Below are 57,671 nucleotides of genomic sequence, written 5' to 3'. Positions count from 1 at the left end.
TGACCCGTCAGCACGAGCCGCTGATGAAAGAATTTAACGCCATGCAGGACGAGATCGAAGTCCAGTATGCGGCCCCGGCCAAAAACTATGGCGACACCCACCTGAAGCTGTTCCGCGGCTCTGCCACAAACACCCTGCCGGACTGCGCGTTTCAGGCTTATAACCAGCTGCCCTCTTTGGCGCGCGCGCTGGCTGAACGTGGCCAGATCGTTGACATGGGCCCGTTGATGGAAGCCGAAGGTGAAGGTTGGATCGAAGAAAACTATTCTGGCGCGATGCTGGATCTGGGCAACATTGATGGCGTCCAATACGGCATGCCGTTCAACGCCTCTGTGATCCAGTGGTATTACAACGCGGATCTGTTCCGCCAAGCCGGTCTGGACCCCGACAAATTCCCGTCCGACTGGGATGGTCTGATTGACGCAGCCCAGAAAATCGATGGTCTGGGGGATAATATCCTGCCGATGTTCATGTGGCTGATCAACGGCGACGACTGGGGCTTTCAGACACTGATCTTGCAACAGGGCGGTCGTATGATGTCCGAGGACGGCCAAGAGGTTGCATTCCACGAGGACGGCCATGCGGTTGAAGCCATGAAGATGGCCAAGCGTCTGCACGACGAAGGCGGCCTGCGCACCGATCTGGATCGTGAGACTCAGTTTGCTGCCTTCACCGAAGGTCGCATGGGTCTGTGGGGTCTGTCCCCTGCGGGTGCCCGCAATATGGCGGAACGTGTGGGTGAGCAGTTCGACCTGCGCTCGCATCCGTTCACCGTTTGGGACGACGCCAAGGGCAAGCTGCCAACCGGTGGCAACGCGGCCATCATCACCACACAGGATCCTGAAAAGATCGCCGCAGCCTGGGAATACATCAAATTCGTGACCGGCCCACGGGGTCAACAGGTTACGGCTGAGATCACCGGTTACCTGCCAACCAACCGTCAAGTTCTGAAGACCGAGTATATGGGCGCGTTTTATGAGGCAGAGCCTTATTATGCGACGCCGGTCAAGCAATACGACCGCGCGGGCCCTTGGTCTGGTTACCCTGGCACCCAGTCTGAAAAGATCTGGCGCGAGCAGGCTTCGACCATCCGCGCCGTGATGGAAGGCAAAACCACACCAGAAGAAGGTGCGGAAGAGCTTAAGGCCATCGCCGAAAAACTGATGACGCGCTAAGGCGCTGACCTTTTGCCCCGGGCCGCTTTGGTCCGGGGCTTTTCAATGATCCGAGGCATATTATGGCGCGGCTAGACCTGAGTAATATCAAGAAATCCTTTGGCGAGACGCCTGTATTGCACGACATCTCATTGAATGTCGCGGACGGCGAGTTTGTCTCTCTGGTGGGCCAGTCCGGCTGTGGGAAATCGACCCTGTTGCGGATCATCGCTGGGTTGGAAAGCCCGGACAGCGGCGACATTTTGATTGACGGCGTATCGGTGCGCGACAGTGCCCCCAAGGATCGCAATATCGCGATGGTGTTTCAGGACTACGCGCTTTACCCGCATATGAGTGTCGGGGAAAACATGGCAATGCCGCTGGTGATGGCGCGCCTGCCGCTTTATGCGCGTTTGCCGGGGATGCGCTCTGTCATCCCCGTGGGGCGCAGAACCCAGCCCGAGATCCGGGGCGAGGTGGAAAAGGTCGCGCGCCAGCTGCGCATCGATCACCTGCTGGATCGCAAACCCGCACAGCTATCCGGTGGTCAGCGTCAACGGGTTGCTTTGGGCCGCGCTTTGGTGCGCAATCCGCAGGTTTTCCTGATGGATGAACCGCTGTCGAACCTGGACGCCAAATTGCGGGTGCAGGTTCGGACTGAGATTACCGAGCTCCACGCAAGTTCGGGTCTGACATTTGTCTATGTGACCCATGATCAGGTCGAAGCGATGACCATGTCCAATCGCGTCGCGCTGTTGCAAGCCGGGCATCTGCTGCAGGTGGGCGCGCCCAATGCGCTGTATTCTGATCCCGCCAGCCTGGATGTTGCACGGTTCATCGGAAGCCCGGAAATCAACATCGCGGCCGGTGAACGTGAAGACAACGGCGTGCGGCTTGGACAGGCCTTGCTGCCTGTGTCGGTCACGGGCCAAGGGCCTGTGCAAATTGGCATCCGGCCCGAAACCTTGTCCGTTGCCGATGCGCCGGGGCTGATCAACCCAGGCCCGTCCGCCCATTTGCCAAAGCTGACGCTGCGCAAGCGCATGATCGAGGATCTGGGCCCCGAAGTGTTGATCCATGGCGCCTTTGACCATGCGCCCGATGCGTTGATCCGTGTGAGGGCGCAGAAAAGCGATGCCTATGGCGCATCAGACGACCTAACGCGGGCGCAATCGCTTCAGGTGATGTTGAACCCACAGCAGCTGTTGTTCTTTGACGCGCAAGGGCAGCGTTTGGAGGCGCGCGCCCAGATCGCGGCTGAGGTGGCGTAATGACCTCGTCAACCCTGCAATGCGCGCAAACCCGACTGGCCTATTGGCTGGTGCTGCCGGCAACGGTTCTGATCCTGGCGATCTACATCATCCCGATCCTCTTTGTCTTTGCGGCGAGCCTGACGGATTACACGCTGGTCAGTGACTATTATGAATTTGTGGGGATCGAGAATTACCGCAAGATGTTTGAGGACGAAGCCTTTGCCAATGCGCTTGGCAATACGTTCTTTTACGCGCTGCTGTTCCTGCCGGGGGCCTTTATTATCAGCTTGGTACTGGCCATCGCCATTCAGGAGCAGAAACAGTTCCGCTCCCTTCTTGAGGTACTGTATTTCTTGCCTGTTACCTCCACCCTGGCGGCGATGGCGCTGGTTTGGGCTGCGTTGATGGACAGTGGTCAGGGCGTAATCAACGGTACGTTAGAGACCTTTGGCATCCCCGGCGTCAATTGGTTCGGCAATGAAAATGTGGTGCTGTATTCGCTGGCGATTATCTCTCTCTGGAGCATCATTGGCTTTAATATGGTGCTGTTTCTGGCGGGGCTGACGGCCATTCCACAGAACCTTTATGAGGCGGCGGCGATGGATGGGGCCGATCATCCCATCGACAAGTTCTTTCGTGTGACCTGGCCGATGCTGGGCCCCACCGCGATGTTTGTTGCGGTGACCAGTTCAATCACCGCGTTCAAGCTGTTTGACACAGTGGCCATCCTGACCCAGGGCGGACCAGATCGGGCGTCCGAAGTCTTCCTGTACCTCGCGTTTCTGGAAGGGTTTGAATATTTCAACATGGGCTATTCTGCCGCGCTGTCGCTGTTCTTCCTTGTCATCATCTTCATCTTTGCGCTGATCCAGGCGCTGTTCACCGACCGGAATGTGCATTACTGATGGCTGATCTCGCTGCTCCCACCCCGCATTGGTCTGACCGTATCCGCCCCAAAAGCCTGCGCGGGCTGTTGGGAACCCTCCTGCTGTTTCTGGGCGCTTGGGTTATGGTGTTTCCCTTCATCTGGATGATTTCGTCCAGCCTAAAGCCCACGGACGAAGTCTATGACAGCGATTTCACCATTATTCCCAAGACCTTCAAAGGCTGGGAGAATTACTATGCGGTCATCTTTGAACAGCCCTATCTGATCTTCTTGATGAACTCGCTGATTGTCTGCATCGGCATCCTGGTGATCCAACTGCTGACAGCAATCCCGGCGGCCTATGCATTGGCGAAACTGAAATTCAAAGGCTCCACCATCCTGTTTGGCACCGTGATTGCGGCGATCACCATCCCGATCAACGTAACCTCGATCCCGCTTTATATCGGGCTGGTCAAGGTTGGCTTGCTGGACACGTATTTTGCGATGATGTTCCCGTTCATCGTCTCGGTCTTTGCGATCTTTTTGTTCCGACAGTTCTTCCGCGGCTTTCCAGACAGCATTATCCAGGCCGCCCGCGTGGATGGGTTCTCCGAGATCGAGATTATCCTGCGCCTGATCCTGCCCTCGGCCGTGCCTGCCATGGCGGCCTTCAGCGTCTTTAGCTTTGTGGCTCATTGGAACGACCTCTACTGGCCGCTGATTGTGGTGCAAAGCCAGGACAAGATGACGGCCACCCTGTCGATGATGCAGTATCAATCCGCATTCGACACGGACTATGGGCGCACTTACGCCTCGGCAACTGTTGTGACCGCGCCTATGGTCATCGCATTCCTATTTGCCCGCCGCCTGTTTATTCGCGGCATCACTATGACCGGAGTTAAAGGCTAATGCTTAAATTTGTTGTCCTTGCCGACATTCACCTTGTGCCCGAAGGCCAGCTGAGCCACGGGTTGGATACCTATGACCGGCTGGAGCAGGCGGTGGCCTATGTGAACAAGACACATGGCGATGCCGAATTTGTGGTGTTTGCAGGTGACCTTGCGGATCACGGCGAGGCCGCAGCCTATACGCGGTTCAAAACCGCAATTGCCGCACTTGAGCCCAAGTCCTTTTTGACGCTGGGCAACCACGACAACCGCGCGACGTTCCTGGAACACTTCGAGGGTATGGCGAACTCCGAAACGGGCTGTATCGACCATGTGATTGATGCCGGTGGCTATCGGACCATTGTACTGGACAGCTACGACCCCGAGCTGTTTGGCGGCGGTCGCTTCAGCCAGGCACAGCTGGACTGGTTGTCCGCGCGTCTGGGCGAAGTGCCGGACACGCCGGTTGTGATCGTCCTGCACCACAATATCGCGCCGTTTTCCGTACAGACTGATTTTATCATTCTGGAAAACAACGCCGCGTTTGCCGAGGTTGTTCTGACCCATGGCAATGTCCGTCAGGTGATTTCAGGCCATGTGCATATGTCTACATCGGGCTTTTACAAAGGCGTGCCGTTTTGCACCTTTGGCGGCGGTCACTACGCGATCGAGCCGATGCTGACCTCCCAATCCGGGCCCGTCCCCGAAACACGCGGGCATTATGTCAGCCCGGTGCCACGGCGCGAAGGCCCCGGCCAGATGGCAGTTGTCCTATGTGACGCGGATTCCGTGGTTGTCCATATGGAGAACTTCCTGGATCGCCACCTGGTTCTGGCACCAGATTTGTTTGCCTGGTCCTAAGACACTGGCAAGCGCGATGTTCCCGTGGGACCGTTGACCGAGCTGCGGGGTTCTCGCTCTGCACTCGATGGCAGTACAATACGTCGGGAACGACCATTGCAACCTAAACGGGCGCTGCTTGATAGCGCCCGTTCCGACTCAGAATGGCACACCGTTATTCAGCTGATGTCTTTGGGAGCGATTGCCACGGATTTGATAATCGCAAAACAATCCACCCCTTGCGACAGGCCCAGCCGTTGGATGCTGCGTTTGGTGACCCGCGCTAGGAACGAACCAGCCGCGCTGTGAAGGGCTACCATCGCACCGGGGCCATCGCCTGCGCGAATCTTTGTGATGGTGCATGGCACAACGTTCAGGGCCGAAATGTCCAACGGCCGGCTGCGCGCCAAAATCACATCATGAGCCGAGATGCGCAGACTGACCTGCCCCCCAACGGGATGTGGGATCTGTGGCACAAACAACGGCTGCCCCCCTGCCACAAGCTCTGTCAGTCCGTCGGGATGTTGTTCCTTTACAAGTGCGTCCAACACGGAGCCGGCCCCGCGTGGCCCCAGTGGCAGAACCGAAGGATCGCCAAAAATCACACTTGGCTCCCCTTGTCGCAGGACTTTGCCATCAGACAGGGCCACAACCGTTGTCGCCAAACGCGCCACCTCAGCGCTGGAATGGCTGACATAAAGCATCGGAACTTTGACCTCATCCCGCAGTCGCTCAAAATAGGGCAAGATCTCTGCTTTGCGGGCCTGATCCAATGCGGCCAGCGGTTCGTCTGCAATAATCAGCCTTGGATTGCTCAACAAAGCCCGGCCAATCGCGACCCGCTGTTTTTCTCCCCCCGAAAGATGCGCCGGTCGACGGTCCAAGACGGGGCCCAGACCCAGCATCTCTGTAATCCGGGAAAACTCATCCGCCGACGGGCGATGGCGCGCGAACCAGGCCCCAAACCGCAAATTGGCGCGCACCGTCAAATGAGGAAACAGCCGCGCGTCCTGAAAGATGTAACCGATCCGGCGCCTGTGCGGCGGGACCCAGATCCGTGTGTCGCCATCAAACAGAACGTGATCCCCCAGCGCCACATGTCCGGCCATCGGTCGCAAAAGACCGGATACCACATGGGCAATTGTAGATTTCCCGGATCCCGACGCGCCAAAGAGCACCGTTATTCCATGATCAGAAGAGAATTTCGCATCGAGCTCAAAGCCAGAAAATTCATGGCGGGCGGCCACCGTCAGCATCACTTGCCCTCCAGCTTTTTTCGGGCGCGATGGGCCAAGGCTTCGGACAGGAACAGGGCCGTCAACGCAATGACTACCGAGATCAGAACCAAGCGGGCCACCGCATTCTCCTGTCCGGGCACCTGCAACAGCGCATAAATCGCGGATGGGATGGTCTGTGTCTGGCCGGGAATATTGGCGGCAAATGTGATCGTCGCGCCAAACTCGCCCAATGCTTTGGCAAAGGCGAGGATGGTTCCCGTCAAAATGCCCGGCAGCATCAACGGCAGGGTCACGGTCACAAAGATCCACGCTGGCGATGCCCCTAATGTGGCCGCAGCCTGTTCCAGACGGGCATCAACCGATTCCAATGACAACCGCAATGCCCGCACCATCAGCGGAAACGCCATCACCCCCGCAGCCAAGGCCGCACCGGTCCAGCGAAACGCCAGAACAATGCCATAGTCCTGAAGCACTGCGCCAATCGGCCCCTGGGTGCCAAACAGCAAAAGCAGAACATAGCCCGTAACCACGGGTGGCAGAATCAACGGCAAATGGGCCAACCCATTCAGCACCGCTTTGCCGGGGAACTCTCTCCGTACCAGCAAAAATGCCGTCACCATCGCAATGGGCGCCATGACAAGTGTTGCCCACATGGCGATCTTGGCGGACAAGAACACCGCCTGCCACTCGGTAGGGCTAAGCCAGAAATCCATACCTGTCCCTATGGTTTGATCGGCAAAAAGCCAAAACGGTCCAGCCGTGCGCGGGCCATATCAGATTGCATGAACGCCAAAAATCCCAGTGTCGCATCTGACGGCGCAGGGCCAACCGCCGCCATGGGATAGACAATCTGCGGATGGCTTTCAGCTGGAAAGGTTCCGACCAGATGCACGTGGGGCGTGCTGATCGCATCGCTGGCATAGACAATCCCCAACCGCACCTCATTCAACGCCACCAAGTTCAGGGCCGCGCGAACATTGTCCATCTGAACGACAAATGGCGCAACCTCATCCCACAGGCCCAAATGTTCCAAAGCCGCCTTGCCATATTGCCCGGCAGGTACGGCGGACACCAACCCCATCGCAATCTTGTCGCCCGCCGTCATGGTATTGAGGATGTCCAAGATGTTCTGATTGGCATCCTCAGACCGGGCAGAGATCAAAGCCAGGCGATTGCCCGCCAGAGTAACCCGATGCGTATCGTGCACCCGCCCCTTGTCCACCAAATAGGTCATCCACTGCGGGTTGGCCGAGACAAAGACATCCGCGGGCGCGCCCTGTTCAATCTGGCGCGCGATCAGCGCAGAACTTGCAAAACTCATCTGGGTTTGGTGGCCCGTCTGCGCTTCAAAGTCTGGCGCAAGACTGTCCAACACCGGTTTCAGGCTAGAGGCTGCAAAGACCGTCACCGTTTCCGCCAACACCACCGCCGGAGCACCGAACAAAAGGCTGAGCATCATCAGCGCCATAGCAATGCGGCGATGGATCCAACCTGCGACACAAGTGGAATGGGGTTTTGCGGGTTTGCTCATGTTGTGTCGAACCAATTGGCCTGGGTCACGGGATCATAAATGGGTGCGGTATCCCTTGCTGCAAGTCAATAACGAGAAAAGCCGCACTCCAAAGAGTGCGACCTGGAATTTTTGGGATCCGATCTGCATGACAGACCCGGACCATACGGTGGCAGCTATGCTTAGAACAACATAACGTCGCCAGTCGCTGCCGCTGGTTTTGGTGCTGGCGCCGGTGTTGGCCGTGCCACTGCGCGTTCCATATTCTCCAGTGTCTGGTCGTTTTGAACCCGCGTTTGCTGCGCCGCGCCGCTCACCGGATGGAATCGCACGCGTCGCGCTGAGGTGCCACCAACGCTAGACGACACACATTGGATCCCTTCATCGCGCAAAAAGCTCTGGATAAAGGCAGTGTTTTTCGCGCCGATATCAGACAGGTTCACGGACATTTTTGCCCCGCCAAAGACTTTGGCCTGAAGGTTACGCCGCTCGGCTCCTTTTTTCATAAGACCGTTGATCAGCAGCTCCATCGCGTGAACACCGTAACGGGCACTGGCCGCACCACCATTGGATTGCGCCAACAGGAAGTGGTTCATCCCCCCCACACCCGTTTTTTCATCATAGATACATGCAGCGATGCACGAGCCCAGAACAGTCGACAAAATTATATTGGAGTCCGACGTCAGCTGGAACTCGCCTTGAAGAACCGTAACGGTCTTCTTATTCATAAAAACAGAGCTCACGATAGGTTCCTTCCCGAATTCATTCTATGTCTTGCAGGCTTGAAGAAGCGTGGTCGCCATGCGCGACAACGAGATTTGTTTCTCAGCTCCACCGTTTTCCCACGCCACCCGGGGCATGCCGTAAACGACAGAGCTTTGTTCATCTTGGGCAAAGGTCCTGGCACCTGCTTTGCGCAGCTCCAACAGACCTTTGGCTCCGTCTTGTCCCATGCCTGTCAGGATGGTTGCGACCACATCCCGTGCAAAAGGCACCGCAGAGGTAAACAGCGCGTCAACAGAGGGCATATGCCCGGAAATCGGCGGCCCGTCCTTCTGACGTGTGCGCAGCGGTTTGCGCTGGGACATGCCAAAATGGCGGGTTTGGCCCGCGGCGACATAGACGCAGCCTGCTTCGATCGGCAGATTGTCCTGCGCCGACACAACTTTGGCCGGGCAAATTCTATCCAGCAATGAGACAAGGCCTTGTCCAAAGTTCTTGCCGGTGTGCTGAACAATCAACGTCGGCGGACAGTCGATGGGAAAACCGCCCAACACTTTGCGCAGCGCTTCGACACCGCCAGTGGAAGAGCCGATCAAGATCATCTTGTTAGATTTCGGCGCCACACGTTGCGCCGGGGCTGCACTGCGCGACGCAGGTTGGTTGCGACGCGGTGCATTGACCATCATGTCATAGTATTGAATGAACTGGCGTGGACTGTCCGATTTTGTCAGCTCAAAGATACCTGCGCCAACATTCAACAGGGGCGACGACCGCCGCGCCGGATCCGAGTTCATATCATCCATAACCGAGACCCAGCGCACATCCAGCGCGTTGAACAAGGCCAGCATCATCTCAAATTCTGGAAGTTTGGTGAACCCGTCTTCGACAAAAGCAAACGTGGGCTGCCCTGCTTCGGCCTGATTATAGGCCATCATCAGATTATTCGCCAAAAGGACCTGCATACCAGCGTAGGCCGCTTGCAGATTGCTCTGCAGAGTGCGCGCAAAATTTCTATCGGTCGTAATAATCAAAATGCAAGAAGACGGCAATTTAGCACCTTTACTTTTTTCGGCACGCATGCCGCTGGTCGTCCATTATCGAATTGGCCAGTTATAAGCCTCGTCCATTTCCCAGGACCAAAGAGCTATCGCCCTTGGCCGGAGATTCGATTAAAAAGCTTTCGGAAGAGTTTCCTGATTGTTCTTCTTAAGCAGGATATAAGTCGAAGTTTACTCTTATTGCGAACATGCAGTATAGCTCGCGATTGACTTACCCCACGGTCTTTAACACCCTCCAGTGCGCTTTAATACTGCACTGAGAATAGAAGTCAGTGGTAAAGCAAACCCTTACGCAAGATGGAAATTACGCAATTTCTCGTCATCACTGCGCAGCGCGACACTACATATGACGGGCTTACAGGCTTTGTTGCGTCGCCCAAGAGAGTTGCGTCGTAAAATAAGCCTCTGATATGCATATTAAGTATGTCAGGAGCGGCGATACCAGAATCCCTTGGCCCATGCCCGCAGGATTCGTGTCATCAACAGGCACATTGGCCGATGTAGATATTTTACTGCGGGTTTTCTTATCCAGTTCCTCGCGCAACAAACAACAAACTAGAAGAATCAGAATTTGGTTTCGTTTCGCAGGCAGACCGATCCCATTGCCACCCGTCTATTTTCAAACTGGCACATATATTCATATTGTGGGCGTTCTTGCAGAAGCATGGGTGCATTTAGCTGAGATTTTTGAAAAATTGAAAATGAACCGCTAGCGCCTCTTGTGAAAAAATACGCCACGCTGTCTCGGGGCGGCAATCAAATATTAAGGCCCGCGCTCTAGGAATATCTCATCGAAAGTCAATCTGTCGCCAACAACGGGGGTGCGAATCGCTGGACATGTCGATGGAAATACAAAAATTCTCACTGGATTTGCCGAATCCATTTTCGGAGCTTGAACCGCTCACCAATTTCTTGCGCGGGGCCCAGGCCCAAGCGGTGGAAATTGATTGCGGCAACGTAAAGGTAATGCCTTCTCGCGGTCTGCAGCTTCTGCTTAGCGCAGAACAGCAGTGGCGTTCAGAAGGGCTTGGTTTTGCTGTCGTCAACATTGGCGAAACTTGCCGCAAATCCCTGACACTCCTGGGTTTGGAGCCCACCCGATTTGAAGACGAGGAAACAGCATGAAGACCAAAGTTCTGGCAATCGACGATTCCCGCACCATCCGGAATCTGCTTGCGGCCGCCCTGGAAGAGGCTGGCTTTGAATATCACAGCGCCGTTGACGGCCGCGAAGGGGTCGACATGTATCCAAGCGTCGCTCCGGACGTCGTGATCACCGATATCAACATGCCGAACTTGGATGGTTTTGGCGTGATTGAAGAACTGCGCGGCACTGGCATCAACTCCAAGGTCCCGATCCTGGTTCTAACCACCGAAAGCGCGCCTGAACTGAAAGCCCGCGCCAGGAGTGCAGGCGCAACTGGCTGGATTACCAAACCTTTTGACGACCAATCCCTGATCTTTGCTCTGAAGCGTGTGACAGGAGCAGCGGCATAAGATGTCTGGGTCGATTCAAGATACATTCTTTGAGGAGTGTGAAGACCTCCTCGAAGCAATGGACGAGGGTCTGACCGCCATCGAAGGTGGCGAACACGACCAAGAGGTTGTAAACGCGGTCTTCCGAGCTGTGCACTCGATTAAGGGTGGCGCCGGTGCCTTTGGTTTGGACGAATTGGTGGGCTTTGCGCATAAATTCGAAACCGTGTTTGATGAGTTGCGCAGTGGTAAACTGCAGTTTGACTCGGCGTTAATCCAACTGTTGCTACGATCCAGCGATCACCTTGCGGATCTGGTGGCAACGGCACGCGATGGGGGCTCCACGGATGAGGCCCATCATAATGTGCTGATCGAAGCGCTGCAGAAATACATTCCCGAGGAGGAGGAAGACCTCACCTTTGAACCCATGGGTCTAGGTGGCGGTATGGGCGGCGGCTTTGCCCCCGCGCCAATCATCGAGGATAAGGAACGGACTTATGAGATCCGCTTCCACCCGCTGAAAGAAATGTATGGCACCGGAAACGAGCCGTTCTTTTTATTCCAGGCGCTCTCCGAACTCGGCGAGCTTGAGGTCAAACTGAACGATGCCGAATTGCCAGGCTTTGACGCCATCGATGTCGCCGAAAGCTACATCTCTTGGGATCTGACACTGAAATCCACCGAAGGACGTTCGTCCATCGAGGCGATCTTTGAATTTGTCGAAGGTCTGTGTGAGCTGTCGATCTCCTCAGACAGTGACGCCGCGGATGAAGTCAATGCTTTGGCGGCCCTGGACGCGGCATTTGGAACAGGTGATGACGCGGGTCCCGCACTGGAGCCCTCAGCCCCTTTTGAAGCGCCGGTTCCCGCACCAGAAGCAGAACCTTCGGCCGTCGTCGAAGAGAAAGCTTCCTCCCCAAAGGCAGAGACCGCCAAGTCGGAGCAACGCGGCCCCAAGCCCACGCTTCGTGTCGATCTTGAGCGGGTAGACCGGTTGATTAATGCCGTTGGGGAACTGATCATCAACCACTCGATGCTGGCACAGCAAATTGCCAATTTGGATGCTGGCGATGTGCGCGACGTCGAGACCGAGTTGGAAGGGTTTAAAAACCTGGCGCGTGACATTCAGGAAGGTGTCATGTCTATTCGCGCACAACCCGTGAAACCGTTGTTCCAGCGGATGGCACGGATTGTACGCGAAGCCTCATCGGCCACTGGCAAAACAGCCAAACTGGTGACCGAAGGGGAGGCAACAGAAGTCGACAAGACCGTCATCGAACGTTTGTCGGATCCGTTGACACACATCCTGCGCAACGCTGTGGATCACGGGATTGAAAAACCCGAAGATCGGGAAGCGGCAGGCAAGGAAACGGCCGGCGAAATTCGCCTGACGGCATCACACCGCTCCGGCAGCGTCTGTATCGAGATCAAGGACGATGGTGCGGGTGTGAACCGCCCACGTGTCAAACAGATCGCGATCGAAAAAGGCCTGATCCCGGAAAACGCCGAGCTGACGGACGCTGAAATCGATAACCTCCTGTTCATGCCAGGGTTTTCCACGGCCAAAGAAGTGTCCAACCTGTCTGGCCGCGGCGTCGGAATGGATGTGGTGAAAAACGCCGTGACCGGCCTTGGTGGGCGGATCAACATCTCTTCGACACCAGGTCAGGGATCGACCTTTACCATTATCCTGCCGCTGACATTGGCGGTGATGGATGGGATGGTTGTCTCGGTTGCGGACCAAACCATGGTTGTGCCGATCACATCAATTGTCGAAACCATGCGTGGCAGCGACGATATGATCAACAGCCTGGGCGCTGATGGCACCTTGTTGTCCATTCGCGGTAATTTTGTACCCATCTGCGATGTCGCCGGAGCATTGGGTCTGCGCCACTGCAATGACCAACCGCCGGGTGTTTACCTTCTGGTGGAAACAGAGACTGGTCAACGCAGTGCACTGGCCGTCGACGATATCTTTGATCAACGCCAGGTTGTGATCAAAAGCCTGGATGGCGTTTGTGGAAATATTCCCGGCGTCGCTGCAGCAACCATTCTGGGCGACGGCAAAATCGCCATGATCCTGGATCCTGAAAGCATCATTGCGGCCTCGCCCACAGCAGCCGCCTTTGACACCGAGCGGAGAATGAGTAATGCCATCGCAAGCTGAAGTTAAACAGTCTGATCACGAGGTCAAACACACCCAGTACAGCGAGTTCGTGAGCTTTGCTGTCGCGGGCCAGGCCTTCTGTCTGAAAATCACTCAGATCCGAGAGATCCGTCGCTGGTCGCCGGTCACCATTCTGCCACATGCACCATCCGATGTGCTGGGTGTAATGAACCTGCGCGGTGCGGTGATCCCAATTTATGATTTGTCGGCACGTTTCGGACTGCATCAGACCGAAGCCACCGAGCGCAACGTTGTCATCGTTGTAGCGGTTCACGGCAAACAAGTGGGTCTGCTGGCGGAATCTGTGTCCGAGATCATTTCGATCAACCCGGAAGAAATTCAGGATACGCCACAGGTCGATAGCCGCAACACCATGGAATACATCCAAGGGATTATTTCCCACAATGACACCATGGTGCGTATCATCAACCTTGATGCGGTCATCACCGCCCCGGAACAGGTGATACTGTGACAATAGCAAGCCCTATCGATCCCAAAGGTCAGGATTTGTCCATGACCGACGCCGATTTCGAGATCGTCTCCCAATATGCCCACAAGCATTTTGGGCTGGCGATGTCGAGCAGCAAAAAACCACTGGTCTCATCCCGGCTGGCGCGGCGCTTGCGGCATTTGAAGATCGATAAATTTAAAGATTACATCAAACAGCTTGATGGTCCGAATGCGGAAAACGAAAAGAATGAGTTGCTGTCGCTTCTGACGACAAATGTAACCCATTTCTTCCGGGAACCGCATCACTTTGAAACCCTCAAGAATGATGTGCTGCCTCCTGTTCTAGCCAAAGCCCGCAGTGGTGGACGGTTGCGGATCTGGTCGGCTGGCTGTTCTTCGGGACAAGAGCCGTATTCCATTGCCATGCTGCTGCGATCCATGTGTCCCGATGTGGATCGCCTGGACGCCAAGATCCTGGGAACCGATATCGATCCGGTGATTGTGCGCAAGGCGCAGACGGCGAAATACCCAATGGATGAATTGGCGCAGCTGCCACACGAATACCGACCCAAGGATCTGACTGGTGATACGATGCCGTCCAGCATCACATCGATGGTCACTTTTGGCACCCTGAACTTGATCCAGCCGTTCCCCTTCAAGGGAAAGTTCGACGCCATTTTCTGCCGGAATGTCGCGATCTATTTCGACAATCCAACCCAGCAAAAAGTCTGGAGCGCATTCCAGCGTGCGTTGAACCCTGGCGGGTACTTGTTCATTGGCCATTCTGAACGCATGTCGGGTCCCGCATCGGCCCATTTCAAGACTGCAGGAATTACAACTTACATCAACACGCCAGCCGGTGGAGACACCTGAGCGTTACGGCAAAAAGCGAGCAAATGAGGAAAAAACATGAGCCTGAAAGATCAGTTGAGAGTAATGGTCGTTGATGACATGTCCACTAGCCGTGGCATCCTGACTCAATGTTTGGACGAGTTGGGCATCAGCAATTACATGGTGGAAAACAACGGGCAGTCGGCTTTTGAAAAGCTGACCAAAACACCCGTGCACCTGGTGCTTTCAGATTACAACATGCCCGGCATGGATGGTTTGGGCCTGCTGAAAGCGTTGCGCGAACACCGCGTGACTCAACGGGTCGGTTTCATCCTTGTTACAGGGAAACCCACCCCCGAGGTGATCGAAGTCGGCAAACGCCTGGGCCTCAACAACATTATCCGCAAGCCCTTTACGGTTGCGACGATGAAACAGTCGATTGAGCAAGTTGTGGGTCGTTTGTAACGATGAAACAATCAGAAAACGCCATCAATGATCTTTGTGCTGTTTCAGCACGAGAGATGCGCCAGCTCCAAGAAAAAGTGCAGGTGCTCGAAGACGTTGTTCTGACGGTTTTTGAGCGTGGCACCAAGCCAAACAGCCAGGAAATCCGCGCGTTGCAAGATTTTGACCTTGTGTCCCAAACTCTGGCGGGCATGTCGGATTTCTTTGAAAAATTGCGGGCTCATAACGAAGAGGTCGGCATCGCTGACCTGGAACATGCCAGCGAAAGTGTAACTTTGGAAAAGCTGCGCAAACGTTTGCGCACCCAAAGCGACCCTGCTGAAGTCTAAAAGCGACAGCCGCTTGCCCCGCAGGCGGCTGTTTCATTTGTGGTGATATCCCAGCCCAAAACACCCTCTGTCGGCAACACACACCGATCAGAGGATCCCTTTTACGTTATACATCGTATTGGTAATGGCTGCGTTCCAAGATAAGATGGCAGCAGGTCATTGTTTTGGGTTGGGCACATGGTTTCTCGCTTATTCTCTCTCTGCCGTGCGGCGGTTTTCTTTTTTGTGGTCCTGGTGCAGGCAGGCTCAGCCGCCCCGGACCGTGTCGCACTGGTTCTGGGCATGGCCAGTTACGAAGCACTGCCAAGCCTTGAAAACACCGCCAATGATGCCAAAGACATGGCCGCCACGCTGCAATCGATTGGGTTTGATGTCACCCTTGCCGTGGATGCCAGCAGTGCCGAGATCAACCAGCTTTTGGATGATTTCGCCTTTCGGTCTGAGGTCGCCGATCTGGCGCTGGTCTATTTTGCCGGCCACGGGATCGAAGTTCAGGGCGAAAACTTCCTGATCCCCGTCGATGCGCAGGTGCAAAGCAACAAGGACGTTCAACGCCAATCCGTATCGCTGAAACAACTGCTGGCGGCCGTCGATCGGGCCCGCAAAATGCGGATCGTGATCCTGGACAGTTGCCGCGACAACCCGCTGGGTGATGCCATCGATCCGGTACAGGCTTTGACCACCGAAGTGGCCAGCACGCAAACCACCCGTGGTGGTGGCGGGCTTGCCCCGGCGGACCCGGACCGCGGCACCCTGGTGGCCTTTGCCGCCAAGGATGGGCAGGTTGCCCTGGATGGCAGCGGTAAAAACAGCCCCTTTGCATTGGCCCTGATGGACAAGATGGTTGAGCCCGGGCTGGAGATCAGCCTGATGTTCCGACAGGTTCGCGACAGCGTTTTGCGCCAGACCGGGAATTTGCAGGAACCGCATACCTATGGCTCGCTCACCGGGATCCCGTTTTACCTAGCCGGTGCCGCCGAAGGACAGCCGGAATTGTCCAGCAAAGCCAGCGAAGCTTGGGCCGCCATTCGCCCCGACCAAGAAGAGCAGCTGTTGGCTTTGGCGGATCTGGGCGACACCCGCTCGATGTTGGGTCTGGCCTATATGCGGCTGAACCCCAACGAAGGGCGGTTTGATCCCGCAGCGGCGGTTTCATTCCTGCAGCGTGCGGCAGATGCCGGCTCACCCGAGGCACAGTTCGAACTGGCCAAGCTTTATGAACGCGGCACCGGTGTCGAGCCCGACCACGAAAAAGCGCTGGCCCTCTATCGGGCGGCGGCAGACCAGAATTTTGCCGATGCAATCAATGATCTGGGCTTCCTGCACTATCAGGGGGGACTGGGCCTGCCCGCGGATCCGCAAAAGGCCCTGCGTCTGTTTGAACGCGCCGCCGACCTGCGCCATCCACAGGCGCAGTTTAACTTTGCGGCCCTGATTGACGATGGGCTGATCCCGTCCAAGGGACCGGAGGATGCGGCTCTGTATCTTTATGCTGCGCTGCGCTCTGGCAGTTCGGATGTGTTGAACCTGCTGAGCGAACGGCCCAATATGTTCACACCTGCCACACGCCGGGCGCTGCAGGTCAAACTGCGGGAAAAAGCCTTCTATTCAGGTGCGATTGACGGTGATTTTGGCCCCGGCACCCAACGTGGCATCCGCCGCGCGTATGGGATTGAGGAGTAAGATCACAGTTTGCCTTCGGCAATCCAGGCGTCCAGCTGGCGGCGGCTGATTTCAAAATGCATGCTGTCTTCGCGCCGGAACCCTGCGCCCCAGACCCAGCCCTCGTCATAGAAGAAATCCGCCATAATGGTCAGGCCCAGCTGGGTCTTGCCATCGGTGAAGTTGTCCAGCTTGCCGTCAATGTTCAGATCGACCGCCAGACCATAGCTGTGGGTCGACAGCGCATTTTGCGTGCCGCGAATACGCCGAACACACAGGGCGCCGGCCGTATTGATACGGTTGTACAGATCCGGATCCGCCCGGCGGATGTTGTCAAACACCACCTTCAAGCTCTCGATTGCCGGGCGCAGCATGCTGACGCGGATGGGCCCAACCCGTTCGGTGACCAGCTTCTCTTTGAGATCGGGGTTTGTCATCGGCTGACAGGTGTCACTCAGATCCTCACGCGGGCGGCCCAGACGTTCGGTCAAATAACGCCCGCCGGTCACTTTGAGTCCGCGATTGACGTTCAACCGATCCGCAATCAAAACCACTTGGGCATAGTCCAGATCCGCCCCTTCGGTCTGATCCAGGATCTGCTGCTCGGCGTCTTCGTCAGGGACGAAAGGGCCCGGGGCCGCCCCCCCTCCTTGGGGCAGGCGGGCCAGTTCGCTTTCCAATTCTTCGGTACGGATTTGCAGGTCTTCGATCTGCTGGCGCAGCAATTCGATATCAATCCGGGCCCCAGAATCAATCGAGGCCCCCTGAAAACCATCCTCGGGTGTCATCACCCAAGACAGGGCAAACCAGATCACCGGCGCCAGAACCAGCCCAATTGCCAGAATGATGGCAGGAAGAAGCTTCATCGATACCCTCAGTCACGTGTAACGGCCCCACTTTGCGCGAGAAGCATAAGCGAGGTAAAGAGAGAGAACTGAAAATGTGAATTGCATTATCGGCACTTCCCATTGGCAGCCCCCAAGGGGTGGTATACACTTGGCTCAACTGTGTTGTTAACGAGGAGGGTCGGCACGTGCTCCGTCTCAGCCAATTTTCAAAAGCCACTGTTTTTATTTTGTCTTTAGGGATCGTGCCCGCGCACGCCCAGGAGGCCGCAACAGAAGAGCTGAGCGTTGAAGAGATCACCGAAGCCTTCCGCAAGCAAAAGACCCGCGGCCTGGTGATTGTGCCCAATACCAATGTTGGCACCGCGACAACCGAAGCGGTTCAGGGCACCACCATCGCCGCCGCAACCGAGGAATATACCCCGGTTGAACGGGAAACTCAGATCAACGTTCAGATCTCCTTTGATTTCGACAGCGCCGCGCTGCGCGCCGATCAGGAACCAAAGCTGGCCAACATGTGCACCTCGATGAAACTGATGGATGGCACCGTGTTCCAGATCATCGGCCATACGGATTCCTCCGGCTCTGCCGCATATAACGAGCGTCTGTCGCTGTTGCGCGCCCAAGAGGTGCGGCGGCATCTGATCAGCTCATGCGGGATTGCGGAAACCATGCTCAAGGCGATCGGCCTGGGAGAAACCGCGCCCTTTAACGCTGCGGATCCGCGCGCCGATGAAAATCGTCGCGTTGAATTCCAGGCGCTCGGCTAATCCCCGGCTTAGACCCACACAAAGGACGAGGCCGCGATGTTGGAATCCCTGCCCGGTGACCTGTTTCAACCGGGTGACCTTCTGAACAATACCTATCGGATCGAAGGTCTTTTGGGGCGCGGCGGCACCTCTGATGTCTACAAGGCCCGGTCCGAGATTTCTGGCAATCTGGTCGCGCTTAAGGTTTTGAAACGCGAACATGCCGCCAATGAGGATTTCCATGTCCTGTTGGCGCGCGAGGAAAACATCCGCGAGATCCGCCATGACGCGGTGGTGCGCTATTCCGAAAACCACCGCACGCCAGATGGGCATATCTATCTGCTGATGGACTTTGTGGATGGTCCGGCGCTGGATAAAAAGCTGAAACAGGGGCCGATGGCGAAGGAGGATCTGTTGATCGTCTGCCGCCGCGTCGCCCAGGGGCTTGAGGCGGCGCATGGTCGCAATATCGTTCACCGTGACCTTAGCCCCGACAATATCATCCTGCGCGGCGGCAACCCGGCCCAGGCGGTGATTATCGATTTTGGCATTGCCAAAGACACCAACCCCGGTGCGGAAACCATCGTTGGCAATGAATTTGCGGGCAAATATTCCTATGCCGCGCCCGAACAGCTCAGCGGTCAGACAGATGCGCGCTCAGATATCTATTCGCTGGGGGCGCTGATCCTTGCCAACTTCCGCGGCGCTGCCCCCAAGCTAGGCAACAACCCGATGGAGGTGGTCGAGAACAAGAAAAACCCGCTCGACACCGACGGTTTGCCGGAACCGCTGAAAACGCTGATCAACCGCATGTGCGACCCGGATCCGGCCAAACGGTTCCAATCCGCCGCTGAGGTTGTGCGGTTCATCGACAATCCGGTTGCCGATGCCGCGCCAGAACCGGAGGCTGAAGAAGCCACCATCATCGTACCGCCCAGCAAACCAACGCCCAAGCCGGAAGCGACACAAGAACCCAAACCCAAGTCCCGCCTGCCGCTGGTGCTGGCGGCTGTTGTTCTGGTGGGCGGCGGTGTTGGCGCCTATGTGTCCGGTACGCTTGACGGCGTGATTGGGGAAAAACTGCCCGTCGCAGACCCCTTTGCGCTGGTGGTGGAAAAGGCCGACGGCACCATCTCTGCCAGCGGTTTTGTCCCGGATGAGACCAGCCGCACCACGCTTGCAGACATCGCAACGCAAACCGATCTGGCAATTGCCCGCGGAGATATTGCCGACAGCTGGGCCCTGGATATCGAAACCGTTCTGGCCGCCGTCGCGCCGCTGCCTACCTGGAAACTCAGCCTTTCGGGCAACAGCGGTACGCTGACCGCCTCGGCCACAGATGCAAATCAGGCCGCGATGCTGGAACAGGCCTTTGGCGGGCAGCTTCCCGGCGCGCTAGAGGGCCCGATTGAGGTTGCGTTCAAACTGCCGGTCCTGACCCAAGAGACAGTGACCGAAATCCTGGACCAACACGCCAATTGCGGCCCGCTGTTTGCCAATGCGCCCGCCTCTGGCATCGGCTATGCCGAGGCTGAGCCGCTGCAAATCAAAGGTCCCGTCGCCGATACCGCCACCCGCGTCACCCTGTTTGACGCGCTCCGGGCTGAGGCCGGGGCCCGCCGTGTGATCCTGGATGTGGATGTGCTGAACCCGGCGCTGTGTGTGATCGAACAACATCTGCCCAAAGCGCCGCCCAGCACGGTGGATTTTGCCTTTTCCGTGGGTGGTGAAGGCAATCCAAACCCATCGGGGCGGTTTTACGTAGGTGAAAACCCGGTGATTGACGTGGTGATGCCCGCGGATATGACTGACGGTTTCCTGACGGTTTCAATCCTGGATGTCTCTGGCAACGTCTTCCACCTGCTGCCCAATATCGGTCGGCCCGACAATGCGGTGGCGGATCTGCGCGCAGGGCAGACCGGTGCCGTGCCGGTGCGCGTCGCCTTTGATCTGGAGGAGGCACAGACCAACGGCGGCATCGCCTTTCAGGTCGACGACACATCGCTGGGCAAAAGCAAGGTTCTGGTGCTCCATTCCAATGCGCCCCTGTTCGAAGGCATGCGCCCCACCACCGAAAGCGCCACAGGGTTTGCCGAAGCCCTGCAAACCAGCGCCGCCGCGGACACGGACCGGATCACCTCGCTGGATACGCGGATGTTGATCACCGCGCAGCCTTAAACCACATCCACCAGAATGATCGAGATATTGTCGGCCCCGCCGCCGGTCAGCGCGACCTGCATCAGCGCGTCGCCCGCATTCTCCAACGCGGTTGCGGATAACATCTGCTGCAACATCGCTTCGGTTGTGTATTTTGTCAGCCCATCCGAACAGATCAGGAACCGGTCACCGGCTGCGACCTCGCCCCGGATTTTGTCGATCTCAACCTCTTCGCCAACGCCAACCGCACGGGTGATGGCGTTGGATTGCGGGTGTTGATCGGCTTCATCCCAGGTCATCTTGCCCGCCAGAACATATTCCGCCACGGCGGAATGATCCGTGGTCAACATCTCCAACTGACCGCCACGCAGCCGGTAAATACGGCTGTCCCCGGCCCACAGCACCACAAAATGACCGTTTGCTACCAACAGGGCCGCAACCGTGGCGCCAATGGTGCCCCCACCCCGCCGCTCCGCTTCGGCCACAATGGCGCGATGGGCGGATTGGATCGCCTCACGCAGGGCATGCATCCGCGCCGCCGGGTCCAGCCCGACCGGGATCATCGCCACACTGTCTGCAATCAACCGGCTGGCAAAATCCCCCGCGGCATGGCCGCCCATCCCATCTGACACCAGCCAGATTTGATGATCCGGCAGTGCCAGCACCGCATCCTCGTTCACCTTGCGCACCAGACCTGTATGGGTCTGAACCGTATAGCGAAAATCACTTGGGTTGGTCATAATGGTGCGGCCTCCCTCCACAGGGGCGCATGCATATCAAACAAGGCTGCTGCCACCGCCCCGCGTGGCAAACCGGGGCTGGCCAGAAACCGTGGCACCCCATCTAACACCGCACTCCACACGGCGGCATCTGGCATTTTCTGCGCCATCAACTGCCCGCCCAGCACCCGCGCCAGACTGTCCCCAGCGGCGATGCCTGTGGCAACAATTGCCCCACCTGCCCCGCGCAGGGGCGGCGCATCGGGTGTGTTCGGCGGCACAAGCTGCGCCAGCCCGTCACTCAGCACGTCAAGCGTGGTGCTATCCTCCAGCGCCAACAGCGCCAGCTCCTCCATCTGCTGGAACAACGCCTCGGCACCCAGATGATCCGTGGGGGCCGATCCGGGCGTTGCCACCGCCTGCATCAAGGTCAGCGGAAACCGACGCCCCACCCGATCAACCGAAGGCATCAAAACGCCCAACATCTTGGCCTGGCCCGCAACCCCTCTTGGCAAGGTGAACCGCCAGATCGGCGCCGACATGTAAAAGGCGTCAAACTCCGCGCCATAGGCGGCTTGGCCGTCGGACAGAACCTCTTGTAGCCAGGCATCCCAGACGCGCACAAAACCCGCAGGCGGCGACAGGCGAAAGAAATCGCCCACCGCCGGGATCTTGCCATATGCGCCAAACCCTTGTGTCATTACATCGACGTCGGGCAGCTAAATTTTGCCATCGCAGGCAGGGCAAAGGGGTTCACCACAGAGCCCGACTGCATCTCAAACAGCGCCAGCCGGCCGCCCACTCGGAAGTTCACCCGCCGCCGATCCGACACATTGGTGCGCCGCACCTCGGCTGCATCAAGCAGACGGAACCACGCCCAGGGCCCATCCCGCGACAGGCTGTTTTCCACATCGCGTTTCTCTGGCAACAGCGAAATCCGCGCCAACCCAACAGAGCCCGGCCAGGTCACGGCTACAGGTGTCGGCTGGCCGTCTTTGTGGCCATAGTTCACTTTGGCCCCGTCGATTTCCAACACAACCTGCTTCGCCTTTGGATCCAGCGCTTTTGTTGTGATCTGGAACTGCACCTTGGGAGTAGCCGCTCCTGCAAAGAACGCATCCCGGATTTCGGCGGCATATTGCATCTGCTGCAACACGGACTGGCTGATGCCCAGATCCACATCATTCACCCGTTTCCAGGTCCAGGGACGGCTGCGGGTGTCGATATGTTTCAACAGGTGGTCGTCGACAAAGGCGTCAATCAACCCGCCCGGTGCAAACAGTTTCGAGAAATCCGCCATCGCCACATCGGCCCGCGCACGGCGGTTAAACGGGTATCGGTTGTCCAGCGCCTTTTGACAGAACGGCAGCACATTGGCCTGCCAGCTGGCGTTGATTGTGGCGCGTGTCCCCTCGGATGTAATCCCAGAAGAGCCCACGGTGATCTGCTTGGCCCAGCGTTGCAGCGGCCCATCCACCCGCGATGCGGCCTGTTGGAACTGCAGCAGCGCCTGTCCGCCTTCGCCTGATGTAATGCCGCTGAACGACATTTTGTTCAGCTCTTGATAGACCAGTTGCAGCGCGTTCATCAGATCATCCAACTGCGAGGGCTGGCTTTCAGGGCGCGCCACCAGATCATGCAGCCACTGGAACCGGTTCTCCACATATTCACCGGGCACCGCCGACGGCTGCCCCGGCGCGTTTTGGGCGGATGCCACCAGCGCCTCCATCAGGATCTGCGCCTCCACACTCAGAACCGAGCGCGCCTCGATCGCGGCCACATTGCCGACGCCTTCGTTGATCGCACCTGAATCCAACAACGACCGGTCCTCGGTCAGTTTGGTCTCGTTTGAGACCGCGGTCAGAATATTGGTGATCGGTGACGTTGGCCCTGACAGAACATTTGTGACCTCCACCGCATGGCTCAAGGATTCCAAGGGGATAATGTCGATATCCCCCAGGATCTGATCATACCGGGTGATATAGTCGTTATAATAAAGGTCCAGCACATCGCGGCTCAGCGCTACCAGCGCCGCCTGGCTCTGGTTTTCCTCAGCCGTCTGCCCCAGCACCCAGCTTTCGCGCTGTACCCGTTTGGCCACGCTGACCGCTTCGGGCAGGAAGACATTGTTGAACCCATCATAGGTAAAAATCCCCTCGATCCCGTCGTTCAACGGTTTGCCCGAACTGCGGACCAGCACCCGTTTCACCGAAGGTCCCCCAATATCGGTCAGCCGCCATTTCGGCAGGCTGGTGGATTTGTTGGAGTTGATAATCCCGGTATAGACCCGCTGCGCCAGCGGCATTTCCGACAGGATGTCCTGCGCCTGCTGCACCAATGGACCGTTCAGCGCGATCTCTTGCATCGGCTGGTCCAACAACGCTTCCAGATGCGCCATCAGATCGTCGCGCAGGGTGATCCGCGCCGCGCCCGGATATTGCACAAGCTCCCAATCCAGCCGCAGCCATTCCTTGACCAGATCCGGGTTCATCGGACCCTGTAGCCCCAGCATCAGATAGATCTTGAGCGCTTCATACAACACATCGGGGTTGTTCACATTGCCCGCGATCTGCTCTTCCAGCCGCACCAGCAGCCGGGGCAGCAGACGCTGGTTCAGGGCCGCACGATAGGTCTGCGCGGCCTGGGTGCCAATGACGTCGCCCTGATACAGGCCATAGGTCATGGCGCGTGCAGGTTTTGGCGAGCTCACAACCGGGTTGCCGGGCATATCCCGCAGGATATTCAGCGCCTCAACCACGGGCACCAGATCGGTGTCGCCAATTGGGCTGGGCGGCAAAGTGGCAGCAGCCGCCTGAAACGCATCCAGCTCTGTGCCGACCTCAGCCGTGAAGTCCCGGTTCTTTAGGAAAGAGTTGACCCACAGCCCCCCGGTCGCCAGCGACACCAGAACCGTTGCGGCAATCGCCGCGCGCCGGGTCCAGCGATAGCGCCGCTCGACCCGGTCATCGGCAGAGACCAATCCTGCTTCGGGGAACATCACCCCTTCAAACAGCCGCGTCAGGAAGTAGGACCGCCCCGACCCAGACCCTGTGCCAATCGCCTGGCGACCAATGCCAAAGGTCTGCGCCATGCCCAGCATCAGCCGGTCAATCGGCGTGCCTTCCTGGGTGCCCGAGGTAAAATAGATCCCACGCAGCATCTGACGACGTTCAAACTTGTTGTCCTGAAACACTTCCGTCAGGAAATCCCGCGCAACACCCCGCATGGATGCCACTTGCGCCGGGAAGCCCGCCACCAGCGCCCGGCGCTGCGGATCGGTTTCTACCTGCATCTTCTCCAAGAGCTGCGCATTCAGCTGCCCCAGAAGACCTGCAAATTCCTCATCAAACCGCGCAATGGGGCTGCTGTCGGATTTGCCCTTGGGCAGATCCAGCGTAAAGCCCCAGACCTGTTCGCGGTCTTCTTTGCCAAGCCCGTCGAAATACTCCTGGAAACCGGCAATCAAATCCGCCTTGGTGAACAGCACATAGACCGGGAAATGCACGCCCAATTGTTCGCGCAGCTCAGACAGGCGGCGGCGAATGGCCTGTGCGTGTGCTTTCTGGGTGATCTCGTCCTGCAAGGAAAGATCCGACAGGGAAATCGCAATCATCGCGCCATTGATCGGCTGACGTTTGCGGTATTTCTTCAACAGGCTCAGGAACCCGACCCAGGCCGCATTATCGCCGGTCGCATCGCTGTCCTGCGTCGTATACCGTCCGGCCGTGTCGATCAGAACGGCGTTATTGGTGAACCACCAATCGCAATTGCGGGTACCGCCCACGCCGCCAATCGCGGCCTTGCCCATTTTATCCGCCAGCGGGAACTGCAGCCCGGAATTTACAATCGCCGTCGTCTTACCCGCACCCGGCGGGCCGATGATCACATACCACGGCAACTCTTTCAGATGGCGGCGTCCGTTTTTGGATTTGCGCAGCTCGCTCATCGCGGTTTTGAACTTGCCGCGCAGCTCGACGATTTCCTCGGCCCATTCGTCATCATCGCTTTGGGTATCAACGGCTTCGACGATCTCTTCGGTCATCGCCTTGTCGCGTTTGCGCCGCACCAAAAAGACGGTCAACAGGATCGCCAGGATCAGCACCCAGACCACCACAATGGCAATCACCCGCGCCGTGACACCATCAAACGGGCGCCAGGCGTCATTGCCGATAAAGGGGGCAAAGAACCAGATACAGGCCGACAGCACCGTCGCCAACAGCAGCATCACCGTATAGATCGAGCTAAAGAAAGGGATCACAAAACGCCTCAGCATCACTCAGCCTCCTGGATCAACAACACTTCGATCCGTCGGTTCCGGGCCCGGCCCGCTTTGGTTCCATTGTCCGCAATGGGCTCTTTTTCAGCGCGCCCCTCAGCGGACAGGCGACTGGGATCATCCATCACCTTGGCCATGCCGGACATCACCGATTTGGCCCGCGCCAGCGACAATGCCATATTGGACGGGAAGCGGGACGAGCGGATCGGGATATTGTCCGAATGCCCAACCACAATCAGCCGCCCTTTTTCATCATTCAGGGACCGGGCCACCCGGTTCACCGGATCCAAAAACGCCTTTTGCAGCTGGTCCGAACCCGATCCAAACATGCCAGAGCCGACCAGACGGATGATCAACGTATTGCCCTTTTGGAAGACCTCGACCACGCCATCGGAAATCTCCGTCTCAAGGAAGCCGGACACTTTGGCCACCTGTTCCTCGATCGTTGGGGTTGGCGGCGGCGGCGGTGGGGGCGGTGCGCGCCGTTCCAACGCGGCCACCGGACCGCTTTCCACAACAGAGAGCTGTCCCACCACGTTTTCTGTATCGCGTGACAGCGCCCAGCTGAGACCCGCGAATTGCAGCGCCAGGATGGTGCCCAGCACCGCCAGCGTCAGCCAGACCACACGCCAGGCCGACAGCGCTTTGAACGGGCGCTCCAACCCTTTCCACCGCAGGGACAGGTCCCGTTCGACGTTGCCACGCTGGCCGCGAATGATCCGGGCCAGGGCCGCGCGGATCTGCAGATGTTTCTCACTGCCGCCCTGTTCCACACGCAGACGTCCCTCAAACCCAAGGGACATGCACATATAAAGGAACTCCAGCATATCGATATTGGCCGCTGGTTCTTTTTCCAGTCGCGCCAACAGGTCATAAAACCGGTCGCCGCCCACCGTCTCGCGATGGAAGGTGCCCACCATCGACTGCAACCCCCACGAGGACTGCCCGCCCCAGGGGGTGTTCAACACCACATCGTCCAAGGTCGCACAAAGCGCATAGCGCGCAACCTTCACGGTCTGCGCCGTGATCCCCGCCTTGAGCGCCCGGTTTTCAAAGGCACGCACCTCGGCCACCACGCTTTGGCGCAGCTTGTCGGGGTCCATATGCTGGGCACGGTTGCGAATGCGGCTGATCAGGGCAAACAAGGACGTCGCACAAGCCGTCAGCTGGTTCATCCCCGTCAGCGCCATTTGCGCAGGTTTTGGGCCCGCTTGCGTGGGCGCTGCGGCCGCCGCCGGCTGCGGCACACCAAAGGAATCCACTTCCGGCACCTCTGGCGCAGGCTCGGCTGGTGTCGGGGCCGCTGCCGGAGATGGCGCAGACATCGGTCGTCGCCCACCCGGATTGGGCTTGATCACCGTCTTGTCGGTATCTCCGGGTTCTGCAAATGGATCGTCAAAATCAGCCATACCGGCTCCCGCTTACCCGTTCCGGATCGCCCAAAGCTCAAGTTTGAGCCCCGGATACTGTCCAGACACATGGACGGCCACGCCGCCCGAAGTTGTCATCTTGCCCCAATAGGGGCTGTCTGCATCAAGTTCAAAATAGACCACGCCCGCATGATACGGGATCTGGCGCGGCGCCACTGGCAAGGGCCTGAGCGTAATCCCCGGCAGGGCCGAATTCACCAATTGCCGGATCTCTTCGACGGGTCCGATCTTGGTCTGACCCGCAAAATGGCGGCGTACATCTTCGGCCGGGATATCGGCGCTGACGGCCAGCACAAACCCGGCACTGCCGATCAGCTTGCGATCCGCGATTACCCCAACCGAGATGCCGTATTTGCGCGGCTCCAGCTTGATCGAAATCGCGGTCTGCTCCAACACCGCGCTCAGATACTGGCGCAGCACCCGCACCACCGGCGCAAAACAATTGGTCAGATCCGCATGGGTATAGGGCGGCAGAACCGGCGCTTGTTTGTCGGCCGCCATAAATGTCGACAACTCCCCCGCCAGCATGCCACAGGCCGCATACAAATCCTCGGGATGCAGGTTTTCCACCTGCGCCATGTGACGCGTCAGTGGCAGGATCCGGTTGACCACTGTCAGCAACATAAAGTCCGAGATATCGGCCACGCCCCGCGCGCCACCCGCTTCGGCCAGACGTCCAGCCAGCGCCTCCATACGGTGCCCCAACAACCCTTCAAGCTCCCGAAGGAAACCGGACAGCGCAGGTGCGGCGCGAATGTCCAAACACGAGGGGATAAAGGCCTGATCCAGGATGATTTCCTGATCTGCGCGCACTTCGATGACCCGCGCAATTGGGATCGCCAACAGATCCGCCAGATCATCCACCTCCAGCGCGAATTGCAGCCGTAGCTTGCCCACGTCGATCTCAACCGGTTTCATCTCGGTTGAGGTCACATCCGTGATCTCTTGCGTGGCCGGCCGCAGGCGGCTGGCAGAGCGTTCGGCCCCCGTCAGATCCACCTCAACCGCGCCTTGGCGACGTTGCGGCACTGTCAGGTAAATCACGCAATCTTTGACCGTTTGTGGCACTTCCAGCGCAGGCGGATGGGCATCCGCCATGGGCACGCGAAACACGGTGCCGTCCTGGGTCAAGCCTTCGCAGGATTTCACCGCAAACTGGCCGATTTTCAACGCCTCGTGATCAATCTCAAGCGCGGTCACCCCCCAGGCATAGGGGCGAATGCGCCGCGCGAGGCCGGATACCAACCCCTCGGCATAACGGTCCTGCTGCTGCAGGTGATGGGGTTGCAAAAACAGCCCCTCGGTCCAAAGCACCTTGCTGTCCCAGGACAAATGCCTCTCCTTCTCTAATCAAGCGCTTTGCGCGCGCTTTAAGTCTTCAGCCGGTCCAACTGGGCCTGATAGGCCTTGGCAAATTCGCGGCTGAAGAGCTCGTGAAAATCGTTCTCTGCCTGATCCGAGATTTCAGCATAAAGCTTCTCATAGACGTCCCAATATTGCGCCTTTTTGCCCCGCAACAGGCCAGACATCCGGCCACGTTGTTCGAACTGGGCTTCCAGCGATTTCGGGTCGAGACGGGCCAACACCCCTTTGAGCGCGGCCTCCATCCCCGTCACCATCGCCACCTCATGGGCTTTGATGTCCTCCAGCGCCTGATGGGCGGCGCTTTCGGGGCTCAGGTATCCTTTGGTGGTGGGGCGCACCATCGCCTCGATCGCCTGTTCCGGCGTGATCGAAAACTTCAGCGGGTTATTGCCCCCAGCGGAAATCATCGTCTGTTCGATGCGGAATTCCGATTTGATCGTGGTGCGCGTCATCAAAATCTCGCGCAGGCCCGTGATCAATGTCTTCATCACCCGCCCCATGCGCAGGAAGGTATTGTGCTGATCCTCGGGCGCAATATTCAGATCCTCTGCCCCCAACCCCTGCAGGATCGCCGCCATGGCATCCGCATGCGCCTGCGTCGGTGCAGGCGGAGCAGGCTGTTCGGCCTCGGGCGTTGCGGGCTCTTCCTCCGCAACGGGAAGCGGCGCGGGCTCAGGCGGCGCAACGGGGTCCGGTTCTACGGCGTGGGCAGGCTCTGTTTGTGGCGCATCCCCGACACCGGACAGAAACTCATCATCCCAATCATCCGGGATCACCGAAGACGTGGCCCCCGGCGCGTGAAAACTGTCCGCAGCCGAAGGCGCGTGATGAGGCAGGCTGGCCCCCTCCCCTTCGCGCCCATCCTGGGGTTTGGTGAAAAACGGATCTTCCTCTTCGCCCATCGGCGGCAACAGATCATCAATGGGGTCTGCAGGTTTTAACTGGGACGGCCCGGTTGGCCCTTCGCCGAGGAGATCATCCAGGAAATCGCCACCGGGACCCACATCATCCAAAAGCGCCAGCGGGTCCGGCGCATGTTCCGCCACCCCCGGAGAGGCCGCAGGCATCGCAGCCGGAGCCAGATCCAATGGATCAGCCGCCGCGGTTTCCACGATTTCCACCACCAGCTCGTAATTGCCCACACAGAGCACATCGCCATTGTTCAACGGCGTCGGCGTGCGTCCCAGCGGGATCTTGGCATAGTTCAAAAACGTGCCATTGGCGCTGAGATCAACCACCACGACATTGCCGTTGTGATCTTCGATCACACAATGGTTGCGCGACAGCTGCTGGTCCGGATCCGGCAGAACCAGATCGCAGCCCGCGCCGCGCCCCACCGTCAGGCTGGGCCCGTTCATCACCACCGGGGTGCCATTGCCAGGCACCGCACCAGAGCTTTGAAATTTCAGTCGCACGCCCATCCGTGATCACCCGCCCACCAAGACGGTGAATTCACCTTTGACGATCACGCCACCACAGGCCGCATTATCCATCATCCGCGCGGCGGGCAGTTTCTGGATCAAAACCGTGGCGGACCCTTTGATAATCGGATGCGGCGGGGCGGCGGCGCACATATCCGTCATCCGCGCGGCAGGCAGTTTACCCACCAGAACCTGCACCGCACAGGGCGGCATAATGGGAATGGGCACCGGCAGAACCGGCGGCGGCGGAATAGAAGGCAACGTACAGGCGTGCAAATCAGAGACTCGGGCCTGGGGCATTGTCATGGGTTACCTCACCTACTCTTCAAACGTGTCCAATCAACACAGGTCCGACACGCCTGTGTCACTCACCTGCAGCCGCAACCAAACCGCGACCTCCCTTGGCAATATCCAAAGCACGGTCGACCAGCAAGCGGCCGTGTTCTTCAAACTTATCAGACAATTGTCCCAAGGCTACCATATTCATGGCAAAGGCCGCAGTTTCCGCAGCCCCGGCCGGCGCCGGATATTGCCGCAGATCTCCAGGCCCCAGGGTCCCATCGTGATACAGCACCGCCAACGCGCAATTCACAGTGTCATCATCCACATAGGCATGATCCAGCGTGATCCGCGCCGCATCGCGGTTTTCCTCGGAAGGATCTAACACCCAGGCCTCTGATTTCGCCAATGACGGCGGATCATCCGGTCCCCGTGGACCAATGTAATCGCGCGCCGCCAAACAAGCCCACCACACCCGTTCCCGCGCGGGCAACACAACGGCCAGAACCCGCAACAAATCGATCAACGCGCCTTTACGCTCCAGTTCTTCCAATACGGTTGCCGCATCTGCTGTTGGCGGAGCCTCCAGCGGAGTTTTTAGTAACACATTGGCATGCGACAACATTTTGGCCACAGGATCTGGCGGAACCTTCACCAGATTTTCAAAACGACCACTCATACCCACCACCTAGTTAATCATTGTCAGCCCACCCTTGAGGGTAAGCATCGCATCACCTTTGACCGTGGTCATCGGCGCTTTGGCTTCAACCATCCCACTGCCTTCGACCTTGATGATCGGACCTTTGATGGTCACACCGGAATTGTCGATCTTCACGGACGAGGCCCCCACCTGCAGCAAGATCTCCATTCCCGCGGTCATCTTGATCTTTCCGGCTGTCACATCCACCGTTAAATTCCCAAGCTTAACGGTTTCCTTGTGATCACCCATCTCGATGGTCTCGGTTTTATCGCCCATCTTGATGGTTTCGGTCATATCCCCTTTTTCGATTGTCTCGATCTTGTCCCCGGTTTTCACCGTCTCGGTCCGGTCGCCCTTGTTCACCGTTTCGGTGACATGCTGTTCCACCGTCATCACATAGGATTTCTCATCCGCGCTGGTCACTTCAGGGCTTGGCGCATCCAGACCTATGGTCACAGCGGACCGGTCCTTGATCAACATCTGATGATCTTTTTGCGCCTGAACCCGCATCAGCTCGCTGTCTTTCTTGTCGTCAAACATCAGCTCATTGTAGCCCCCTCCCCCTTTGGAGGAGTTGGTCTTGATCCCCAATTGTGTCTGATCATCAGGGTATTTATAGGGCGGCATCGTGTCCTTGTTGAACAACATGCCGGTACAGATGGGCCGGTCGGGGTCGCCTTCTTCAAACTGGATCACCACTTCCTGACCCATGCGCGGCACCGCAACCATCCCCCAGTCGCTGCCGGACCACGGAGTCACCACCCGCACAAAACAGGATGATTTATCATCCTTCTTGCCTTCGCGATCCCAATGGAACTGGATCTTGATCCGCCCATGTTCATCGGTCCAGATCTCCTCGCCGCTGCTGCCCACCACAGTGGCCGTATGCAGCCCGCTGATCTCAGGCCAAGGCGTCTCCAAGGGCGCGCGGTATTGCTCTGCCTTCTCAATCGCCCCAAAGGTCGCGGAATAAGCATCACCGCCCACCTCTTCGGGGAAATCCACATTCATCGGTTTGACATCGCGGCGCATCTCGCCCTTGTCTCCGTCTTTGGTCTTGCGCTGCTCCCGTTCGCCATAATCGCCCGAGATCTGCAGGTAATGGATCGCATCGGTCACGAGATATTCGGCATTCAACGCCTTCTCGGGGTGCTCCTTCAGCTTGAACGTATTGCCCGTGCCCAGGGTGCGCACATTGGAGGCCCCGCGCCAAACTTTGTGCCGGATCGCCTCTGCTTCCATCCGCACCCGCGCTTGTTTGCTGCCCAGTCCTGAATTCTTCCGGTAATGACCGGGATAGTCATAAACCTCAAAAGACTTGTGACTGTGCGACCCTTTTGGGATGGCGCTGTTGGATTTCAGATCCGCAGTCGGCGTCAGGAAGTCAAAATCATTCAACGTGACCTTGCCAGTTGTCAGGGTTTCGCCAAAGGCCAGCTCTGAAATGTGATCTTCACGGCGGCGGTCATTGTCGTCACGCGCATGGAATTCGATATTGGCATGCCCCGTGGCCGGAGAGTGCGCGCTGATCCCATCACACAGCACCATCTTTTCCGGCGCATTCTTGTCGGTGGCACTGTCGAAATAGAAATAGATCCCCTCTTCCTCCATCAATCGACAGATGAAGTCATAATCCGTCTCACGGTATTGCACGCAGTAATCCCGCGCCTCATAGCTTTCGCTCAACCGGTCTTTGAAATCGCTGAATCCATATTCGTTAAAGATCTGTTTGATGATCTCAACCGCGGATTTCTCCTGATACACCCGGCAATCCGCTGTGCGCGTCAGCAGCCACAACCAGGGGCGGACCTCAGCCACATAATGGCAATAGCCATCCCGAAACCCCATGTTCTCGACCGAGATACACAGGCCCGAGAATTTATGGTCCGTCTCACCGGCGGTCTGCACATGCAGGTTCATGGTCTTGCCAACCAGCTGATCCAGCTTCACCGCTTTGTTCTTGGACTGGATTTCGATCGTGGTCTCGGTCAGCTTGCTAAAGCCTTCGCGCACAATCGCCCGCTTCAGGAACAGGTCGCGCACGGTATAGCTACCGGACATCCAGACCATATCGCTTTCATGAGATTTACTGACTACCATCTCGCCTCCTTTCGGCACCGGAGGGTCTTGTGCGGTACGCGTAACATATTATTTTTCATCGCAAATCATCCAACAAAGCCGCAAGCTCTGCGTCAAAATCATCTTCAGACGCCGCATCCTGATCCGGCGTCTCATCATCAAATCCAGCCAACAGCGCGTCCAGCTCATCGTCCAAACTGTCGCTGTCAGCCTCCGCTTCAACCGGTGCAGGCGCAGCAGGCGCGGCCTCAGGTTCTGGTGCTGCCGTGACCTCAGGTGGTGATGGCGGCGGCACCGGGATATCGCTCCACGGTCCTGACAGATCACCGCCGTTCAACGCCATGAATGAGGTCAACCGCACCACATCCTGCCCTTTGACGGCGGACACCGCCATAAACCCGCGCTCCTTGGCCGTCGCAATTTTATCCAGGTCAATGTTGCGCTCGGTACAGGGCAGCGCCACCTGATCACCAAACCGGTCCAAAACGTAATGATAGGGCATGTCCCCCAGCGACATAATCGAGCCAAGGTCCATCGCGGCCCCGTTTTTGGCAAAGGACCGCCCCATCAGGATGGCAGCCAAGGCAACAGGGTTGCCCCATAACATGCCCTTCAGCCCTTCCGCCTCGGTGAATTCTTCAAAGTCAAACTCATAAATCGGATCTGTTTTGGCCCCATAGGGACGCCGCAAAAGAAAACGTGGTGCCAACAGCCCCAGATGCACGGCCTCTGGCATCGCGGCCAATGTATCCCAGGCCTCGGCCACCAATTTTGGGCGTTCCTCCTTGGGCGTGGTCAGGAAAGCAGGCGAAATCGCCGCCATAAACGGCGCGTCCACATGCGCCGCAACCCGCGCCAACCGCCCGAGCAGCTCTGCATGGGGCGGCGTTTCCTCAAACTGATACAGTCCGATAATGGCGGAATATCCACCCCGCCCCTCTTCGGGGTCCAACGGCCCTTCGGTCAACAACCGCATCAGACCGCTTTGGGTCAGGTCTTCCTCGGCCGCCAGATCCGCTGCCAGCTCTTGCGCGGAAATGTCATAAAGCACCAGTTCCAGCTTATCATTGGTCTCAATCGACCGCGCCATCAGGTCCAGCGTGCGCCATTGCGCCTCGATCGCCTGAAACTCTGGATGGTGCAGCACCATCCGCATCGCATGGCTCAGCGCGTCTCCCACGGCTTCTTGCATCGCCGTGGTGTTGGGATCCGGCAAACGGCGAATATGCGGCCCCACCACCCGTTCCATCAGCTCAGCCACGGGAGAGGCTTCACTGGGCTGCGGTGACACATCCCCGATCAGACGTTGAAAATCGCTCAGCCGCAGATCCGCAGGCACCGCTGTCGCCGAAGATGACAGGCGCGGAGCTGCGGCCGGTGTGCCGTATTTCTCCCCCCAGGCCGAAAGCGATGCCGCCGCAGACCCGGCCGTTGCGCCACTGGCCAATTGCTTGCGCAGCGACTCCAGCTCAGCAAACAGTGGCATTTTTTCATAAAGCTCGTCGGGATGCAGATCATCCAGCCCCCCCAGCGGCACCTGAACCACCGTACCTTCCTTGCCAATCGGCAGCATCAGATCCCCGGCGAACCCTTCGATCACATCCTCAACCGTATCCACATCCAACAGCTGCCCGGTCCGCGCCGCCAGATCATCGCCGATCTCCACCCGGCCTTGCGCCGCCCGACCCGAAAAATCGCCAAAGACCGCCATCCGGAACCGACGCCGTGTCAGAACTTCGGGCGTTGGGCGATCCGCAGAAAGCGTGCCAAAGGGAAACTCGATCTCGACCGGATCCGCACTTTCGACTGCCGCTTCTGTGTCCGCCGACGCCGCACCCTCTGATGTCGGGGCCGCCCCATCCTCACTGTTTGCCGCAGGATCCAAATCGCTCAACAGATCATCCAGATCCAAATCCGCGCTGTCGTCGACAACCGCAGCAGCTGCCGCGTCATCTGCCTCTGCCGGATCATCCTCCAGCCCCAAATCCGCTAGAATATCATCCAGATCGCCGGTGCCGTCCGACTCGCCCAGCAAGGCGCCAAGGTCGGGGTCCGCAGCCTCCGTCGGCACGTCCTCAGTAGGTAGGCTGGCCAATGCCGCAGCCGAGCCGTCTGAGTCCGGCACTGGGTCATCCAAATCCGCCAGATCCCCCAGGATATCGTCCAAATCATCGGTGGATCCGCCCTCTGGTGCGGGCGGCGTTGCGACAGTCTCCAGAATATCACCCAGATCATCGCCAACCGGCGCGCTCACATCCTCTGGCTCAAGCCCGGCTAGGATATCATCCAGATCATCGCCCTGTTCTGCAGGTTGCTCCGCCTCGGGCAGCAGATCACTCAGGTCAATGTCATCCGCCACAGGGTCATCTGGTGTCGCCCCTGCCAAACCGGCCAGGGCCGCATCCACGGTGTCAGTCGGGTCATCATCCCCTACCGGCACCTCCGCCAATTCGGACAAAACATCCTCAACACCGCTCTCCACCTCCGCAGGCGCAGCGGCTTCCAGCCCGGCTAGAACATCGTCCAGATCATCGCCCTGCTCTGCAGGCTGCTCCGGCTCAGGCAACAGATCACTCAGATCAATATCCGCGACACCATCCGTTTGCGACGCATCGCCCTCAGGTGCGGTCGCGCTCAGCTGATCCAACACCGCTGCCGCCTCATCTGTGGCGGAGGGCTCCTCCGCAGGAGCAGCCGCCGTCAGCGCATCCAAGACCTCTCCCGCAGCATCCTGATCTGTCACCTCTTGCACCGTGACATTGGCCAGTTCCGCCAGAACATCAGACGTCTTGTCCTCTGGCGTTTCCACGTCAGCTTCTGCCGCGCTCAGCCCATCCAAAACACGTTGCGCCGCATCCCCTGTTTCAGACGTCCCCTGCGGCGCGGCGGCTGCGAGATCTCCCAGAACATCCGCCATGGCATCGCCCGCCACAAGCGCCTCAGGTGCGGCCGCCGCCAATCCATCCAGCACCGCTTGCGCGTCGGTTTCCGGCGGCGCTTCCGCAGGTGCCACCGACCCAAGGCTTGCAAGCGCCGCAGCAGTCTGATCCTCGCCCGCCTCTTCCGGGGCTTGCTCGCGCAGCTCATCCAGAACGGCTGTCATATCCGCAGAGGTTGCCGCCGCCGGTTCAAACCCCGACAACAGACTTGGATCCTGCAGCACCTTCTCCACCAAAGCTTCCGCCCCGGTCTTGCCATCCATATAGGCCATCAATGTCGTCAGCTGCTGTCGCGCCTCCAGCAACGGGCGCAGCGCGTCGACCTTGGCGGCGATGGCACCGGGGCTGAAGTCCTCCATCTTCTCAAAGGTCAGATCCACCGCCAGATTGCCCTCTCCGGTCAAGGTATTGGGTACGGTAAAGGCCGCACGCGGGGCCATGGCTCGCATGCGTTCGTCAAAATTATCCACATCGATCTCAAGGAACTTCCGCTCGGCCACCGAGGGCTGCGCCACCGTGGACTTGCCCACAAGATCGCTCATCACCCCCATGACAAAAGGCAGCTGCACCTTTTTCTCGGCGCCATAAAGCTCGACATCATATTCAATCTGGACCCGAGGCGCGCGATTGCGGGCGATAAATTTCTGCGAACTGTCAGCCATCGCTGCCCCCTTTCAACGCAGCCACCTCGGCCCGCAGCGCCTTGATCTCATCGTGCAGCGCCAGTACATGCGCATCGACAAGATCCGTCTCGCTTTTCACCAGATCCCGCAGCTTTTCAAACTCCTGCTCGGCCTCTTCCTCCACCGCCGATTGCATGGTGTTGACCAGCAGACCGATAAACAGGTTCAAGACGGAGAAGGCCGTGATGATGATAAAGGGGACAAAAAACGCCCAGGCCGCCGGATAGGTCTCCATCACCGGGCGCACGATCCCCATCGACCAGCTTTCCAGCGTCATGATCTGAAACAGCGAATACAAGGACCGGCCAAGGGTGCCGAACCATTCATAAAACTCCGGCCCATACATCAGGGTGGCCATCACGCCAAAGACGTAAAAGACGATCGAGATCATAATGATCACCGCGCCCATGCCCGGCAGCGCATCCAGCAAGGCCTGCACCACCGCCCGCATCTGCGGGATCACCGACAACAGACGCATGGCCCGGATCACACGCAGGCCGCGCAGCGCCGACAAACCCTGACGATCGGGCAACAGACCCAGACCCACAACCACCAGATCAAAGATGTTCCAGGCGGAGGTAAAGAACCGCAGCCCATAGGCATAAAGCTTCATCAAAAGCTCGATCACAAAGATCGCCAGCACAATATCGTCCAGAACCGAGATAAACCCGCCCGCAACCGCCATCACATTATCCGAGGTCGACAGCCCCAGCATAATGGCGTTGAAGATGATGATCGCGAGAATGGCATTGCCGACCCAATCGGTCTCAACAAAAGCGCGCACCTTGTCGCGCAGCGTTACAGGCTCGGTCTGCGTCGTCTCTACGTTCATCCCCTGTCTCCCCGTTCTGGTTCAGGTTCGCCGCGTGCCAGTGGTTGTGACATCCGTCACAGGATATCGGCTGCGACCTCAAACACTTTGATCGCAATATCGATGGCCTTTTTGACCTTCTCAGCATGCGCTTTGATGGTTTTCAGATCCAATGTCCCCTGGGCATCCTGCGCCTTTTTCAGAGCAAAATCAGCAAACTTGCGACCATTCTGTTCGGTGGTGTTAAATTCGATGATCTGGCTGATCATATTGTTGATCGCCGCTTCCTGTTTCTTGGTGACGGCAACGCCCTCATCCTGAAGCTGCAGCAGTTTTTCCAAGGGTTTCGCCATGGAAGAGGCCTTCTGACGCGCCGCTGTCAGCTTGACCTTATATTCCTTCACCGTGTCTTCGACCTTGGTGATATGGCTTTTGCCAACCTTGCCGTCCTTGGTCGCCTTGGCCATTTTTTCCAGGGCTTTCATCAGGTCTTCGCGCACTTTGGTCTCGGTCGCGATGGCCTTTTTCACCTCTTTGGCGATGCTATAAACGGATTTGGCAACCTTGTAATATTCATCCAGCTTCGCGCCGGAACTGGCCACAAGAGCCGCAATGGATTTGCCGATCTTGACCACACCCCAGGTGATATTGGCCGCGATCTTCAGCTTCCACTTGGTGTATTCCTTGTTCTCTTTCTTGATCTTTTCCCAGGAGGCCTTGATCCGGTTCTGGGCTTCCTTCTCAAGGTTCGCGACCAGCTTCTTCAGCTCGTCATTGACAAGTTTGGCCAGCTTTTCGACCTCTTTCTTGTCGCTCATCCCCTCGAACTGTTTGTCGTATTTCTGGATCGCCGGGTTAATCGCCATTTTGCGATAGTCATTCAGATAGGAATAGACCGGCTCCATAATCCGCGCGAGCAGGGAGGTGTCGATCTCTTTGCCCGACACCTTCAGAGTGATCTTCCCATTTGGCAGATCCATATTTTTGGCATTCACCGTGATCAGATCGAATGACTTATTTACTTCGGCCATTTAATACTCTCCTCATGCGCGCAAGTGGAAACAGCGCAAATTATTCAAAACTATAGGTGAAATCACCGTCGGCCACATCGATGGCAACCTTCTCGGCGTGCTTGCCTTCGATCAGGCGGCGTAGGAATTCGTTTGAGACCTCCGGCAGCATGGTATTGGTCACAATCGCGTCGATCATGCGGCCGCCGCTGTCGAGTTCCTGACAGCGGTTGACGATCTCTTCGACCACCGCATCGGTGTATTCAAACGGCACGCTATGCGCGGTCTCCACCCGTTTCTTGATCCGACCCAGCTGCAGTTTGGTGATCTCGGACAGCATATCGGGGCTGAGCGGATAATAGGGGATCGTCACCAGTCGCCCCAAAAGCGCGGGCGGGAAGATTTTCAACAGGGGTTCGCGCAGCGCTTTGGCGATGCCATCCGGCTCGGGCATCAGATCAGGGTCACTGCACAGATCCATGATCAGCTCGGATCCGGCATTGGACGTCAGAAGGATCAGCGTGTTCTTGAAGTCAATCAGGCGACCTTCGCCGTCTTCCATGATGCCCTTGTCAAAGACCTGAAAGAAGATCTCATGCACATCCGGGTGGGCTTTCTCGACCTCATCCAGCAGGACAACGGAATAGGGCTTGCGCCGCACCGCTTCGGTCAACACGCCACCTTCGCCATAGCCGACATAGCCCGGAGGCGCACCTTTCAGCGAGCTGACGGTATGGGCCTCTTGGTATTCACTCATATTGATGGTGATGACGTTCTGCTCACCGCCATACAGCACCTCAGCCAGGGCCAGCGCGGTTTCGGTTTTCCCCACGCCCGAGGTGCCTGCAAGCATAAAGACACCGATCGGTTTGTTGGGATTGTCCAAACCCGCCCGACTGGTCTGGATGCGTTTGGCGATCATCTGCATCGCATGATCCTGACCGATGACGCGTTTGGCCAGATGCTCTTCGAGGTTCAGGATGGTCTCGATCTCATCCTTGACCATGCGGCCCACGGGAATGCCGGTCCAATCGCCCACAACCGAGGCCACGGCCTGATGATCCACAATCGGCAGGATCAGCGGGCGATCTCCCTGGAGGGTTTCCAGTTCGGCATTCTTATCCTTGAGTGCCTGCATCAGCTTGGCGCGGTCCGCGTCCGACAGCGGGCTCTCGGTGGCGCCCTCCGCAGGCTCATCCCCAGCATCAACCGGTGCATCCACGGGCGCGGCCCCCTCCCGGAGTTTGGCGCGCAGGTCCAGAATCGCGTCAACGCAGGCCTTTTCCTTGTCCCATTGGGCCGTCAGATCCACCAGCCGGGCCTCTTCCGCCTCTTTGGCCGCCGTGACGGCCTCGCGACGGTCCGCGACCTCGTAACCCGCGGTTTCATCACGGCCGATGATCTCAAGCTCGGTGGTCAACGCCTCAATCCGGCGCTGGCAGTCGTCAACCTCTGCCGGAACCGCGTGCTGGCTGACCGCCACACGGGCGCAGGCGGTGTCCAGAAGGCTCACGGATTTATCCGGCAATTGGCGCGCGGGAATATAGCGGGCCGAGAGCGTTACCGCCGCCTCGATCCCCTCGTCCAGGACCTGCACCCGGTGGTGACCTTCCAGCATGGTGGCAATGCCGCGCATCATCAGGATCGCCTTGGGAATGTCAGGCTCATCAACCTTGACGACTTGGAAACGCCGGGTCAGGGCGGGGTCTTTCTCGATGTACTTCTTGTATTCCGCCCAGGTGGTGGCCCCGATGGTGCGCAGGGCGCCACGCGCCAGCGCCGGTTTCAGCAGGTTCGCCGCATCACCGGTGCCCGCAGCGCCCCCTGCGCCGACCAACGTGTGGGTTTCATCCACAAACATCACAATCGGCACGGGGCTGGCCTGCACCTCGTCAATCACCTGACGCAGGCGGTTCTCAAACTCACCCTTCATGCTGGCACCCGCCTGCAACAGACCCACGTCCAGCACCAACAGGCGCACATCCTGCAGCGACGGCGGCACATCACCGCGCGCAATCCGCAGGGCAAACCCTTCGACCACCGCCGTCTTACCCACACCCGCCTCACCGGTCAGGATCGGGTTGTTCTGGCGGCGACGCATCAGGATATCAACGATCTGTCGGATCTCCTCGTCGCGCCCCACGATGGGGTCAATCTCTCCGTTGCGGGCCTGTTCGGTGAGGTCGGTGCAGAACTGCTCCAGCGCCTCCCCCTTGCCCATCGCGCCCGGTGCCATCGCCCCCGAAGCCTCACCCGGTTCCGCGCCGCCACCAACGTTAGAGCCATCCTGCGGCGCCAGACCTTCTTCGGGTGAACCACCCGTGGCCTCGGCAAAGTTATCGGCCAGATCATCGGCCCCGATCTTGGCCAGCTCTGGTGAGATCGACGTCAGGATATTGCGCAGTGCCGGTGTTTTCAGGATGCCCAAGAGCAGATGCCCCGACCGCACCTGATTGGCGGAATAGAGAAGCGAGCCCCAGACCCAGCCGCGTTCCATTGCGTCCATCAGATGGTCCGACAGATCCGAAATGGTGGACGCCCCGCGCGGCAGCCCATCCAGATTGCGTGTCATCTCGGCCGCGATTTTACCGGTGTCCAGATCGTAATGGGCGATAATCCGATGCATATCGCTGTCCTGCCCCGCCAGAAGCTGATGCAACCAATGCACCAGTTCAACATAGGGGTTTCCGCGCATCTTGCAGAAGACCGTCGCGCTTTCGACGGCCTGATAGCCCAGTTTGTTCAACTTCCCAAAAAGCGCAACACGGCTGATTTCGGTCATAACTCGCTACTCCTCACTGAGCTGTGCACTGGGCTGTGCCAGGGTATAGGTAAAGATCATCAACATCCGCCTGATCCGCATCGGGATCCGGGCGCGAGCGGACCCAGCTGGTGTGTCCCAGCCGGGTAGAGCCGCCCAATTGCGCGCGCGGGACCGCATCGCCCGCAAGCACAAGGTTCACGTCCCAGTCAAGCTGGTCGCCAATATAGGTCCGCACAATCGCGCGCAGCCGGTTGAGTGACGCACCGCCCGGCAAAAGACGTTCGTAATCCGCCAGGGACAGCGGTCCAATGCGCAACCGGAACTTGGCACTGCGGGACCAAACCTTTTGCCCCACATTGGTGGTCTGCCCCAGGCTGCCACGCCCCAATTGCCACAGATCATCCGGCTCCAGATGCAGCCAGCTGCCGACAAATTCCTGCAAGGTCACCGGCACGCCCAGAAACTCTTCCAGAATGGTTTCAAGCCCTTCGGGGTTGCGCGCGCCTTGGGACAGCAGGCCGGAAAAATGCAGCCGCGCCAGATCGGGAAAATCATCCCGATTGGCCAAGGTATCGGCGTTATACCCACAGGCCGCCGCCACCCGCGCCGCCATCGGATCATCCGCGCGGTCGAAACTATGGGTCAGGGATCCCTGACACCAGGCGCGATACCACAGGCTCATGAGCCGATGCGTCAGCATATCCGCAAAAGCCACCATCGCCCCGTCGCGGTGGTTGCGTTTGCGGTCGCGTGCATAGCCGGTCAAATGCAGCGGCAGCGGTCCCTGCGGGCCAAACAGGCCAAAGACCCGGTTGGTCAGCTGCGCCGGAGCGCCCCCACCCCCCGGTTTGAAATCCGCAATTGTGGTTGGCGGAAAGGCAAGCTCGGCCTCCTGTCCCAGACGCACCTGATCCTGACGCGGGCGGCGGCTTTCACCCAGCCGCGGCGCGTCAGCGTGCTGCGCTTCCAGGATGCGCAACGCTTGAAAGATATGATGTGCCTTTGGATCAGCCGCCAGACGGCCAAAAAGGCCTATATCATCCGGCCGAGGCCCACCGTCGGACGCCATCGCGCAATCTCTCCCCGTTTTTCTGTTGTCAGTACCGTTTCGGTAAAGCTGTTGATGGTGGCATAGCCCCGGAAAAACCGCTCCAGCACGGCCCCCAGCGCATAGATATTGGTCCCCTCAAAAAAGCTCTCATCAAAGCCAAGCTTGATTTCGATCCCCCGCACAGCCGTGGCTAGGATCTGATCGCTCATCCGCCGCACAATGGGGCGCGAGCTGACCGCGACGATGCCTTCCAGCTGCTTTTCCGTCACCCGGTTGCCCAATGGCGCATAAAGGCCGATCAGCTCGCGCAGCGCTTCTGCCGATTGGCCACGATCCGTCTGGGCAATGGATGCGTAATTCAGGCTCAGATGCGAAATCAGCCGCCAGGCGGTGTCCCCTTGGGCCAATGTCGGATGGGGCCGTGTGGGCGACACCGGCAGGGTGATCCGTTTGATCGGCCCCCCTTCGGGCAGGTGAAACACATCCGCATCACCCGTGGCCAACAGAAGGGGCAGATCCCGGTTGGTACAAAGCGCGGTCACCGCCAGCTGTTCCAACTGCGCGCTATAGGGGGCCTGAGCCCGATCCACCAACGACAGATAGACCTCGGAGCCCAGATAAGAACTGCGCACGCCGCGCAGCCGTTCCTTTTCCGACCGCTGCCGCATCCGCCGCTTGATGCTGTAATAGGCCGGGTGGGTTTCGCCCGCAGCGGTAAAATCATCAGCCGAGTAAAACGGACGGAATTCCACATCCTCGGCACCCGCCGCGCTGATCCCGGTGACGGATTTCAACGCATAAAGCTCGTAATCCAGCCCCGCTGTGCGGTTGGGCACCACGTGATGCTCGGTCTCGGTCGAACTGATCCGCACCCGGTCGCAGCGCTTTTCAAACAGGTTCACCGCTGGCACCGCATTCAACATAAACGTCTCGGGCACAACCAAAGGCGCCACCGCGCTCATCCCGTCGCGCAGCAGGATATAGATATCGACCTCGGCCCCTTCGGCGCGTTCCAGTCCGGCCTGCAAGCCCTGCAGCTCCACAAACCGGTACCGTTCCGGCATGGCAAAGAATTCCTGCAGCAGCCGATACCCATCAAACACCCGGCGCGGCAGCGGCAACAGCGCCTCATCCGGGCTAAAGCCCTTCTGCACCAGCTGACCCGCAGGCAAAGGAAAGGTCCAATCCGCACGCCGATTGGTGGATTTCGCCGTCACCCCCTGCACCTGGGTGCACAACAGCTCTAACAACGGCCAGGAATTGCCCGCCGCACCAGACAGGAACAGCGTCAGCTGATCCATGGCCAATTCGCGGATCGGATCCCCATCGGTGCGTTTCAGTCGCAGCCGAATGCCCGCGCGCGCGTCCACATTGGCGGCCACACCCGCCGCCACCAGATCGCCCCGCCCGTCGATATACTGCGCCTCGGTAATCTCGATCGGCCACATGACGGTATCGGCGGCAGTGCGGAACTCACAAGGTGTCTGCGCCCCATCCGTCAACCGCGAGCGCAGCACCGAGCCCCGCGGCAGTCTGAACCCGGATTTCACGGCGGAATTTGCCTTGTCCGGCTCAAAAGCCGCAATCATCATCGACGGCGTCGGCGCCAGATAGTGGGGATAGATGATTTCCAACAGGTTCGAGGTAAAATTGGGATATTGCAGCTCCAACTCCAGCTGCACCCGTGCCGACAAAAAGGCCACCCCTTCCAGCAGACGTTCCACATAGGGGTCCAGAACCTCGACCCCTTCCATGCCCAGGCGGGAGGCGATCTTGGGGTAGGCCGTGGCAAACTCCGCGCCCATGTCGCGCAGGAAATTCAGCTCGTTTTCATAGTGGCCCAGAAGACGCGTATCCAATGATCAGCCCCCCCGATCCACATCAACCTCGCCGGTGGTCAGGTCGACCTTGCTGCGCAAATACAGCTCCAGCGGCATCGGCTGCGCCCACATATCGGCGCGAATATCCAGACCCACGGTCATATCATTGGGGTCATCACCCTCGCGCAGCTCCACATCCACCGAACCTTCGATAATCCGCGGCTCAAACTGGCTGATCGCATTGGCAATCGACCGGCGGATCGCCTCGGCCCGTTCGGGTCCGGTGTATTTGCCCGACACTTCCGCCAGACCAAAGTTCAACACCGAGGCCGCAGCGCTTGGGTATTTTTCTACATCCAGATGGCTTTCGGCGTTCTGCGTGTTGAGCAACCAGGACAGATCCCGCTGGATAATCATCCGCAGCCGGTGCAAATCAATCACCCGGCTGTCACGAGACTCTTTGAGATTGCCGGGCTCATTGTCCGTCAACCGGTCCAACAAGGACGGTTGCAGCCGTTCTGCAAGCGTCTTGTCAGCCATCGGTGTCGGCATCTCCCAGAACCAGAGACCGCACATCCATCACCGCAACATCCGCCTGATCGGTGGCCAGCTGCCGCTGCCCCAGACCCACAAATGTGCCCTGTCCCAAATCCTGCCATTGGGTCGAACGCGCCATTTTGACCGCCTCATCCCCCTGGGTCGACCCCGGATACCGGGTGGGGATCAAGGCCGCCAGCTCACCCCCGTTCACCAACGTCAGCACACCCGCCATCCAGACGGTGTCACGCAGATCGCTCGGCGCTTCGATTTCAAGGGATTTGATCTGCGAAAACGGCAGCCAGTAATATTTGCCGTTGATCAGCACTTCCAACACCGGGCCCAGACGCATGTCCGCATCTGCAACCCACTCAAAAGACACACCATTTAACGTACCACTGGTGGTGGGCGCGGCCTCAAAAGCCTGCCCGCGCAGGGTGGCTGCCTGTTCCACCTGACCGGCCGCCAACAGCTTTTGTGCCTCAATCAGATGGGCCAGCCAGGGTTCCGGTTCGCCCAGGATCAACGGAGCCTTGTCACCCGCAAACACTTTCTCACGGTAGACTTCACAAATAATCGCCTCACGGTAGGTCTGCGCCATCATCGTGGCGCTCTCATCCATCTCCGCGCTGATTTTCAACTGGGCAATTGCCCGTTTCCAGTCCCCTAACACGCACAAAAGCTGAAACAAAAAGATCCGCAGCTTGGCATTGGACGGGTCTTTGCGCACCTTGTCCTGCAAGGCCGCAAGCGCCTGGGTCGGCTCGCCAGCTTTCAAATACTCTTCTGCGGTCATGGCAAGGGCTCCGGAGACACTGGTAAATCAAAAGAATGCCATGCCCCAGACAGCGCCGGGACATGGCCAAGGCCGGATCAATACTCGAACTTGCCTTTTTGTACGTTCCACTTAAAGACGATTGGGCTTTCCAGCTTACCGGTCTTCTGGTTGGTGGACTTATACGTGTGCTCAATCGCGGCATAAGCCAGCGACCATGTCTCTTCCGGGATGCCATCCGCGCTGGCCGACAGGGAATAGCTGTCGATCACCACTTCCTTGAACTTCCATACGGAATATTCCAGCAGGCCATCAGCCTGTGCGTCACCCGAACGACACCAGTGCATGGTGATCTCAGGACGAACCGTGCCGTTGGCCACCGATTTGGCGATCTCGTTGGAGGCTTTGCCCATTTGCGACGTCAGCTCAACCTTACCAAAGTTGGAGTTGGCATGCATACGCTGGGTAGAGCCCAGATCGCTCATCTCGACAGAACGTTCAACGTTCCAGCTCGCCGATTCAATAACAATCCACTTTTCGTGTTTTTGCTCCATCGAATCCCCTTCGATGTCGGAGATCTCGATAAACATGTTCGCAGCCATTGTGCTGTCCTTTCAAAAATCAGTAACCGTTTACGTGAGTTGAGAACCAAGGGTGATTTGTGAAATGTTAACCTCCCTTTTCTGAAGGCAATTTGGATACCAGACGGAGCGAGACCGACAGGCCTTCCAACTGGTAATGCGGGCGCAGGAAGAATTTCGAGCTGTAATAGCCCGGGTTGCCTTCGACCTCTTCCACAACCACTTCCGCCGCAGCCAGTGGTTTGCGCGCCTTTTCAGCCTCTGACGAAATGTCAGCGTTGAAATCTACATAGTTGTTGATCCATTCCTGCAGCCAGTTTTCCATATCCTGACGGCTTTTGAAGGAGCCGACTTTGTCGCGCACCATACACTTCAGGTAATGGGCAAACCGGCAGGTCGCGAACAGATAGGGCAAGCGCGCGCCCAGGTTCGCGTTGGCGGTTGCATCCGGATCGTCATATTCCGCAGGCTTGTGCAAGGACTGCGCGCCCATGAATGTGGCCACATCGGTGTTCTTGCGGTGGATCAGCGGCATCATACCGTTCTTCGCCAGTTCCGCCTCGCGACGGTCGTCAATCGCGATCTCGGTCGGGCATTTCTGATCCACGCCACCATCGGTGGTCGGGAAGGTATGCGATGGCAGATCCTCCAGCGTACCGCCGCTTTCGACGCCACGGATCCGCGAACACCAGCCGTACATTTTAAACGAACGGGTGATATTCACCGCCATGCCATAGGCCGCGTTGACCCAGCCATATTTCTCGCTGCCTGCTCCTGCGGTGTCTTCCTCAAAGGCAAATTCCTCAACCGGATCGGTTTTGGAGCCATAAGGCAGACGGCCCAGGAAACGTGGCATCGCCAGACCCACGTATTTCGCATCTTCGCTGTCACGCAAGCTGCGCCAGGCGGCGTATTCCGGCGTCTGGAAGATCTTGGTCAGATCGCGCGGGTTTGACAGCTCCGACCAGCTGTCCATTTGAAACAATGTCGGCTTCGCACCGGTGATCAGCGGCGCATGGGAGGCGGCAGCGATCTTGGACATCTCCCCCAGCAGCTCAATATCTGGCGGCGAATGATCAAAGTGGAAATCCGCCACAAGGGACCCATAGGGTTCACCCCCCAGCTGGCTGAATTCCTCGGTATAGATCTTCTTGAAGATCGGGGACTGGTCCCAGGCGGTGCCTTTGAACTTCTTCAGCGTCTTGCCCAGTTCCTTTTTGGTGACAGGCATCACCCGGATCTTGAGCATTTCGTCGGTTTCAGTGTTGTTCACCAGGTAATGCAGACCGCGCCACGCGCTTTCCAGCTGCTGGAATTCCTCGTTGTGGAGGATCTGGTTCACCTGTTCGGTCAGCTTCTTGTCGATCTCTGCGACAATGCTCTCGATCGAGCGCAGCGCATCATCCGAGATCAGACCGGCATTGGCCAGCGCCTGTTCGGCCAGCGTCTTGACCGCGCTTTCCACAGCGGTCTTTGCCTGATCCGACTTGGGACGGAATTCTTTTTGCAGAAGGCTCGCAAATTCATTGGAGCCAAAGGCCGCTTCGCCAGCAGCCGCTTCCTGTTGAAGGTCTTGTTCAGCCATCTCGCGCTCCTCTCTTACTCTTCACTCTCGTCGCCGCCGGGTTTCGGCTGCGCAGCAAGGGTTTTCAGAAGGCTCGGATCCTGAATGATCTTGGAGATCAGATCTTCCGCACCGGTTTTCCCGTCCATATAGGTCATCAGGTTCGACAGCTGGGTGCGCGCTTCCAACAGCTCGCGCAGCGGTTCAACCTTGGCGGCGATGGCGGCCGGTTTGAAATCATCCATGCTTTCAAAGGTGATATCCACCGCCAGATTGCCTTCGCCCGTCAGCGTATTAGGCACGGTAAAGGCCGCGCGCGGCGCCATGGATTTCATCCGATCATCGAAGTTGTCGACGTCGATTTCCAGGAACTTGCGATCCGCAACTGCGGGCTGCTCCACCTCGGATTTGCCCACCAGGTCGCTCATCACGCCCATGACAAACGGCAGCTGGACTTTCTTCTCAGCGCCATAAAGTTCCACATCATATTCAATCTGGACCCGCGGCGCCCGATTGCGGGCTATGAACTTCTGTGAACTGTCGGCCATCTAGCTCTCCTTACTCGTCACCTGTTGCTGGCGTCAGCACACAGGCCTGTCGCCATCCCCAAAGGGGATCAATCTTTATGCCCCCAAAGGGGTCAATCATCGTCATCCAGGCCACCGACGATCTGGACATTGTCCATCCCCTCAGGTGCCATATCTTTTACAATCGTCAGGAAGTCCGCCCCCACCAAACGCTTTGCCCGCTCTAACAGAATAGGCAAGGGGCTGGAAGGCTCAACACGTTGATAATATGAAATAATTCTATCTAAAGCGTTGATCACATCCGCAGGCGTATTGATCGCGCCCGGCACCGCAGCCACCGCCGGAGCCGCAGCACCAGCTCCAGATGCAGCCACCGCAGTCTCGTCGCCGGTCTCGGCCTGGGCCTCATCGCCCGCCGCCATACCGCCCAGACTGCGCATCTTCCCCGACAGGGTCCGCAGCAGCTTGATCAGCGGGTCCAGCTCGGGCCCTTCGCCCGGCGTCTTGTCATCAAACACGGCCGAGATTGCGCGCACATCTGCTTCGGCCTGATCCCAAGCCGCCAGCCAGCGCTCCAGCTCATCGCTATCACTGTCCTGAAACGCCGCGCTGACCGTCGCCGCATCCGGCGGGTTTTCCATATCCTCGGGCGCGGCAACCAGCCCCTCGGCCACTTCAATGTCACGCAACGAAAACCGGCCAAAACCCCGGCTGTTCGTCAACGGCACCCGGCGCAGCGAGCGGTAAATCGGCGAGGGTCCCCCCATACCATCAGGCTGGCCACACAGGCCTTGCACCGCGTTGATGCGCATGGTAGCATCGCCGTCGTCCTCATCCAGCTCTGGGTGGCATGTGTCCCAGAATTGCTCCAGACAGCCCCGCACCAATGTGGTGGCTTTGGCAAATTCCTCGGGACCATCCATGTTCAAAACCGCATCCGCCAAAAACACGGCGGCGCGGATCTCATGGCTTTGCTCCAGCACTTCCAAGGCCTTGACGCGCACCTCCCGATAATCCGGATCGCTCGCCTCGATGCGCTCATCGCCCATCACAGACTCTTCGCCCGGCTGGGCCGCCAATTCCATTTCTGTGAAGACTGGGTCGTATTCCAGATTCTCACCGCTGGGCGCGGTGTCACTTTTTGATTGCAATAGGATCTCAGGATCCATGCAACAGCCCCTCCAACTCGTACCTTACCAATTTCGGGTTCTAGCTGCAGAGCCAAGGTGCCCCAACACACATCAGAAACCCGCAGATCGAAAACAATAACTTGACCGAGAGTGAGCCTTATCGGCATCCTAAAGTCAATTGCTTTCACGAGTTTATATGAGTGACACAGTATGGCCGCGACGCGGATTGAAGGCGCAGATATACGTATAATGATGCGCGAAGGCGCAAAAAAAAGCATGAGTTTTGCATTTTCCATGGATGAGAACCGCGATCCTCTGGTGATGATCCAACCCGGCAACAAGCCGGAAACCCTTAGACCTTTAATGAAAAAGTCCGGTGGCAAGATGCCGATGATCTGGGGCACCTACACGGTGCGCTCGGATGTGGCCGAATTTGTCTGTGAAGAATACGCAAAATCGGTACTGTCGCAGCTCAAACGGTTCTTCCAACAAAACCGCCCCGGCGTGAATGTGGTTTTTACGGACAGCGGCGGCAATACGCTCGACAGTCTCAAACCCACGGCTGCCGCCACCCCGGTCGAGGATTCTGATGATCTGGATGTCACCGGCCAGGATCCCCAGGCGGTTGGCCCGCTGATCAAACGGCTGAAACGGATCGAACCGCGCATTGCGCTGGCCCCCGGCGAGCTGGAGCTGAAGATGCGCAAAGCGTTGGCCAAATGTGTCAGCCAAATCAACACCGGCGATCTGCAAATGGCAGAGACAACTCTGACCGTCATCGAACGCGCCATCGCCCGCATCGGCCAAGACCGCGAGGATGAAGACACCGCCATGAACCGCGCCGCGCGCGAGCAACAGGGGCGCGCCCTGCGCTCCAGCGTCGAACGGGCTCGCGCCCTCAGCGCCAATATCGCCCGCACCCCCGGCAGCCCAGCACGGGACAAGCTGGAACGCGCCATCCATCAGGCCGCCCGCCTGCTCAAAGACAAAAACACCGATGAGGCCGACGCCGTCATGGACAAGGTCGAAGCCGCCCTCACTCAACTTAGCTGACGTCACATCTCGCCGGAGAGTTTTATGCCATTTCTGAACCGTTTATCTGCCCTGATCCTGGCCACTGCCCTGCCCGCCTTGGCCCCTTTTGCCGCCCAGGCCCAAGAGACCACATTGGGCGTTGAACTCAACAAAACCGAAGAGATCGAAACCGGCGGTTGCCGCGCCTTCTTTCTGTTTCGCAACCAGACCGGCAAATCCTTTGAGGCCTTTGAAATGTCGCTCGCCATTCTGGATGCGGGTGGCGTGATTGACCGGCTGCTGTCGATCAACGCGGCCCCCCTGCCGGTCAAACGCACCACGCTGAAACTGTTTGAAATTCCCGACATCGCCTGCGCCGATATCTCGGAAATGCTGCTGCATGACCTCCCGGCCTGCACCCCTCAAAACGAAGAGCCTATGGATTGTTTCCCGCTCTTGTCGCTGAGCTCACACGCTGATGCGCAATTGGTGCAGTAACCCATGGGCACGCCATTTGACAGCTTTGGAAACAGCGCCGCGATTCTGGTGCTTTTGGCCCTGATGTCACTGATGTCGGTCGGGGTGATCCTGGCCAAACTGATCCAGCTTTGGCCCGCCACCGCCGGGCGCAGCAATCGCACAGCTGCGCTGCAGGATTGGCGCGGCGGTGACCGCACGGCCGCGGAACGGCGGATTGCCAGCTCCAAAGTGCCCGCCGACCGGGTGCTGCATTACGCCATGACCGCCCTGACCCAGGGCATTCCCACCGCGCCCTTGGAACGCGAATTGGAACGGCGCGGCAACGAGGAGCTGATCCGCCTCAACAGTCTTATCCGCCTGTTAGAGCTGATCGCCATGGTCGCGCCGCTCTTGGGTTTGTTGGGCACGGTTCTGGGCATGATCCAAAGCTTTCAGGATCTGGAATTGGCCCAGGGTGCCGCCAATGCTTCCGTTCTGGCGGGCGGCATCTGGCAGGCGCTGTTGACCACGGCGGCGGGGCTCTTGGTGGCGATTCCGGCGGCGGTGGCCGCAGGGCTGTTCGCCGCCCGGATCGACCGCGCCGCCCAATCCATCGAAAGCGCCGTCAGTGAGCTGATGCTGATCCAAAGCACCCGGTAGCCGCCATGCAGCTGAAACGTCGCCACCGACCGCAGGCTCTGATCTCACTCGTTCCGATGATCGACGTGATGATGATCCTGTTGGTCTTCTTTATGGTGACTTCGACCTATCTGAACCTGGATATGATCCCGGTGGTCCAGCCCGCAGGCCCTGCCAGCACAACCGCCTCAACCGAACGCGCCGCGCTGATGATCCGCATCGCCGCCGACGGCAGTGTCACCGCACGCGGCCAACCGCTGACATCGCAGGATCTGCGCGCATTGTTGACCCAGACCGCAAAAGCCGCGCCGGAAACCCGGCTGTTCCTGTTGCCCTCAGGCGCCGCGCCGTTGCAATCCATGGTGGCGATTATGGACCTTGCGGCGCAATCGGGCCTTTCGGATCTGCGCGTCCTGCGGCTGGAGGGGCGCCCATGAAGCTACGCCGCCCGCCCCGGTCACCCCATTCGGAAACCATCATCACTTTGATCGATGTGGTGTTTTTCCTCTTGGTCTTTTTTATGCTGATCGGGCGCATGGATGCCACCGCGCCGTTTGACGTGACACCACCTGTGGCGGTCAGCGGTCAGGATATGCCCACCGGCGGGCTGACGGTTTCCGTGTCCCAAACCGGCGATCTTGCCTTTGCTGGCGTAACCTACAACCTGGCGGATCTGGCCACGGTGCTGAAACCGGACAGCGACAGCCAGCGCCTGCGCATCAATGCGCACAGCCAGACCCCAACCCGCCATGTGCTGCCGCTGATGACCCTGGGCGAAGACCTTGGCTTTGCTGAGGTGGTGCTGGTTGTCACCCCCGAGGCCCAACCATGACGGGACGGCTGGCGACCTGGGGCCTGGCCCTTGTGGGGTCAGCGCTGCTGCATCTGGGCGGCTACCTTTGGGTCAAACATCAGTTCACCGCGCGCCCCATTCCGCCACAACCCACCGTGACCAGCCAGATGTCGGTCCAATCCGAACCCGTCCGCCAAACCGCCGCTAAATCGGGGGATGCCAGCGGCGAGGCCACGCCGGATCAACCGGCCAGCGGTCAAAGCCTGGCGGCAGGCACCGTGCCGCTATCCACCGCCCGCCCGGTTGTGGCCACTGTCACCCCCCTGCGCGATGTGCCAGACGCCGCCACGCCTGTTGCCGCAGCCAGCCCGTCCGCCAATCCGGTTGCCGCTGCCACACCGACAGCTGCACAGTTGGCGGCCAGCACGCCGCCGTCCGCGCCCGCAAATGCGGCCCCCCTTCCCACTGTTGCCACCGCCGCAGCCGTTCCACCCACCGCCACACTCGTGGCCACCACATCACAGACAACCCTGCTTGTCAGTACCGCCGCACCTCTCACACCCAGCCTCGCAGCGGTAACAAGCAGCCCCGCACCCCTGCCGGTTGCTGCAGCGCCGTCCACCCCGGCCGCTCTGATCACGACCCCCAGCACCGCCCTGTCCGACGCGCCTGCCCCTTCTGAAACCCTGGTTGTTCAGCGCCCCCCCGCTGAGGCAATCACCGCAGAGCTGGCCTTTATGGGAGCCAGCCAGGACATCGACGCGCAATCTCTGGCCGCCTTCCAAAGCTTCACCCGTCCCGGCGATCTGCAGGCCGAGGGGGATCCACTGCGAGACGGGGTCGCGCGGATCCTGTCGCAGGTGCCCTGCGCCCGGCTGCAGGTGGAATTTGATCCTGATACCGCCACACTGGCCTTGCGCGGTCATGTGCCCGACGCGAACCTCAAAGCGCCGGTTCTGGATTTGCTGCAGCAGCAGATGGGCGGCAATATCGCCGTCTCGGACCAGATGGCGCTGCTGCCCCGCCCCCAATGCGGCACCTTGCAAGCCATTGAAAACGTGGGCCTGCCGCAAAGCACCGATCAGATCACCAACCCCGCGCTGTTGGGGGCGGACACCCATGTGCGCGTCTTTGACTTTCGCGCAGGGGATCTGTTGTTTCTGGACCTCACAGGGCCGGATTACCCGGCCTTTGTGTACGTGGATTACATGGACGCGGGCGGCAATGTGCTGCATCTCAGCCCCAATGAACACGCCCCCCTGATCGAACTGTCACCGGCGCAGCCCTTCTCGGTTGGGGCGCGCGCGGGTCAGACCAAGGGGCTGCAACTGGTCATTGCGCCCCCCTTTGGCCAAGAGATCGTGGTGGCCTTTGCCGCATCTCATCCCATTAACATCGGCCCGCGCCCCTTGGTGGAACCGGCGGGACCGTATCTGGAGGCGCTCAAATCCGGCATCGCAACGGCCCGCGCCGCGATCCCGGATTTCAAAGGGGAATGGGTGTATTTTCTGGTCTCAACCGGACCCTAAACCGGCAGCGCGTCAGGGGCAGGAATTATCTGCCCAGGCCCGCAGCACCGTTTTGAACTGCCCGCCAAAGGGATGCGGCTTGTGCAGCGACCGGGCCGAGGCCGTCACTTGATACCGCTGCCCCTGTTCACACAGACGCTCCCGGTTCCACTCGTGACAATTTGCACAGGTCTGCCCTTTCCACACTTCTTCGGGCAGGCCTTCGATCGGGGCGTAATTGGGCGTTGACGTGATCAGCTCAGCCATGCTGCGCCCGCCCAATTCCGGCAAATCCCGGGTGATCGGCGCGGTGAATGTGACCGACGCCAGCCCGGCAATCGGTACTGCAGTTGCCGCAGGCGCCTGGCTTTGCAGCGCGGCCAGCGCAATCCGCGCCGCATTCAGATGTTCGCCCATCGGATAGACGCGCAGATATTCCTCCAAGGCTTCAATGGTATTGGCGGACTCGGCGGCGCGGAACATCGCCGTTTCTGCCGAAGGCAGCGCCGCCACCGCCTCAGGAAGGGCTGAGACTTTGGGAACCGAGGCCACAACAGGTTCAAAGGGCGCAGGCGTTGTATTGCCCGAGCGGAAGGAAAAATCGCTCACCAATGAGGAGGTGTCCCAGGGCGTCTGTAATCCCTGGCTTTGGGACAGCACATCGCGGCGGACGTTTTTAAACGCCTGTTCGATCTGCAACCCCGGCACATCCATCTGCCGCACAAGGGCCGCGGTGAACGGGCTGTTGCTGCCCTCCCCGTCAAAGGCCACTTCCCCCGGCGCGGTGGCATAGGCCACAAAGCTGCCGGTCGGGGCTTTCATTTCCGCCAGACCGTTTTGATCCAGCTCTGCCACAGTTTCAAACGGGTTGTTCCGGCAGGCGTCCAGAATAACAATATTGGTGCGATTGCGGGCCGATGCCATCTGGCGCAGTACAGACTGTGCTTCCACCGCCACCAAATCCAGATCCGCCGCATCCAAAAGCGCCACATCCACCGGCAGCAGATAGTTGTTGCCAAAGCTCTGCACCCCGTGACCGGCATAGTAAAACAGCCCCGTCGTCTCTTCGCCTGCGGTGCGCAGATCGCGACCGAACTGGGCAATGGCGCGTTTCATGGTGATCTGATTGGCATCCACCAACAGACGCACATCAAACCCCAACCGCTCCAGCGTTGACGCCATCAAACGCGCATCATGGCTTGGATTGTCCAACGGCGACACCTGCCCATAGGCACTGTTGCCCACAACCAATGCAATACGTGGTTCCGCCACGGCAGACACCGCCTGCAGCGCAAACGACAAAACCAACAAAAGAACTGACCAGAAACGAAGGACCATTTAACCTTTCACTCAGACTAAAAACGGATGCTACTTTGAACCCGTACGGTTGCATTTACGTGTTGCCTCAGCAATCCTTGGCTTTGCTAAGTGCTTTCGTTTTACGGAAACTTTCCGACCTGTCCCCAAGCGGACACATGTCATTTAACAAGTGAGCCTTATGAAACGGTTTCTCCTTCTTCTCACCAGTCTTCTGGTCTTGCAATCCCCAGCCCTCGCCCGCTCTGCGTTTGAGGGCGGCTGGACCCTTCAACCAGACAGCTCAAACCTCAGCTTTACATCGATCAAAAAAGGCTCGGTTGCGGAAACCAGCCATTTTGACCGCCTCGAAGGCCAGATCGACCCCTCGGGCCTGGTGCGCCTTCGGGTCGAGCTGGAGTCGGTTGATTCTGGCATCGATATCCGCAACGTCCGTCTGCGCTTCCTGTTCTTTGAGACTTTCACATATCCTTTGGCCGAAATTGTGGCACAGGTCCGCGAAGAGGACATCGCGGGCCTCTCTTATGGGCAAAGCCGCCACCTGGTCCTGCCCCTGTTGCTGACCTTGCATGGGATCACCGCCGAGGTGGATGCCAATGTCCGTGTGACGCTGCACAGCGATCAGGACGTGTCGATCCACACGCTGCAGCCGGTGGTCGTGCCTGTTGAAACCTTTGATCTAATGCAGGGGTTTCGCAAACTGGAAGAGGCCGCCGAGGCCAAGATTACCCCCCTGGCGCTGGTCACCGCAGATTTCCATTTCCACCGCCCCGCCGGAGCAACCACCACCCCGGTAACTGCCGCCAGCGCAGAGCCGCAGACCACAGCCACCGCCGCAAAACCTGTGGCCGTTGCCCCATCCGCCGCCGCAACCCCGGCCCCAACGGCAGTGGAACGCGCTGCCAATGTGCAGACCGGCGGCTGCCTGGGCGGGCTGATGCAAATGGTTCAATCGACCAAAGTCTCCTTTGCCGATGGTGGTGCCACGCTGACCCCCGATGCGCGGGGCGCGCTGGATCAACTGGCGCAGGCGCTCTTTGGCTGCCCGGCGGCCATGCTGGAAATTGCTGGCCACACCGACACCACGGGATCCGCGACGTCCAACAAACGCCTCAGCCAGCGGCGGGCCGAACGGGTGGCGTCTTATCTGGCGCAAAAGGGCATTCCAGAGCAGCGTCTGGCCGCCGTCGGATATGGCGAGGCCTTCCCGCTGGTGCCCAATACCAGCGATGAGAACCGCGCCCAGAACCGGCGCATCACCATGCGGATCCTGAATTAAACGCCGTCCAGATCCAGACGGAATTTCAAAAACTGCGCGCCGTCCTGTGTGACCTCACCCAGGGCGGCGGCCCCCATCCGACGCAACGCACCCAGATGGCGCCGACTTGGTGGCAACAGGAAAGTGACAAATGGGATGCGCGGATCCTGTCGTGCCCAGGCCAAAGCCTGCCGGGTGATCCGCAGACCCAGACCAAAGGCTTCGGGCGTCAGGACCAGACCAAAATCCCATTCGTCCCCTTCTTTCTGGAATCCACCCCAGCCGACATAAGCCCCGTCTGCCAAGATCGCCCAATGGCCCAGCCCATCGCGTTGCCAACAGGCTTCCTTGGCCGCAACCAAATCCCGGCTGTGCGCATCATCCCATGCCCCGGTCAACAGGGGCAGATGCACCGCCACCCGTGGATCAGACATATGCGCGGTGATCACGGTCACTGGGATCTTGGGCAGACGGGTGAACTCAATCTCGGGCAATGGGGTGGTCCTTTTGAACAGATCCCCCAGACCTGCCCTGCCACATGACACGCGTCAATCACTCTGGCGCAGACGTGAACACATGAAAAAACCGCCCTCCCCTTTAGGGGAGGACGGCAGCGTTTTATCAGATCAGTTGGACCCGCCTCAGCTGCGCTTGGGCCAGGCTTTGGGGTCCAGATCCAGATCCGGGAAGTCTTCGATATTCAGAACCGGTCGTTCGACACCCGCCTTCAACTGCTTGCGGAAATCGTTCAAGATACGCATCGCAACCGGGAACAGCATCATGATGACCATCAGGTTCACCAGCGCCAGAACTCCCATCATCGGATCCGAGAAGAAGAAGACCGAAGTCGCCGAAGGCGCAACCGCCCCCAGAAGCACCACCCCAACCACGCCGATGCGCAGCAGATGGATACCAATCGGGCTCTTCCACAGAACCGCCATTGCGTTTTCACCCAGGTAATAGTTGTAGATGATCGACGAGAAGGCAAACAGCAGCACCGCACCGGTCAGGAAATACTGGGTCCAATCGCCCAGATGCGCCACCAGCGACTGTTGGGTCAGAGCCACACCGTTCACGTCTTCTGCACCCGGCTGATAAACGTCACCCAGCAGGATCACAAATGCCGTGCAGGAACAGATGATGATTGTGTCGATAAACACGGAAAACGCCTGCGTAATACCCTGGCTGATCGGGTGACGGACTTCTGCCGTCGCCGCCACGTTCGGCGCTGAGCCCAGACCCGCCTCGTTCGAGAACAGACCGCGACGCAGACCTTGCGCAATGGCCGCACCCATACCGCCGCCAACGGCCTCTTCCAGACCAAAGGCATTGGCAAAGATCGACGACAGAACCGCCGGGATCTCGCCCGCATTCATGACAATCACAACCAGCGACAGGCCGATATAGCCAAAGGCCATGATCGGAACCACGATATCGGCGGCTTTGGCGATGCGGTGAATACCACCGTAAACGATGAAACCGGTCAGAACCGCTAGGAAACCACCAGTGTACCAGCGATCAATCCCCAGGGAGTCATTGGCCGCAGCAGCAACGGTATTGCCCT

General features: G+C 58.7%; 53 protein-coding genes and 1 pseudogene (2 of these 54 cut by a window edge). 23 read left to right on the top strand and 31 right to left on the bottom strand.

The annotated features are described in order from the left end of the window. From GFB49_RS16910 to GFB49_RS16890, 5 genes are all read left to right on the top strand, one after another. Positions 1-1,175 carry the 3' portion of an ABC transporter substrate-binding protein gene (locus tag GFB49_RS16910; protein ID WP_194269377.1) on the top strand. Its footprint begins 100 nt before the window's first position, so the window shows 1,175 of its 1,275 coding nt (coding positions 101-1,275); its start codon lies beyond the left edge, outside the window; it ends in the stop codon at positions 1,173-1,175. Positions 1,176-1,237: 62 nt separating this feature from the next. Then, positions 1,238-2,425: an ABC transporter ATP-binding protein gene (locus GFB49_RS16905; RefSeq protein ID WP_153217115.1), complete on the top strand. Its 1,188-nt coding sequence runs from the start codon at positions 1,238-1,240 to the stop codon at positions 2,423-2,425. Then, the gene (locus tag GFB49_RS16900; protein WP_214644977.1) at positions 2,425-3,312 is read left to right on the top strand and encodes a carbohydrate ABC transporter permease; all 888 of its coding nucleotides are present in this window, start codon (positions 2,425-2,427) and stop codon (positions 3,310-3,312) included. The genes GFB49_RS16905 and GFB49_RS16900 overlap by 1 nt, the downstream gene beginning before the upstream one ends. After that, positions 3,312-4,181 (top strand): carbohydrate ABC transporter permease, encoded by an 870-nt coding sequence (locus GFB49_RS16895; RefSeq protein ID WP_153217114.1) that lies wholly within the window; start codon positions 3,312-3,314, stop codon positions 4,179-4,181. Before GFB49_RS16900 ends, GFB49_RS16895 begins: the two co-directional genes overlap by 1 nt. Further along, positions 4,181-5,020 (top strand): metallophosphoesterase, encoded by an 840-nt coding sequence (locus GFB49_RS16890; protein WP_153217113.1) that lies wholly within the window; start codon positions 4,181-4,183, stop codon positions 5,018-5,020. The genes GFB49_RS16895 and GFB49_RS16890 overlap by 1 nt, the downstream gene beginning before the upstream one ends. Before the next feature lie 158 nt (positions 5,021-5,178). On the opposite strand, the gene modC is transcribed toward GFB49_RS16890, so the two are convergent. The 5 genes from modC to GFB49_RS16865 all read right to left on the bottom strand — a co-directional run bounded on the left by modC (position 5,179) and on the right by GFB49_RS16865 (position 9,549). After that, a complete protein-coding gene (modC, locus tag GFB49_RS16885; RefSeq protein WP_153217112.1) occupies positions 5,179-6,255 on the bottom strand; it encodes a molybdenum ABC transporter ATP-binding protein in 1,077 nt (358 codons plus the stop codon). After that, positions 6,255-6,950: a molybdate ABC transporter permease subunit gene (gene modB / locus GFB49_RS16880; protein ID WP_153217111.1), complete on the bottom strand. Its 696-nt coding sequence runs from the start codon at positions 6,948-6,950 to the stop codon at positions 6,255-6,257. The genes modC and modB overlap by 1 nt, the downstream gene beginning before the upstream one ends. An 8-nt stretch (positions 6,951-6,958) precedes the next feature. Further along, entirely contained in the window at positions 6,959-7,768 is an 810-nt protein-coding gene (modA, locus tag GFB49_RS16875) for a molybdate ABC transporter substrate-binding protein (RefSeq protein ID WP_153217110.1), read from the bottom strand. 161 nt (positions 7,769-7,929) lie between these two features. Beyond that, the gene (locus GFB49_RS16870; RefSeq protein WP_343032617.1) at positions 7,930-8,490 is read right to left on the bottom strand and encodes a chemotaxis protein CheD; all 561 of its coding nucleotides are present in this window, start codon (positions 8,488-8,490) and stop codon (positions 7,930-7,932) included. Positions 8,491-8,514: 24 nt separating this feature from the next. Continuing rightward, positions 8,515-9,549, bottom strand: a complete 1,035-nt coding sequence (locus tag GFB49_RS16865) for a CheB methylesterase domain-containing protein (protein ID WP_425505236.1) — start codon at positions 9,547-9,549, stop codon at positions 8,515-8,517. Between the two features lie 437 nt (positions 9,550-9,986). On the opposite strand from GFB49_RS16865, the gene GFB49_RS16860 reads away from it, so the two are divergent. The 9 genes from GFB49_RS16860 to GFB49_RS16820 all read left to right on the top strand — a co-directional run bounded on the left by GFB49_RS16860 (position 9,987) and on the right by GFB49_RS16820 (position 16,928). Beyond that, positions 9,987-10,241: a hypothetical protein gene (locus GFB49_RS16860; protein WP_153217108.1), complete on the top strand. Its 255-nt coding sequence runs from the start codon at positions 9,987-9,989 to the stop codon at positions 10,239-10,241. A gap of 124 nt (positions 10,242-10,365) precedes the next feature. Next, positions 10,366-10,653, top strand: a complete 288-nt coding sequence (locus tag GFB49_RS16855; RefSeq protein WP_153217107.1) for an STAS domain-containing protein — start codon at positions 10,366-10,368, stop codon at positions 10,651-10,653. After that, positions 10,650-11,024, top strand: coding sequence for a response regulator (locus GFB49_RS16850; protein WP_153217106.1), 375 nt, complete (start codon positions 10,650-10,652; stop codon positions 11,022-11,024). The genes GFB49_RS16855 and GFB49_RS16850 overlap by 4 nt, the downstream gene beginning before the upstream one ends. Before the next feature lies 1 nt (position 11,025). Then, on the top strand, positions 11,026-13,170 hold the full coding sequence (locus tag GFB49_RS16845; protein WP_153217105.1) for a chemotaxis protein CheA: 2,145 nt from the start codon (positions 11,026-11,028) through the stop codon (positions 13,168-13,170). Continuing rightward, positions 13,154-13,642, top strand: coding sequence for a chemotaxis protein CheW (locus tag GFB49_RS16840; RefSeq protein WP_153217104.1), 489 nt, complete (start codon positions 13,154-13,156; stop codon positions 13,640-13,642). Before GFB49_RS16845 ends, GFB49_RS16840 begins: the two co-directional genes overlap by 17 nt. Beyond that, a complete protein-coding gene (locus GFB49_RS16835) occupies positions 13,639-14,493 on the top strand; it encodes a CheR family methyltransferase (protein WP_343032616.1) in 855 nt (284 codons plus the stop codon). Before GFB49_RS16840 ends, GFB49_RS16835 begins: the two co-directional genes overlap by 4 nt. A 36-nt stretch (positions 14,494-14,529) precedes the next feature. After that, complete coding sequence (locus GFB49_RS16830) at positions 14,530-14,916, top strand: response regulator (protein ID WP_153217102.1); 387 nt, start codon at positions 14,530-14,532, stop codon at positions 14,914-14,916. Between the two features lie 2 nt (positions 14,917-14,918). Then, positions 14,919-15,245 carry a hypothetical protein gene (locus GFB49_RS16825; protein ID WP_153217101.1) on the top strand — a complete coding sequence of 109 codons (327 nt, stop codon included), beginning with the start codon at positions 14,919-14,921 and terminating at the stop codon, positions 15,243-15,245. 177 nt (positions 15,246-15,422) lie between these two features. After that, complete coding sequence (locus GFB49_RS16820) at positions 15,423-16,928, top strand: caspase family protein (RefSeq protein ID WP_153217100.1); 1,506 nt, start codon at positions 15,423-15,425, stop codon at positions 16,926-16,928. Between the two features lie 2 nt (positions 16,929-16,930). Here the strand turns inward: GFB49_RS16820 and GFB49_RS16815 are convergent, their stop codons facing one another. Continuing rightward, positions 16,931-17,773 (bottom strand): M15 family metallopeptidase, encoded by an 843-nt coding sequence (locus tag GFB49_RS16815; protein ID WP_153217099.1) that lies wholly within the window; start codon positions 17,771-17,773, stop codon positions 16,931-16,933. A gap of 224 nt (positions 17,774-17,997) precedes the next feature. On the opposite strand from GFB49_RS16815, the gene GFB49_RS16810 reads away from it, so the two are divergent. Together GFB49_RS16810 and GFB49_RS16805 are read left to right on the top strand one after the other, a co-directional pair. Further along, positions 17,998-18,522: an OmpA family protein gene (locus GFB49_RS16810; RefSeq protein WP_343032615.1), complete on the top strand. Its 525-nt coding sequence runs from the start codon at positions 17,998-18,000 to the stop codon at positions 18,520-18,522. A 36-nt stretch (positions 18,523-18,558) separates the two neighbouring features. Next, on the top strand, positions 18,559-20,679 hold the full coding sequence (locus GFB49_RS16805) for a serine/threonine protein kinase (protein WP_153217098.1): 2,121 nt from the start codon (positions 18,559-18,561) through the stop codon (positions 20,677-20,679). Here GFB49_RS16805 and GFB49_RS16800 read toward each other — a convergent pair. From GFB49_RS16800 to tssA, 22 genes and pseudogenes are all read right to left on the bottom strand, one after another. Then, on the bottom strand, positions 20,676-21,398 hold the full coding sequence (locus GFB49_RS16800; RefSeq protein WP_153217097.1) for a PP2C family protein-serine/threonine phosphatase: 723 nt from the start codon (positions 21,396-21,398) through the stop codon (positions 20,676-20,678). The two genes, GFB49_RS16805 and GFB49_RS16800, sit on opposite strands and share 4 nt — an antisense overlap. After that, positions 21,395-22,078, bottom strand: coding sequence for a type VI secretion system-associated protein TagF (gene tagF, locus GFB49_RS16795; protein WP_153217096.1), 684 nt, complete (start codon positions 22,076-22,078; stop codon positions 21,395-21,397). Before tagF ends, GFB49_RS16800 begins: the two co-directional genes overlap by 4 nt. Continuing rightward, complete coding sequence (gene tssM / locus GFB49_RS16790) at positions 22,078-25,650, bottom strand: type VI secretion system membrane subunit TssM (RefSeq protein ID WP_153217095.1); 3,573 nt, start codon at positions 25,648-25,650, stop codon at positions 22,078-22,080. The genes tagF and tssM overlap by 1 nt, the downstream gene beginning before the upstream one ends. Next, positions 25,650-27,062: a type IVB secretion system protein IcmH/DotU gene (gene icmH / locus GFB49_RS16785; RefSeq protein WP_153217094.1), complete on the bottom strand. Its 1,413-nt coding sequence runs from the start codon at positions 27,060-27,062 to the stop codon at positions 25,650-25,652. Before icmH ends, tssM begins: the two co-directional genes overlap by 1 nt. Positions 27,063-27,074: 12 nt before the next feature. Beyond that, positions 27,075-28,415, bottom strand: a complete 1,341-nt coding sequence (tssK, locus tag GFB49_RS16780) for a type VI secretion system baseplate subunit TssK (protein ID WP_153217093.1) — start codon at positions 28,413-28,415, stop codon at positions 27,075-27,077. A 38-nt stretch (positions 28,416-28,453) separates the two neighbouring features. Next, positions 28,454-29,869, bottom strand: coding sequence for a type VI secretion system-associated FHA domain protein TagH (gene tagH, locus GFB49_RS16775; protein ID WP_153217092.1), 1,416 nt, complete (start codon positions 29,867-29,869; stop codon positions 28,454-28,456). A 6-nt stretch (positions 29,870-29,875) separates the two neighbouring features. Continuing rightward, the gene (locus GFB49_RS16770; RefSeq protein WP_153217091.1) at positions 29,876-30,175 is read right to left on the bottom strand and encodes a PAAR domain-containing protein; all 300 of its coding nucleotides are present in this window, start codon (positions 30,173-30,175) and stop codon (positions 29,876-29,878) included. Between the two features lie 58 nt (positions 30,176-30,233). Further along, entirely contained in the window at positions 30,234-30,827 is a 594-nt protein-coding gene (locus GFB49_RS16765) for a DUF6931 family protein (protein WP_153217090.1), read from the bottom strand. A 9-nt stretch (positions 30,828-30,836) separates the two neighbouring features. Continuing rightward, positions 30,837-32,948: a type VI secretion system Vgr family protein gene (locus tag GFB49_RS16760; protein ID WP_153217089.1), complete on the bottom strand. Its 2,112-nt coding sequence runs from the start codon at positions 32,946-32,948 to the stop codon at positions 30,837-30,839. Positions 32,949-33,003: 55 nt separating this feature from the next. Next, on the bottom strand, positions 33,004-35,844 hold the full coding sequence (locus GFB49_RS21430) for a type VI secretion system contractile sheath domain-containing protein (protein ID WP_343032619.1): 2,841 nt from the start codon (positions 35,842-35,844) through the stop codon (positions 33,004-33,006). 222 nt (positions 35,845-36,066) lie between these two features. Beyond that, positions 36,067-36,528: pseudogene (tssB, locus tag GFB49_RS21290) on the bottom strand (type VI secretion system contractile sheath small subunit); the annotation flags it as partial. After that, positions 36,521-37,381 (bottom strand): ion transporter, encoded by an 861-nt coding sequence (locus GFB49_RS16750; RefSeq protein WP_153217087.1) that lies wholly within the window; start codon positions 37,379-37,381, stop codon positions 36,521-36,523. The pseudogene tssB (GFB49_RS21290) and the gene GFB49_RS16750, both read right to left, overlap by 8 nt. A gap of 56 nt (positions 37,382-37,437) precedes the next feature. Then, the gene (locus tag GFB49_RS16745) at positions 37,438-38,391 is read right to left on the bottom strand and encodes a hypothetical protein (RefSeq protein ID WP_153217086.1); all 954 of its coding nucleotides are present in this window, start codon (positions 38,389-38,391) and stop codon (positions 37,438-37,440) included. Between the two features lie 40 nt (positions 38,392-38,431). After that, positions 38,432-41,152: a type VI secretion system ATPase TssH gene (gene tssH, locus GFB49_RS16740; RefSeq protein WP_153217085.1), complete on the bottom strand. Its 2,721-nt coding sequence runs from the start codon at positions 41,150-41,152 to the stop codon at positions 38,432-38,434. A gap of 13 nt (positions 41,153-41,165) precedes the next feature. Then, a complete protein-coding gene (gene tssG, locus GFB49_RS16735; protein WP_153217084.1) occupies positions 41,166-42,203 on the bottom strand; it encodes a type VI secretion system baseplate subunit TssG in 1,038 nt (345 codons plus the stop codon). Beyond that, on the bottom strand, positions 42,167-44,044 hold the full coding sequence (tssF, locus tag GFB49_RS16730; protein WP_153217083.1) for a type VI secretion system baseplate subunit TssF: 1,878 nt from the start codon (positions 44,042-44,044) through the stop codon (positions 42,167-42,169). The genes tssG and tssF overlap by 37 nt, the downstream gene beginning before the upstream one ends. Before the next feature lie 3 nt (positions 44,045-44,047). Further along, the gene (gene tssE / locus GFB49_RS16725; RefSeq protein ID WP_153217082.1) at positions 44,048-44,545 is read right to left on the bottom strand and encodes a type VI secretion system baseplate subunit TssE; all 498 of its coding nucleotides are present in this window, start codon (positions 44,543-44,545) and stop codon (positions 44,048-44,050) included. Further along, positions 44,538-45,338 (bottom strand): type VI secretion system accessory protein TagJ, encoded by an 801-nt coding sequence (locus GFB49_RS16720; protein ID WP_153217081.1) that lies wholly within the window; start codon positions 45,336-45,338, stop codon positions 44,538-44,540. The genes tssE and GFB49_RS16720 overlap by 8 nt, the downstream gene beginning before the upstream one ends. 77 nt (positions 45,339-45,415) lie before the next feature. Beyond that, positions 45,416-45,919 (bottom strand): Hcp family type VI secretion system effector, encoded by a 504-nt coding sequence (locus GFB49_RS16715; protein WP_153217080.1) that lies wholly within the window; start codon positions 45,917-45,919, stop codon positions 45,416-45,418. Between the two features lie 67 nt (positions 45,920-45,986). Beyond that, positions 45,987-47,483: a type VI secretion system contractile sheath large subunit gene (gene tssC / locus GFB49_RS16710; RefSeq protein ID WP_153217079.1), complete on the bottom strand. Its 1,497-nt coding sequence runs from the start codon at positions 47,481-47,483 to the stop codon at positions 45,987-45,989. Between the two features lie 14 nt (positions 47,484-47,497). Further along, positions 47,498-48,010, bottom strand: coding sequence for a type VI secretion system contractile sheath small subunit (gene tssB, locus GFB49_RS16705; RefSeq protein ID WP_153217078.1), 513 nt, complete (start codon positions 48,008-48,010; stop codon positions 47,498-47,500). 92 nt (positions 48,011-48,102) lie between these two features. Continuing rightward, a complete protein-coding gene (gene tssA, locus GFB49_RS16700; RefSeq protein ID WP_153217077.1) occupies positions 48,103-49,158 on the bottom strand; it encodes a type VI secretion system protein TssA in 1,056 nt (351 codons plus the stop codon). Positions 49,159-49,395: 237 nt separating this feature from the next. Between tssA and GFB49_RS16695 the strand changes: the two genes are divergently transcribed. Genes GFB49_RS16695 through GFB49_RS16670 form a run of 6 tightly spaced genes read left to right on the top strand, consistent with a single transcriptional unit; the run spans position 49,396 to position 53,553 of the window. Continuing rightward, a complete protein-coding gene (locus GFB49_RS16695) occupies positions 49,396-50,172 on the top strand; it encodes a hypothetical protein (RefSeq protein WP_246149766.1) in 777 nt (258 codons plus the stop codon). 24 nt (positions 50,173-50,196) lie between these two features. Further along, positions 50,197-50,631 carry a hypothetical protein gene (locus tag GFB49_RS16690; protein WP_153217076.1) on the top strand — a complete coding sequence of 145 codons (435 nt, stop codon included), beginning with the start codon at positions 50,197-50,199 and terminating at the stop codon, positions 50,629-50,631. 3 nt (positions 50,632-50,634) lie between these two features. Then, positions 50,635-51,252 (top strand): MotA/TolQ/ExbB proton channel family protein, encoded by a 618-nt coding sequence (locus GFB49_RS16685; protein ID WP_153217075.1) that lies wholly within the window; start codon positions 50,635-50,637, stop codon positions 51,250-51,252. A gap of 5 nt (positions 51,253-51,257) precedes the next feature. Then, positions 51,258-51,668: an ExbD/TolR family protein gene (locus GFB49_RS16680; protein WP_153217074.1), complete on the top strand. Its 411-nt coding sequence runs from the start codon at positions 51,258-51,260 to the stop codon at positions 51,666-51,668. Beyond that, positions 51,665-52,063, top strand: a complete 399-nt coding sequence (locus tag GFB49_RS16675; protein WP_153217073.1) for an ExbD/TolR family protein — start codon at positions 51,665-51,667, stop codon at positions 52,061-52,063. Before GFB49_RS16680 ends, GFB49_RS16675 begins: the two co-directional genes overlap by 4 nt. Next, entirely contained in the window at positions 52,060-53,553 is a 1,494-nt protein-coding gene (locus tag GFB49_RS16670; protein WP_153217072.1) for a DUF4384 domain-containing protein, read from the top strand. The genes GFB49_RS16675 and GFB49_RS16670 overlap by 4 nt, the downstream gene beginning before the upstream one ends. A 12-nt stretch (positions 53,554-53,565) precedes the next feature. On the opposite strand, the gene GFB49_RS16665 is transcribed toward GFB49_RS16670, so the two are convergent. Next, positions 53,566-54,870 (bottom strand): caspase family protein, encoded by a 1,305-nt coding sequence (locus tag GFB49_RS16665; RefSeq protein WP_153217071.1) that lies wholly within the window; start codon positions 54,868-54,870, stop codon positions 53,566-53,568. A gap of 160 nt (positions 54,871-55,030) precedes the next feature. Between GFB49_RS16665 and GFB49_RS16660 the strand changes: the two genes are divergently transcribed. Further along, entirely contained in the window at positions 55,031-56,128 is a 1,098-nt protein-coding gene (locus GFB49_RS16660) for an OmpA family protein (protein ID WP_153217070.1), read from the top strand. Here the strand turns inward: GFB49_RS16660 and GFB49_RS16655 are convergent. Then, positions 56,125-56,541 (bottom strand): GNAT family N-acetyltransferase, encoded by a 417-nt coding sequence (locus GFB49_RS16655; protein WP_246149771.1) that lies wholly within the window; start codon positions 56,539-56,541, stop codon positions 56,125-56,127. The genes GFB49_RS16660 and GFB49_RS16655 overlap by 4 nt on opposite strands. 207 nt (positions 56,542-56,748) lie before the next feature. After that, positions 56,749-57,671: the 3' portion of an alanine/glycine:cation symporter family protein gene (locus tag GFB49_RS16650; protein ID WP_153217068.1), read on the bottom strand. Its footprint extends 496 nt past the window's final position; the window shows 923 of its 1,419 coding nt (coding positions 497-1,419); its start codon lies beyond the right edge, outside the window — the gene reads right to left on this strand; it ends in the stop codon at positions 56,749-56,751.

The organism is Tritonibacter litoralis, from assembly GCF_009496005.1.
Lineage (GTDB): Bacteria > Pseudomonadota > Alphaproteobacteria > Rhodobacterales > Rhodobacteraceae > Epibacterium > Epibacterium litoralis.
The sequence above is the reverse complement of the archived record's forward strand: the minus strand, read 5'-3'. Positions and strand labels throughout refer to the sequence as shown.

What these genes read in the sequence shown, in the direction of transcription:
- GFB49_RS16845 (WP_153217105.1), top strand. Translation starts at nt 11,026, where the DNA reads ATGTCTGGGTCGATTCAAGATACATTCTTTGAGGAGTGTGAAGACCTC.
- tagF (WP_153217096.1), bottom strand. Translation starts at nt 22,078, where the DNA reads ATGACACAAGGGTTTGGCGCATATGGCAAGATCCCGGCGGTGGGCGAT.
- tagH (WP_153217092.1), bottom strand. Translation starts at nt 29,869, where the DNA reads ATGGGCGTGCGACTGAAATTTCAAAGCTCTGGTGCGGTGCCTGGCAAT.
- GFB49_RS16860 (WP_153217108.1), top strand. Translation starts at nt 9,987, where the DNA reads ATGCCCGCAGGATTCGTGTCATCAACAGGCACATTGGCCGATGTAGAT.
- GFB49_RS16665 (WP_153217071.1), bottom strand. Translation starts at nt 54,870, where the DNA reads ATGGTCCTTCGTTTCTGGTCAGTTCTTTTGTTGGTTTTGTCGTTTGCG.
- GFB49_RS16820 (WP_153217100.1), top strand. Translation starts at nt 15,423, where the DNA reads ATGGTTTCTCGCTTATTCTCTCTCTGCCGTGCGGCGGTTTTCTTTTTT.
- GFB49_RS16680 (WP_153217074.1), top strand. Translation starts at nt 51,258, where the DNA reads ATGCAGCTGAAACGTCGCCACCGACCGCAGGCTCTGATCTCACTCGTT.
- GFB49_RS16720 (WP_153217081.1), bottom strand. Translation starts at nt 45,338, where the DNA reads ATGACCGCAGAAGAGTATTTGAAAGCTGGCGAGCCGACCCAGGCGCTT.
- GFB49_RS16695 (WP_246149766.1), top strand. Translation starts at nt 49,396, where the DNA reads ATGAGTTTTGCATTTTCCATGGATGAGAACCGCGATCCTCTGGTGATG.
- GFB49_RS16805 (WP_153217098.1), top strand. Translation starts at nt 18,559, where the DNA reads ATGTTGGAATCCCTGCCCGGTGACCTGTTTCAACCGGGTGACCTTCTG.
- GFB49_RS16760 (WP_153217089.1), bottom strand. Translation starts at nt 32,948, where the DNA reads ATGGTAGTCAGTAAATCTCATGAAAGCGATATGGTCTGGATGTCCGGT.
- modB (WP_153217111.1), bottom strand. Translation starts at nt 6,950, where the DNA reads ATGGATTTCTGGCTTAGCCCTACCGAGTGGCAGGCGGTGTTCTTGTCC.
- GFB49_RS21430 (WP_343032619.1), bottom strand. Translation starts at nt 35,844, where the DNA reads ATGGCGGATGTTCTGGGAGATCTCGCAGCCGCCGCGCCGCAGGGGACG.
- GFB49_RS16670 (WP_153217072.1), top strand. Translation starts at nt 52,060, where the DNA reads ATGACGGGACGGCTGGCGACCTGGGGCCTGGCCCTTGTGGGGTCAGCG.
- GFB49_RS16690 (WP_153217076.1), top strand. Translation starts at nt 50,197, where the DNA reads ATGCCATTTCTGAACCGTTTATCTGCCCTGATCCTGGCCACTGCCCTG.
- GFB49_RS16830 (WP_153217102.1), top strand. Translation starts at nt 14,530, where the DNA reads ATGAGCCTGAAAGATCAGTTGAGAGTAATGGTCGTTGATGACATGTCC.
- GFB49_RS16800 (WP_153217097.1), bottom strand. Translation starts at nt 21,398, where the DNA reads ATGACCAACCCAAGTGATTTTCGCTATACGGTTCAGACCCATACAGGT.
- GFB49_RS16900 (WP_214644977.1), top strand. Translation starts at nt 2,425, where the DNA reads ATGACCTCGTCAACCCTGCAATGCGCGCAAACCCGACTGGCCTATTGG.
- GFB49_RS16850 (WP_153217106.1), top strand. Translation starts at nt 10,650, where the DNA reads ATGAAGACCAAAGTTCTGGCAATCGACGATTCCCGCACCATCCGGAAT.
- GFB49_RS16770 (WP_153217091.1), bottom strand. Translation starts at nt 30,175, where the DNA reads ATGACAATGCCCCAGGCCCGAGTCTCTGATTTGCACGCCTGTACGTTG.
- tssH (WP_153217085.1), bottom strand. Translation starts at nt 41,152, where the DNA reads ATGACCGAAATCAGCCGTGTTGCGCTTTTTGGGAAGTTGAACAAACTG.
- tssA (WP_153217077.1), bottom strand. Translation starts at nt 49,158, where the DNA reads ATGGATCCTGAGATCCTATTGCAATCAAAAAGTGACACCGCGCCCAGC.
- GFB49_RS16715 (WP_153217080.1), bottom strand. Translation starts at nt 45,919, where the DNA reads ATGGCTGCGAACATGTTTATCGAGATCTCCGACATCGAAGGGGATTCG.
- GFB49_RS16750 (WP_153217087.1), bottom strand. Translation starts at nt 37,381, where the DNA reads ATGAACGTAGAGACGACGCAGACCGAGCCTGTAACGCTGCGCGACAAG.
- GFB49_RS16825 (WP_153217101.1), top strand. Translation starts at nt 14,919, where the DNA reads ATGAAACAATCAGAAAACGCCATCAATGATCTTTGTGCTGTTTCAGCA.
- icmH (WP_153217094.1), bottom strand. Translation starts at nt 27,062, where the DNA reads ATGGCTGATTTTGACGATCCATTTGCAGAACCCGGAGATACCGACAAG.
- GFB49_RS16905 (WP_153217115.1), top strand. Translation starts at nt 1,238, where the DNA reads ATGGCGCGGCTAGACCTGAGTAATATCAAGAAATCCTTTGGCGAGACG.
- tssG (WP_153217084.1), bottom strand. Translation starts at nt 42,203, where the DNA reads ATGGCGTCCGACGGTGGGCCTCGGCCGGATGATATAGGCCTTTTTGGC.
- GFB49_RS16745 (WP_153217086.1), bottom strand. Translation starts at nt 38,391, where the DNA reads ATGGCCGAAGTAAATAAGTCATTCGATCTGATCACGGTGAATGCCAAA.
- GFB49_RS16655 (WP_246149771.1), bottom strand. Translation starts at nt 56,541, where the DNA reads ATGTCTGATCCACGGGTGGCGGTGCATCTGCCCCTGTTGACCGGGGCA.
- GFB49_RS16890 (WP_153217113.1), top strand. Translation starts at nt 4,181, where the DNA reads ATGCTTAAATTTGTTGTCCTTGCCGACATTCACCTTGTGCCCGAAGGC.
- tssM (WP_153217095.1), bottom strand. Translation starts at nt 25,650, where the DNA reads ATGCTGAGGCGTTTTGTGATCCCTTTCTTTAGCTCGATCTATACGGTG.
- tssE (WP_153217082.1), bottom strand. Translation starts at nt 44,545, where the DNA reads ATGGCTGACAAGACGCTTGCAGAACGGCTGCAACCGTCCTTGTTGGAC.
- GFB49_RS16765 (WP_153217090.1), bottom strand. Translation starts at nt 30,827, where the DNA reads ATGAGTGGTCGTTTTGAAAATCTGGTGAAGGTTCCGCCAGATCCTGTG.
- GFB49_RS16855 (WP_153217107.1), top strand. Translation starts at nt 10,366, where the DNA reads ATGTCGATGGAAATACAAAAATTCTCACTGGATTTGCCGAATCCATTT.
- GFB49_RS16815 (WP_153217099.1), bottom strand. Translation starts at nt 17,773, where the DNA reads ATGAAGCTTCTTCCTGCCATCATTCTGGCAATTGGGCTGGTTCTGGCG.
- modA (WP_153217110.1), bottom strand. Translation starts at nt 7,768, where the DNA reads ATGAGCAAACCCGCAAAACCCCATTCCACTTGTGTCGCAGGTTGGATC.
- tssB (WP_153217078.1), bottom strand. Translation starts at nt 48,010, where the DNA reads ATGGCCGACAGTTCACAGAAGTTCATAGCCCGCAATCGGGCGCCGCGG.
- tssC (WP_153217079.1), bottom strand. Translation starts at nt 47,483, where the DNA reads ATGGCTGAACAAGACCTTCAACAGGAAGCGGCTGCTGGCGAAGCGGCC.
- GFB49_RS16840 (WP_153217104.1), top strand. Translation starts at nt 13,154, where the DNA reads ATGCCATCGCAAGCTGAAGTTAAACAGTCTGATCACGAGGTCAAACAC.
- GFB49_RS16895 (WP_153217114.1), top strand. Translation starts at nt 3,312, where the DNA reads ATGGCTGATCTCGCTGCTCCCACCCCGCATTGGTCTGACCGTATCCGC.
- GFB49_RS16660 (WP_153217070.1), top strand. Translation starts at nt 55,031, where the DNA reads ATGAAACGGTTTCTCCTTCTTCTCACCAGTCTTCTGGTCTTGCAATCC.
- modC (WP_153217112.1), bottom strand. Translation starts at nt 6,255, where the DNA reads ATGCTGACGGTGGCCGCCCGCCATGAATTTTCTGGCTTTGAGCTCGAT.
- GFB49_RS16865 (WP_425505236.1), bottom strand. Translation starts at nt 9,549, where the DNA reads ATGCGTGCCGAAAAAAGTAAAGGTGCTAAATTGCCGTCTTCTTGCATT.
- GFB49_RS16675 (WP_153217073.1), top strand. Translation starts at nt 51,665, where the DNA reads ATGAAGCTACGCCGCCCGCCCCGGTCACCCCATTCGGAAACCATCATC.
- GFB49_RS16685 (WP_153217075.1), top strand. Translation starts at nt 50,635, where the DNA reads ATGGGCACGCCATTTGACAGCTTTGGAAACAGCGCCGCGATTCTGGTG.